We start from the raw sequence: 57,203 nt of genomic DNA on the forward strand, positions 1-57,203 counted from the left end.
GCAAATAACATCGTCACGCCCGTCAGAAAAATCGTTGATGTACTGTAGGAAAAGACGCTCAACGCCCCCCATTTTGCCGAGATTAATGATATGAAGTTTCTTCATGCGGTAATCTCAAAAACCATATCTGCCACGTCCTTAGCGCTAATATCTGCCAATTTGCTGCCCTCTGCAGGACGCAAAACATGCTGATTTTGTCCGTAACCACCAATCAAGCCGGGATCGGTCGGACCGTATAACGTAATATTGGGTCTGTCCAGTGCTGCTGCCATATGGCTCAAACCTGTGTCTACTGAGACAACAGCTTTCGCACCTGCCAGCTGCTGAGCAACCGCTTCAAGAGTGAGCCTGGGCAATACCTCTACATGCTCAAAACCCTCAGCCAGCCGGATCGCACGCTGATGCTCATGCTCAGCGCCCCAGGGCAGTTTTACGCGCAAACCTGTCGGCTGGAGCCGTTCAATTAACTCGCGCCAGTGGGATTCTGGCCAGTGCTTGTTATCACGGGTCGTGGCATGCAGGAAGACCAGATAAGCGTTTTCACCCTGTAATGCCACATTGCGGAAATGGCCAGCAATAGCATAGTCTCCCTGCGTTTGCGGCTTCTCATAACCCAGGCTTTTCGCGAACAGTTCCCGGGTCCTCTCCACTGCGTGTTGCTGCTTACTGACCTCGTGCTTTTTGTCGTACCACCAACTGGCAAAGGGTTCACGCGCACTGCGGCTGTCCAGACCGTGCTTGACACCTTTAGCCAGACGCGTCACGAGTGCGGCACTCTTAATCAGCCCCTGAGCATCAATCACCACATCATAGTGGCGAGACTGTAAATCGCGTTTAAATCGAACACGTTCTTCACGCTGCTCGCTGCCGAACCAGTGCTTACGCCAGCGACGGATTGCAACGGGCAGAACCTTATCAACGGCGGGATGCCATGCAGGAATCTGGGCAAAATTTTCTTCTACAACCCAATCAAAACGAATACCGGGAAGGGCATGCATAGCATCAGTCAGGGCAGGTAACGTATGGAGCACATCCCCCATTGACGAGGTTTTAACAATCAGGACGTGCATGAACTCTCCTGGGCTTCACGCAACAAACTGCGTAATGTTTCATGGACTTGTGAAGGCTGGATGTCAATCAGGCTTTGATGGTAGCCCTGCTCAGCATCCCCTTTACGGACGCGATGGTAACCGCTGATTAAACGGATGATACGCGCCTGATCCGACAGCGGCGGGGTGAAGTCCGGGCTACTGGGACCATATAAAGCCACCAGTGGGCGGTTCAACGCGGCGGCAATGTGCATAAGACCAGAGTCATTGCTCACTACCGCCCGGCACTGGGCCAGCAGAATGACAGCCTGTTCCAGCTGGGTTTGACCTGCCAGATTGCGGCAATGCTCACGACTTGTCTCGGGCAGCGACGCGATGATTTCTTCGCCAGTGGGGCCATCTTTTACTGAACCGAACAGCAGGATCTGAAACCCTTCGCGAATTAACTGTTCTGCCAGTGCGGCGTAGTGAAAATGCGGCCAGCGTTTTGCCGGACCAAATTCGGCCCCGGGGCAAAAGCCAATAGCCGGGCGCTCAGAGGAAAGTTGAAACTGCGCAGCCATTACGCTTTTTTCCGCTTCGCTGACCTGTAACTGCGGTTTCAGCAAGGGTTGTGGCAGTTGACGGGCTGAACGGAAAGGCGTGTCATAGGCCAGCGCAACATAACGCTCTACCATTAAAGGAAACGCGGCCTTATCCAGTACCCGCACATCATTCAACAGACCATAGCGCATTTCTCCGCGCCAGCCGACGCGGCGAGGAATACCCGCAAAAAAGGGCACCAATGCCGATTTGAATGAGTTGGGCAACACGTAAGCGCGATCATAACCCTGATCGCGCAGTGATTTACCCAAACGGCGGCGCTCGCCTATCGCCAGCGCACCATGGCCGAGTGGCATGGCCAGCGCCTGATTCACCTCAGGCATTCGGGAAAGTAAAGGACGGCACCATTCAGGCGCCATCACATCAATCACCGCATCAGGATGTTCGGCCTTGAGCGTACGATAGAGACTTTGCGACATCATCATATCGCCGACCCACGACGGGCCGATCACCAGAATTTTCATTACCGGTATCCGTTCCTTAGACGTTGCGGTTTAACCAGGCCATATATTCAGACACGCCCTGTGCCACTGTTTTAAAAGGCTTGTCGTAGCCTGCCTCACGCAGTTTCGTCAGATCAGCCTGGGTATAAGCCTGATAACGGCCTTTCAGTTTTTCCGGGAAAGGAATGTATTCAATTTCACCTTTCTGATGGAAATTAAGCACGGCGTCCGCAACTTCCTGGAACGATTCGGCGCGGCCTGTGCCGCAGTTATAAATCCCGGAAATGCCGTTCTCCCAGCACCACAGATTGACTGACACAACATCATCAACATGAATAAAATCGCGTTTAAAGCTGTCGCTGCCCTCGAACAGTTTTGGATTTTCGTCATTACTGATCTGCGTATTCAGATGGAAGGCAACGCTTGCCATACTGCCTTTGTGGCCTTCGCGCGGTCCGTAAACGTTGAAGTAACGGAAACCACAGACTGGTGACGTTGCTTCTGGCAGAATCTGGCGTACATAGTGGTCAAACAGCATTTTTGAGTAGCCGTAAACGTTTAGCGGCTGCTCGTACTGACGCTCTTCGATGAAATTCTCATTGCGTCCACCATAGGTGGCTGCCGAAGAGGCATACAGGAAGGGGATTTCACGCTCAAGGCAAAAGTGCAGCAGGTCTTTTGAGTACTGATAGTTATTATCCATCATGTACTTACCATCCCACTCCGTTGTGGCTGAGCAGGCACCTTCATGGAACACCGCTTCAATCGGACCCAGATCTTCACCCGACATGATGTAGGTTAAGAACTCTTCTTTATCCATGTAATCTGTGATGTCCAGATCGGCAAGATTCACGAACTTGGTGCCATCTTTCAGATTATCTACGACCAGAATATCTGTATGGCCACGATCGTTCAGCGTCTTAACGATATTGCTGCCGATCATACCTGCGCCACCGGTTACGATAATCATATTGCTACCTTTAACGTTTTGTGGTGAAACGGGACGTCTCACGCGTAATGTCACCATCATAACATTTCATCCCGCCACAGACAGCCAGATGACTCCGTAAGGTCAGGGCCCAAAATGCCTGTGACGTGAACTGTGCTACATAATTAACATTATTTTGGTCGATTAGGCGTTAAAAGGCGATATGTTCAGTCGTATTTGCCCCTTCCTACCTTTTCAGGAGTGTAATAATGTCAGCGCATTTTTATCAGCATATTCGTCAGCAACTGGCTATCGCCCAGCAAGAAGGGCTGTTCAAAAAAGAACGTATTATCACTTCCGCGCAGCAGGCTGAAATCGACGTTGGGCATCATCACGCTGTCATTAATTTCTGTGCAAATAATTACCTTGGGCTGGCTAACCATCCTGCTTTGATTCAGGCCGCGAAAGAGGGAATGGATTCGCACGGTTTTGGGATGGCATCGGTGCGCTTTATCTGTGGTACGCAGGATAAGCACAAACAACTGGAAAGAAAACTGGCTGATTTTCTGGGTATGGAAGACGCCATACTTTACTCCTCCTGCTTCGATGCGAATGGCGGATTATTTGAAACACTGCTGGGGGCTGAGGATGCCATCATTTCTGACGCACTTAATCACGCGTCGATTATTGATGGTGTGCGTCTGTGTAAAGCACAACGCTACCGTTACGCCAATAATGACATGACCGAGTTACGTGCCCGCCTGCAGGAAGCCAAAGATAACGGCGCAAAGACCATTATGATTGCAACCGATGGCGTCTTCTCTATGGATGGCGTAATTGCCAATCTGAAAGGCATTTGCGATTTGGCAGACGAATACTCTGCCCTGGTCATGGTCGATGATTCCCATGCGGTGGGTTTTGTGGGAAAGGCAGGGCGGGGAACGCATGAGTATTGTGATGTCATGGGGCGGGTAGACATCATCACCGGCACCCTGGGTAAGGCGCTGGGGGGTGCTTCCGGTGGCTATACGGCAGCCAAAACCGAGGTTATAGAATGGCTACGTCAGCGTTCAAGACCTTATCTGTTCTCTAATTCACTGGCACCCGCAATCGTGGCTGCCTCATTGCGCGTTCTGGATCTGTTAAGCGAAGGCGACGGACTGCGTCAGCGCCTCTGGGAAAACGCACGCCTGTTCCGCGAAAAAATGACGGCAGCGGGCTTTACGCTGGCGGGGGCCGATCACGCCATCATTCCGGTCATGCTGGGCGAAGCCAGCGTAGCGCAGGCGTTTGCGCATCTGCTTCAGCAGGAGGGGATTTATGTGACCGGATTTTTCTATCCGGTAGTGCCAAAAGGTCAGGCACGTATTCGCACACAAATTTCAGCCGCGCACAGCCAGCAGCAGCTCGATACCGCTGTGGCCGCTTTCACGCGGATTGGTAAGCAACTTGGCGTGATCGCCTGAGGACAGACCATGAAAGCACTTGCGAAACTGAAAAAAGAGCAGGGTATCTGGATGGTTAACGATGCGCCCATTCCGGAGCCTGGCCACAACGATTTGCTGATCAAAATCCGCAAAACCGCGATCTGCGGCACCGATGTACATATTTACAACTGGGACGACTGGTCCCGTAAAACGATCCCCGTGCCCATGATTGTTGGCCATGAATATGTAGGCGAAGTGGTGGCTGTGGGGCAGGAAGTGAAAGGGTTTCAGATTGGCGATCGCGTTTCGGGTGAAGGCCACATTACCTGCGGGCACTGCCGTAACTGCCGGGCAGGGCGGACACATTTATGCCGCAATACGCAAGGTGTAGGTGTCAACCGGCAGGGATGCTTTGCTGAATATCTGGTGATCCCTGCCTTTAATGCCTTCAAAATTCCCGACAATATTTCAGACGAACTGGCGTCGATTTTTGACCCGTTTGGCAACGCAGTTCATACCGTTTTGTCCTTCGATCTGGTGGGAGAAGACGTTCTGATTTCTGGGGCTGGGCCGATTGGAATCATGGCGGCGGCGGTATGTCGTCATGTGGGTGCACGAAATGTCGTCATCACAGACATTAATGATTATCGCCTTGAACTGGCCCGTAAAATGGGCGTGACCTGTGCGGTCAACGTGGCGAAACAGGACTTGCGTGAGGTCATGCATACGCTCGATATGCGAGAGGGCTTTGATGTGGGCTTAGAAATGTCGGGCGCACCGCCTGCTTTTCGGACCCTGCTTGACGTCATGAATCACGGCGGTCGTATCGCCTTACTGGGCATTCCGCCCGGTGAAATGGCCATCGACTGGAATCAGGTGATTTTTAAAGGGCTGTTTATTAAGGGCATTTACGGGCGGGAGATGTTTGAAACCTGGTACAAGATGGCCGCACTGATACAGTCAGGTCTGGATCTCACCCCGATCATTACACATCGCTACGATATAGATGACTTTCAGCGAGGTTTTGATGATATGCGGTCGGGGCAATCAGGAAAGGTGATTCTGAGCTGGACGTAATGTTGCCCTTTGTTTTTTTAACGTTGACGCTCAGCATCGGGTTTAAGGCCGATGCTGAGTGTGTCAGAAAAGTGCATTAATACGGCGATACAGCGGGCTCTCAGCGATGCTCTCACCAATCACGCCCAGTGCGCGTGTAGCAGGCACAGGTGACAGTGGTTGCTTCACTTTACATTCGCCTGGCGGCTGGAAGCCTTGCGCTGGTTTATTGCGCGGCAGGGTTTTTGCCGGCGAAGCACTGCCGTTATGCAGCGGCTCATTTAATAACTGACCCGGTGTCACCAGCGTAATATCCGCAGGCAAAGTGGGCAGCATTTGTTGCAACACGCGCACAGTGTTCGGGTGCGGGTGACCAATCGCAATCGCATAGCCATCCCGCTCGGCCAGTTTCACTGCCCGACTAAATTGCTGACGGATGGCGTTGATGTCCTGGCTGTCGTCCAGAAAGACCCTGCGCTTTAGCACTCTGACATGCGTGCCCTGGGCGGCGGGTACAGACTGGCTGTTGCCAATCGTCATGCTGTCAAGGAAGTACAGATTGTACTGGTTAAGAGCCTGCATGACTTTTTGCATACCCGGCAGACTGGACGTCATTTTGCTGCCCATATGGTTATTCAGCCCCACCGCATAAGGCACGTTATTTACTGCACTCCGGATGATGCGATCAATCTCGGCGCTGCTCATCTCGGGCGTTAACGTGTTTTTTTCAAGGGGTTGCTTACTGAGAGGGGCCATGGGCAGATGGATCAGGACTTCGTGTCCGCCCTGATGCGCTTTGATTGCCATTTGACGTGCATAGGGCGCATCGGGGAGGACAGCAACCGATATCGCCTGCGGCATCTGCAACACTTTATTCTCTTCTGTAGGCCGGTAGCCGACATCATCAATAACAATGGCGAGTTTACCGGCCTGGGCTGCGAAACTGAGCAGCAATCCACTCAGCAGCGCAACCAGGGTCTTTCGCTGACGTAACACTTATTTTCCTAACCACGGAAGTGGATTAACCGCTTTACCCTGACGCCGGATTTCAAAGTAGAGCGAAGGTGTACCACGGCCACCGCTGGTGCCGACCAGGGCAATAGGCTGACCTGCTTTTACCTGAGCGCCGACGCTGACCAGTGCGCTTTGGTTGTAACCATAGAGGCTCATATCCCCTTTGCCATGTTCAATCACGACGACGAGGCCATAACCCTGTAACCAGTCAGCCATCAACACGCGACCATCGGCAATGGCTTTAACTTCTGTGCCCTCAGGCGCGTTAATGACCAGCCCTTTCCAGCGTAATTCGCCCTGAAGCTCCTCACCGAAGCGATGCTCAATCCGTCCTCTTACTGGCCAGATGTCCTGACCATTTGGCCGCCCAAGCCCGCCTGTGCGCGCCATCAGTTCGCGTTCACTCTGGGTTGGCTGATAGCTGGAGCCTTTCGCTTTTGCCTGCACCTGACGCTGGCGGACTTTTTCAGCCTCACGCGCTTCCCGTGCGGCGCGTTCACGCGCTTCTCGCTCGGCACGGGCAATTTTGTCTTGCAGGCGGCTTTCGTTCTGCCGCATCTCGACCAAATCAGCCTGATCTTTCTGCAGCGCACTTTCCAGAGAGGTTAGCGTTTTTTTGCGGGCGGCACTGGCTTGCTGAAGTTTGTCCTGCTGTGCTTGCTGCTGAGTTAACAACGATTTTTGCTGCTGCTGTTTTTGTTCCAGCGATGCGCGCTGTTGAGCCAGTTCCTTGCGGGTAGTTTGCAGGGCGGTGATATTTTCCTGACGTGCCGTGTTCAGGTAACCAAAGTAAGCCAGGATGCGCTCGCTGCGCTGACTTTCTTCGCCACCTAACAGCAGTTGCAGGCCCTTGTGCTGGCCCTGACGAAAAGCGGCATCCAGTTGCTCTGCCAGCAGTTTTTCCTGCTGAGCCTGTTGTTTCTCAAGGTGGGCAACGGAGGCGGTGACCTGCGCGATGTCATTGTTTAAGGCGGACAGACTATTGCGCGTTTCACGCAACTGCCGGCTGGCCTGCGCAATGATTTTTTCCTGACTTTGCAGCTGATTAAGCAACTGGCTGCGCTGGGCTTTTTGCGCCTTAACGCTTTTTTCTTTTTCAGCAATTTCCTGCTGAATGGATTTCAGTTGCGCTTTGTTATCATCAGCGGCCAGCCCGGGTAAGGGCAATGACAACAGGCCCGCATAAAGCAGGCTAAAAGACAGAACGGACAAGCGTGTAAACAGCGGCACGGTAACGCCGTTGTGACGGGTCCATGTTGGCAGAGCAGTTGTCTTTCCCTTCATAGGTCGATGATTATTCCACGATGAACAGTTGCTTACCAGCATTGCCGACCGGCTTTTGCTTCCCTAAACGTGACCATTTTCAACAGTACAAGGCATAAGCGTCACGACATTTTTGCCATTCGGTGAATTTTTTTGGAAAATGACGCACAAATTATCACTCTGCCCGCTTAGCGTCTGTACATGCGAAGTGGCGCAGGTATACTCAGAAGCCTTGTTTTAGCTTATTAGCCCGGTCTGGAGTCGTTACCCCTCATGCAAGAAATTATGCAGTTTGCAAGCAATCACCCCATCCTGAGTCTGGCATGGGTCGTTTTACTTATACTGGTGATTGTGACCACCGTTAAAGGGATGTTCTCTAAAGTAAAAACGATCAGTCGAGGCGAAGCAACCCGACTTATTAACAAAGAGGATGCGGTGGTGGTAGACGTGCGTTCGCGCGACGATTACCGCAAGGGGCATATTTCGGGCGCGGTCAACGTCGCTGCAGCTGATATCAAGAAAGGCAGTTTTGGCGAGCTGGAAAAGCATAAAACACAGCCCATAATTGTGGTATGCGCTACCGGGCAGAGCGCGGCCGATCCTGCTGCACATCTGAGCGCGGCAGGTTTCAATCAGGTGAGCGTGCTCAAAGACGGTATTAGCGGTTGGAGCGGCGAAAATCTGCCGTTAGTTCGCGGTAAATAACCATCCTGAGGTCCCTATGGCAAACGTTGAGATTTATACCAAACCAACCTGTCCGTATTGTCATCGCGCAAAAGCGCTGCTGAATGAGAAAGGCGCGGCGTTCCAGGAGATCCCCATTGATGGGGACATGGCAAAACGTGAAGAGATGATTAAGCGCAGCGGCCGCACGACAGTGCCTCAGATCTTTATTGATGGCCAGCATATTGGTGGCTGCGACGATTTGATGGCACTTAACGATCGTCAGGGTTTAGATCCGTTACTTCAGGCGTAGTTTTACGCCAGACATTTTAACTTACAGGACTTAGTCACATGTCAGAACATAACACTAACGAAATGCAATTCCAGATTCAGCGCGTTTACACGAAGGATATTTCTTTTGAAGCGCCCAATGCGCCGCAGGTGTTTCAGAAAGAGTGGGAGCCAGACGTTAAGCTGGATCTGGATACTGCCTCTTCGCAACTGGCTGAGGAAGTGTATGAAGTGGTGCTGCGTGTGACCGTTACGGCAACCGTTGGCGAAGATACCGCTTTCCTGTGTGAAGTTCAGCAGGCAGGTATTTTCACCATCGGTGGCATTGAAGGTACCCAGATGGCGCATTGCCTTGGCGCTTACTGCCCAAATATCCTGTTCCCTTATGCCCGCGAATGCATCACCAGCCTGGTTTCACGTGGTACCTTCCCGCAGCTTAACCTTGCGCCAGTGAACTTTGATGCGCTGTTTATGAATTATCTGCAGCAGCAGCAAGGCGAAGAAGCGCAACATCAGGATGCCTGATGACCACTCACGCTTCGATTAGCGTCATCGGTGCCGGTTCATACGGCACCGCTTTGGCGATTACGCTGGCCCGCAATGGCCACCCGGTGCTGCTGTGGGGGCACAATCCTGCCCATATGGCACAACTTCAGTCCGACCGCTGCAACCGTGCGTTCCTGCCAGATGTAACGTTTCCCGATAATCTGACTGTTGAACCTGATCTGAATACCGTTATAGCCGCCAGCCGCGATTTGTTGGTCGTTGTACCGAGTCATGTTTTCGGCGATGTGCTGACGCAGATAAAGCCCGGTTTACGTGATGACTCACGCATCGTCTGGGCAACGAAAGGACTGGAGAAGGAAACGGGTCGTCTGCTGCAGGATGTTGCCCGCGACATTTTGGGCGAAACGATTCCACTGGCCGTCATCTCCGGCCCCACTTTTGCAAAAGAACTGGCAGCGGGTTTACCGACAGCGATTGCGCTGGCGGCTACTGACGCGCAGTTCGCAGACGATTTACAACAGCGACTGCACTGCGGTAAAAGCTTTCGCGTCTATAACAATCCCGATTTTATTGGGGTTCAACTGGGCGGCGCGGTGAAAAACGTCATTGCTATCGGTGCTGGCATGTCTGATGGCATCGGCTTTGGCGCGAATGCACGCACGGCGTTAATTACGCGCGGGCTGGCCGAGATGAGTCGTCTGGGTGCGGCATTAGGCGCAGATGCTACAACATTTATGGGCATGGCCGGTTTGGGTGATCTGGTGCTGACCTGTACTGATAACCAATCGCGCAATCGCCGTTTTGGCATGATGCTCGGGCAGGGTGAAGATGTCGATAGTGCACAACGTATTATCGGACAAGTTGTAGAAGGCTACAGAAATACCAAAGAAGTCAAAGCGCTGGCGGCACGCACAGGAGTTGAAATGCCTATCACCGAACAGATTTATCAGGTGCTCTATTGCGGAAAACCGGCACGAGATGCAGCATTAAGCCTGCTGGGGCGTTCACGGAAGGACGAAAACAGCACAAACTAAAGCAGGAAGCCAAGCGTCATCACCTGTAGCGCCGGTCAAGGCGCTTTTTTTATCGGGAGAAAACAGCATGTCGTCTGATGAGTTAGAACTGGTCTGGAACAACATTAAGGCAGAAGCACGCGCGCTGGCAGACTGCGAGCCAATGCTGGCCAGCTTTTATCATGCGACATTGCTTAAGCATGAGAATCTGGGCAGCGCCCTGAGCTATATGCTGGCCAATAAGCTGGCGAATCCAATCATGCCTGCTATCGCGATTCGTGAAGTTGTCGAAGAGGCCTACCGAAAAGATCCCTCAATGATTGCTTCCGCTGCCTGCGATATTCAGGCCGTGCGCCAGCGCGATCCTGCGGTTGATAAATATTCGACGCCGCTGCTGTATCTGAAAGGTTTTCATGCGCTTCAGGCCCATCGTATCGGGCACTGGCTTTGGAATGAAGGCCGACGCGCCTTAGCCGTTTACCTGCAAAATGAAGTGTCCGTTTCCTTTGCTGTGGACATTCATCCGGCCGCAAAAATTGGACACGGGATCATGCTGGATCACGCTACGGGTATTGTGATCGGTGAAACGGCCGTCGTGGAAAACGATGTGTCCATCCTGCAGTCGGTGACGCTCGGCGGGACCGGTAAAACCAGCGGCGACCGTCATCCGAAAATTCGCGAAGGCGTCATGATTGGCGCAGGTGCAAAAATTCTGGGCAATATTGAAGTTGGTCGCGGTGCCAAGATTGGTGCTGGCTCTGTTGTGCTGCAACCCATTCCGCCTCACACCACCGCCGCTGGCGTGCCTGCGCGCATCGTTGGCAAGCCCGGCAGTGAAAAGCCGTCCATGGATATGGACCAGCATTTCAGCGGCAATGGCGCAGGCTTTCAGTTTGGTGACGGAATTTAGGACTTAATCAACGCGCCAGCGTAGTCGAGTTGGCGCCAGGCTTCGTATACCACCACGGATACCGCATTTGATAAATTCATACTGCGGCTTTCCGCCCGCATGGGAATCCGTATTTTTTGCTCTGCAGGCAGCGTCTGTAGCACCTCTGCGGGCAAGCCCCGACTCTCTGGACCAAACAGCAGATAATCTCCCTGCTGCCAGGCGACGGCACTGTGCGCGGGCGTCCCCTTCGTTGTCAACGCAAACAGCCGCGCAGGTTGCTCGGTCGTCATGAACGCCTGAAAATCAGCATGGAACTTAATGGCGGTGAACTCGTGGTAATCCAGTCCCGCGCGACGAAGGCGCTTGTCGTCCCAGGCAAAACCCAGCGGTTCGATAAGGTGAAGCTGGAAGCCGGTATTGGCGCACAGGCGAATAATATTACCTGTATTGGGTGGAATTTCTGGTTCAAAGAGTACGATGTTAAGCATAAGGCCCCCGGTAACGAGGGCCGAAGCATAGCAAATTATTGTCTGCCAGAGGAGTAAAGTGGCAGCCAGATTGTCAGACGCAGACCACCCAGTGGGCTGTCATCTGCTTTTACCCAGCCACGGTGCTGCTGAATGGCCGTTTCCACAATAGCCAGCCCCAGGCCGGTGCCGCCGGACTCTCGGTCGCGCGCCTCGTCAGTGCGGTAAAACGGTCGGAATATCTGCTCACGATCTTCCGGGCTCACGCCGGGACCATCGTCGTCAACGTGAACGGTAATGCCTGAAATATCAACGGAAAAACTGACGCTGATATGAGTATGAGAGTAGCGCAACGCATTCCGCACGATATTCTCCAGCGCACTTTCAAGCGCATGGGGGTTACCATACAAAGGCCATGGCCCTGGAGGATAAGGGATCTCCAGTGTCTTACCCATTTGTTCCGCTTCAAATCGGGCGTCTTCCAGCACGCCGTTCCACAGCTGATTTGCCTTCATGGCTTCGCTGACCAGCGCGTTCTTATGCTGGGTCCTCGACAGCACCAGTAGGTCATTAATCATGCCATCGAGGCGTTGTGCTTCCGTCTCTATACGTTCCAGCTCTTTGCCTTCACCATGACGACGGCGCAGCAGGGCGGTCGCCAGCTGTAATCGCGTTAGCGGCGTGCGTAATTCGTGGCTGATATCAGACAGTAAGCGCTGCTGACCGTTCATCATCCGTTCCAGCGCACTGACCATCTGGTTAAAGCTGGAACCTGCCGCCAGAAATTCCTGTGGGCCTGATTCCAGTTCAGGATGCTGGCGCAGATTACCGCTGGCGACTTCGTCCGCGGCATATTTAAGTTTCCGTGCAGGACGCGCCAGGCTCCATGCCAGCCACAACAGAAGCGGTGAGCTAATCAGCATGGTAACAATGAGCAGCAGCAAAGGGCGATCAAACAACAGATTAATAAAATCCAACTGAGAGCTGCTGGCGGGGCGGATCAGATACAGCTGATAGTTATCCTCTCCATCCCGGACGGCGAAAGGACCTACCATCTCTACCCGGCCATATTTCTTCTTCTGTGGGTGATCGGCGTTATCTGACTGACCGATGAAGTTACGAATGACCTGCATTTCATTATGCTGTGCGCCGATGACCCGGCCTTCACTGGTGACCAGGAGCAAACGTTGGCCGGGTGGAGCCCACTTCTCAATAGCGCGAAATAAGCGCCGCCACCACATCAAATCATTAGGCGGATCGCGTGACAGCTCGGCTTCAACGTGCTGCTCGATCATCGTGCCCTGGCGCTGCTCGCTTTCCAGCAGCGCCGTCATCTGGCGTGAATCAAGCTTGGGTACCATGAGCACCAGCATCAATACCAGTGCCAGCGTCAGCCAGAAAATAGCAAAGATGCGGGTAGTCAAACTGCCTATCATGATGCCGAAACCATCAAATAACCGCGGCCACGTAAGGTCTTGAACCACGGATGCCCATCGCGACGTTCAGGGAGTTTACGGCGCAGGTTCGAGATGTGCATATCGATGGCACGGTCAAAAGGCGTCAGGCGTTTACCCAGCACCTCCTGGCTAAGATGCTCGCGCGAGACAACCTGACCTAAATGCTGAGCCAAAAGGTACAACAGGGTGAATTCTGTGCCGGTGAGATCCAGCGTTTCGTTATCGAAACTGGCTTCCTGACGGCCCGGGTTCAGGCGCAGGCAGTCCACTTCCAGCGTAGGTGAGCTGTTATCGTGCTGCTGCTGTTGTTCGCTCCAGTTCGAACGGCGCAGGATAGCGCGTATGCGCGCAACCAGCTCCCGATCGTTAAAGGGCTTAGGCAGATAGTCATCGGCGCCCAGCTCAAGGCCCAGCACACGATCAAGCTCGCTTCCGCGGGCGGTAAGCATAATCACAGGTGTTTGATACTGCTGGCGTAATTCTTTCAGGGTGTCGATACCGTTTTTCTTGGGCATCATGACATCCAGTAAAAGCAAATCAATTGAGTTATCGAGCAGATTCAGTGCTTGTTCACCATCGCTGGCAACCACCACTTCAAACCCTTCCATTTCTAACAGTTCTTTTAAAAGCGAAGTCAATTCGCGGTCATCATCTACCAACAGGATTTTATTCATTTTTGTAGCCCTCCGCAGGCAAAATAGCGTGTTCCTATGATACCAATCCATCGCTTTACGTACTTTTACACCCCCTGACGGATGTTTGCAGCTATCGCCGTACACTGGCTATCGTTGAATCGCAAAACAGAACGAACTGGAGTAAACGATGCGCAAATTAACCGCCGTCGTTCTTGCCTCAGCGATGGTTCTCAGTCACGCCAGCGCAGGAGCAGCAGAGTCGATGGCGCTTGACGAGGTGCATCACGGCGGATTTACGATAGGCAGTATGACGCAAAATTCGCAAAGTCACATGTTCGACGGCATTGAGTTGACGGAACATCAACGACAACAAATGCGTGACCTTATGCAGCAAGCCCGACATGACCGTCCGGCAACGAATATTGATGATATCGCAGCTATGCACGATTTGGTGACGGCAGATAAATTTAACGAAGCGGCCATACGTGACAAGGCAGAGGCCATCGCCAAAGTTCAGGTTGAACAGCAAGTTGAGATGGCGAGAGTGCGTAATCAGATGTACCACCTGTTAACGCCCGAGCAGCAGGCCGCGTTACAGAAGAATTATGAGCAGCGCCTGAATGCCATGCGTAAGCTCTCAAGTTTGCAGCCAGCTTCGACGCTGCAACCCGTAAGTCGTACCAGTAGTAACCAGTAGTAAATAGTATCCCTGTTTTCCTTGCCATAGACACATCCCTGTCTTCCCCCTCATGATGAGGGGGTTTTTTTTATCTGTTTTTCGCCATTATTTACTGTAGTTTTACAGTGCGCGAAAAAATGATCTGGACGATTGAATGGCAACGTTTTTTTATTTTTCTTACGCACGCTTTCCTGTCTGTTATTACTGTCTTGCCGATCTGTTTTACAGGTCGTGAGTTATTTCCAATCGATTGATAAATATAAAGATTACATTAATTTATTTGTGCATTTTCCTTTCTTTTCAAGGGGCTGTAAATATCCCGCTCCGCTTGCACCTTATCCGGCCTCGCCTACACTTATATTGTCTCAGCAAGGAAGCCGATGCACTTCTGAAATTAACGGAGAGCAGCAACCACATCATGTAGTCCGAATTAATCTATTAATGGAGTAAATTATGGCAGAGCATCGTGGTGGTTCAGGTAATTTCGCAGACAACCCGCAAAAAGCCTCTGAAGCCGGTAAAAAAGGCGGAAAGAGCAGCGGCAACGGCGGCGGCGGTAATTTCAAAAATAACCCCGAAAAAGCCTCCGAAGCGGGCAAGAAAGGCGGCAAAAAATAATTTTGCTGAGCACTGAACCAAATCTGCACGTTGATTTGGCGCTTACTTAGGTAAGCAATCCTTCGCCCCATCGTTACCCGATGGGGCGAAGTCGTATTATCTCTTCCCGTCTTATCCCTCATCACGCTGTCCGAACGGTATCAGTCGGGCGCATCGCCTGCGTCAGTGTTAAACTTAGCCCTTCTCTGCTGTTATTTTACCTCTTCAGTCATGATGTTCATGGAGTGTGGCATGCAGGCTTCGTATGGAAAGTGGGTTAAATCTGCGGCGATTGCGGCGACGCTGCTGGCGACAACCTTGTTAATTATCAAGATTTTTGCCTGGTGGTATACCGGATCGGTTAGCCTGCTGGCTGCCATGGTTGATTCGCTGGTGGACATTGCCGCTTCCCTGACAAACCTGCTGGTGGTGCGCTATTCCCTTCAGCCCGCTGACGCCGATCACACCTTTGGCCACGGTAAAGCGGAATCGCTGGCCGCCCTGGCGCAAAGCATGTTCATTTCAGGTTCTGCACTTTTCCTCTTTCTGACGGGTATTCAGCATCTCGCTTCCCCGAATGAACTGCGATCGCCCGGTATGGGCATTATCGTGACGGTGCTGGCTCTCATTTCGACATTACTGCTGGTGGCTTTCCAGCGCTGGGTCGTACGAAAAACACGCAGTCAGGCGATTCGGGCCGATATGCTGCATTATCAATCCGATGTTTTCATGAACGGGGCAATTTTGGTCGCGCTGGTGTTAACCAGCTACGGATTCGCTCGCGCCGATGCGCTGTTTGCGCTGGGCATTGGCGTGTATATTCTCGTCAGCGCACTTCGGATGGGCTATGAAGCCGTTCAGTCCCTGTTGGACAGAGCCTTACCCGATGAAGAACGACAACATATTATTGCGATTTCATCAAACTGGCCCGGTGTGCAAGGCGTTCATGATGTGCGGACGCGTCAGTCTGGCCCGACGAAATTTATTCAGCTTCACGTAGAGCTGGAAGATCAATTACCGTTAGTGCAGGCACACCGAATCGCCGATCAGGTTGAAAAAGCATTACGCGAAGCCTTTCCCGGGTCGGACGTCATTATTCATCAGGATCCCTGTTCTGTGGTACCGTCAGAGAAACAGGATGCATTCAATTTCTGACGCACAGGAAAGACGTTAGAAAGATGAAAATGACATGCAGCTAACATTGCTAAAAAAATTAGTGAAAAGTTGTCTGACCTGAATCAATTCAGCATCAGGCCTTTGATATACTATCTGCCATCATATGTCGCGCTTACCACATCAGTGTTCATCAGCGTTGCACAGGCCGGATTAACCCTTAGTTTTGAACAATCCAGAGGTTGTCATGATCAAAAAAATTGGTGTACTGACCAGCGGCGGTGACGCCCCAGGCATGAACGCAGCCATTCGCGGTGTAGTTCGCTCCGCATTAAGCGAAGGGCTGGAAGTTTTTGGTATCTATGACGGCTATCAGGGTTTATATGAAGATCGCATGATCAACCTCGACCGCTACAGTGTGTCAGATATGATCAATCGCGGCGGCACGTTCCTGGGTTCTGCACGTTTTCCTGAGTTTCGTAATGATGATGTCCGCCAGGTAGCAATCGAGAACCTGAAAAAGCGGGGCATTGATGCCTTAGTAGTGATCGGTGGCGACGGTTCGTATATGGGGGCCAAGCGGCTCACCGAAATGGGCTTTCCGTGTATCGGTCTGCCAGGCACGATTGACAACGACGTGGCCGGGACAGATTACACCATCGGCTACTTTACGGCGCTGGAAACGGTCGTCGAAGCCATTGACCGCCTGCGTGATACGTCGTCATCGCATCAGCGCATCTCGATTGTTGAAGTCATGGGCCGTTACTGTGGCGACCTGACGCTGGCTGCGGCTATTGCCGGGGGATGTGAATTTATCGTGTTACCTGAGATTCCTTACACTCGTGAGGAGCTGGTGGCAGAGATTAAAGCCGGTATTGCGAAAGGTAAAAAGCACGCGATCGTAGCTATTACGGAGCACATCTGTGATATCGACGACCTGGCGCGTTTCATCGAAACAGAAACCAAACGCGAAACGCGCGCCACGGTACTTGGTCATATCCAGCGCGGCGGCGCGCCCTGCGCTTATGACCGCATTCTTGCGTCGCGCATGGGTGCCTATTCGATTGAGTTGCTGATGCAGGGCTACGGTGGCCGGTGTGTAGGTATCCAGAATGACAAGATGGTCCATCACGATATCATTGATGCCATTGAAAATATGAAACGTCCCTTTAAGCGTGACTGGATGGATACGGCTAAGCAGCTGTACTAAGTATTACCGGGCATGCTTAACGGCATGCCCTTATGCCTTCCTCATATTCCCCAAAGTTATAACCGCTTATTTTTAATTCTTTTAGCTATAATCACGTTTATGTCACGCTTGTCTCATCATGAATGGGGAGAGTGCGCAATGAATAAATGGGCCGTGGGTTTAGGGTTGTTACTGGCATCTGGCAGTGTTCTGGCGAAGGATATTCAGCTGCTAAACGTTTCTTATGATCCTACCCGGGAACTCTACGAACAATACAACAAGGCCTTTAGCGCGCACTACAAACAGGAAACGGGCGACAACGTGGTCATCCGTCAGTCGCACGGCGGTTCAGGTAAACAGGCGACTTCTGTCATCAACGGTATTCGTGCTGATGTCGTGACACTGGCGCTGCAGTCGGACGTTGATGCAATTGCTGATCGCGGTCGCATTGATAAAGACTGGATTAAACGTCTGCCCGACAACTCCGCGCCTTATACCTCCACGATTGTCTTTTTGGTGCGTAAAGGCAACCCTAAAGGTATCCATGACTGGAGCGATCTTATCAAGCCCGGCGTTTCGGTGATTACCCCAAATCCTAAAACGTCAGGCGGCGCTCGCTGGAATTACCTGGCTGCCTGGGGCTGGGCACTGGATCATAACAACGGCGATCAGGCAAAAGCACAGCGTTACGTGAAAGATCTGTTTAAGCATGTTGAAGTGCAGGATTCCGGTGCGCGCGGCGCAACCAATACCTTTGTAGAGCGTGGTATTGGTGATGTCCTGATCGCCTGGGAAAACGAAGCCTACCTGGCGGTCAATAAACTGGGTAAAGACAAATTTGAAATTGTGACGCCAAGTGAATCGATTCTCGCGGAGCCCACTGTGTCCGTCGTGGATAAGGTGGTCGATGAGAAGGGAACGCGTCAGGTGGCGGAAGCCTATCTGAAATATCTCTACTCGACGGAAGGGCAGACGATTGCGGCTGAAAACTATTATCGTCCGCGCAATGAAGAGGTCGCGAAGAAGTTCGCCAGTACGTTTGCGCCGGTAAAACTGTTTACCATCGACGACAAGTTTGGCGGCTGGGCGAAGGCGCAAAAAACGCACTTCGCTGATGGCGGCACCTATGATCAGATCATGAAGCCGTAATCCTTACCGGTTATTCTTGAAACCAGCGGAAACGCTGGTTTTTTTATGCGTGACATTTACGCGCTGTCAGGTGAGGATGCGAATGAAAACAGTCAGGGGAAGATAACAATGCAGGCAAATCGTCGGGCCTTCATCATCATTGCGCTTCTGCTGGTATTGATCGGCGCAGGGATCCTGGTTGCGGCTACGCATGTTAAAACGAATGCGGATGCGCTTTGGCAAATCGTCAGTGAAAAGTGTCTGCCCGATCAGCTCACGCATGGTCAGCCCGCGCCGTGTCAGCGCGTTGATCTGCAGCACCGCTACGCGCTGTTGAAAGACCGAAACGGCCCCCTTCAGTATCTGCTCATCCCCATTGATAAAATCACCGGAATCGAAAGCTCACAGTTGCTCCGTTCAGATACGCCGAATTATTTTGACCTGGCCTGGCAGGACAGAGGCGTCGTGGCGCAAAAATATGGCAAGCCCATCAACGACAGTGTGCTGTCACTGGCCATCAATTCTCAGTATGGCCGTACCCAGAATCAGCTTCATATTCATCTTTCATGCCTTCGGCCTGATGTGAGAAAGCAACTGGATGCGCTGACACCCACGTTCACACCGGAATGGAAAGCCGTCACCTTTCTCAGTCATCCTTATCACGTGCGTACGTTGAGTGAAGCCGAGCTGGCAGAGCAAAGCGTATTTATCCGTCTGGCCGCTGAGATACCGCATGCACGCGATGAGATGGGCCGCTACGGCCTCGCGTTAGCGCGCTTGTCTGATGGGCGGTTGATACTGATGGCAGTGGAGCGCAACTGGCTGTTGTTAAATAAAGGTTCCGCTGAGGAAGTGCAGGATCACGACTGCGCGTTACTGCAACCCATAAAAAAAGCGGCCTGATTTGGCCGCTCAGAATGGACTAAGCGCCAGGTCAGCCTTGTTTGGCTGCCGCGGCTGCTTTAACGATGACCGCAAATGCATCGGCTTTCAGTGACGCACCGCCAACCAGGGCACCGTCAATGTCCGGCTGCGTAAACAGCTCGGCTGCATTTTTATCGTTGACTGAACCACCGTACTGAATAATCACTTGCTCAGCGACAGCAGCATCTTTTTTCGCGATATGGTCACGAATGAATTTGTGAACGGCCTGCGCCTGCGCTGGGGTGGCTGATTTACCCGTGCCAATCGCCCAGACGGGTTCGTAGGCGATAACCGCATCTTTAAATGCTTCGGCACCCTGAGTGGTCAGTACAGCATCAAGCTGACGTGCACACACTTCTTCGGTTTTGCCTGCTTCATTTTCGGCTTCGGTTTCGCCGATGCACAGAACCGGCACCAGCCCCGCTGCTTTTAAGACGGCAAATTTTTTCGCAATGAATTCATCGCTTTCTTTATGGTAAGTGCGGCGTTCTGAGTGACCAATGATGATGTACTTCGCGCCAATATCTTTCAGCATCTCAGCGGAAATCTCGCCGGTAAATGCGCCAGACAGGTTTACATCAACGTTTTGAGCACCCAGTGCAATATGGCTACCGGAGACAGCATGTTTAGCCTGATCAAGATAGAGCGCAGGGGGGGCAATAGCAACGCCACAGCCTTCCACGCCCGACAGTTCTTTGCGCAGACCGTCGATCAGTTCGGCTGTCATATGCTTGCTGCCATTCAACTTCCAGTTACCCATAACCAGTGGATGTCGCATTCTATCCTCCGCATAACGCGATACATGAAATGGCGCTGCCCTGGGGCAACGTTGTCTGCCAGACAGTATAGAGATCAAATAATGCCATGGCTTTGCTTTTCGTCATTTTTGCCCCGTCCATCAGGGCGTAGCCAGCGCCAGTTTTACCGGCTCAATGGCAAAGGTGAGTCCTTTATCCCCGTTATCTGAAACCACGAAACGCAGTGCGCCTTCAACGTGCTCATAGTATCGTGAGCCTTTACCGGCTTTAAGCAGCGTTTCCAGCTTTTTTCGCCCTTCTTCCTGCGTGAGTCCCGGCACAAAAAAACGTAACATGGCGGTCATATAATCAAGCGCCTTAGCCTGCGAGGCACTCTGGTCAGGCCCCGGAATCGGCAGCCACGTGATCTGCAACGTTTTGATTTTGCCCGTGCCCGGCTCAAGCGCCGTAGAAGAATAAAGGGTTTCATTAATTTTGGTGGCGGCGCGTGTCAGATCGCTCTTTTCATCGCGCGTATCAATGGCACTGTATTCCCTGAGCGGCAATTGGGGATTGGCCAGGTTGTATTTTTCACGAAACTGGCCAATGGTCATGTCCAGCGTGGGTGCGCCCGGTAACAGATAGGGGGCGGTTGGCATGTGTTCAGCCTTGTCGAGGGGTTGCGGATCGGCGGCAAATACCGGAACCGTCAGCGCGACGCTCAGCAACAGTACGCCTGGCAAATTCTTCATTTTGTCGGCTCTGACCAATAAACTCGATGCCAAATTAGAACGGTTTTTATCTTCAAGGTCAAAAGTGTGCAGCGTAAAATTTTGTCTAAGGAAAGTGCATGATAATCCAGCAATGGTTTTTCTCTTTTCGCGGGCGCGTAGGGCGTCGGGATTTTTGGCTCTGGCAGGCAATCTGGGTACTGCTAACCAGCCTGCTGTTTTTCCTGGCAGGTAACGATCTGCTGGACACACAGATGGCTGCGTTTGGCATCGTCTGCTTATTGTGGCCTGCCAGCGCGATTGTGGTTAAACGCCTGCACGATCGCGATCGCCGGGGCTACTGGGCCCTGCTGCTGATTGCCGCCTGGCTACTGATGGCGGGCAACTGGAGCATGACGGGAGAAGTGTTACAGTGGCTCATCGGGCGCGTACTGCCCTTTATTATCCTGGCCGGATTGATTCTGGATCTGGGGGTGTTTCGTGGCACCGTCGGCGACAACCGCTTTGGTGCCGCGCCGGTGCCCTTGCGTCTGAAACGCGCCCCTTACCAGTAGTTTTCGCTGGTGATATGGCCGGGTTTGCGCTTAAGGTGCTTACGCATACCGCGCGTCTCTTTCAGTAACTGCTGCGTATCACGTACCATCTGTGGATTACCACAAACCATGACATGGCTGGTCTCTGCGTCAATGGCTAACCCTGCTGCCTGCTCCAGCTTGCCATTCTCAATCAGGGCCGGAATGCGCCCCGTCAGCGACCCCAGACTTTCCTCACGGCTGACAACCGTGATGATCTGCAACTTACCGTTATAGATTTGCTGGAGTTGCTGCATCAGCGGTAAAAAGCTCAGGTCGGCGGCATAACGGGCGGCATGGACCAGGACGATATTATCGAAGCGATCCAGGCCTTCGCCCTGTTGCAGGATCGACAGGTAAGGGCCCACGGCGGTACCGGTCGCCAGCATCCATAATGTTTGACATTCAGGGACTTCATCCAGAATAAAAAAGCCCGCCGCATCTTTGGTGATCATCACCTGCTCACCGGGGCGCAGCGCCTGCAGATGCGGGCTTAATTTGCCGTCGGGTACGGTGACTAAGTAGAACTCAAGCAGGTCGTCATTGGGTGCATTGACGTAAGAGTAAGCTCGCTGCACACGTTCGCCCTCAATTTCGAGTGCCAGTTTTGCGTACTGTCCGGCATGGAAGGGGGCAATCGGTGCCTTAACCCGCAGGCTAAACAGCGCATCGGTCCAGTTTTTCACTTCCTTCACTTGCGCATTGATCCACTCGGCCATAGTGACTCCTTAAGCGTTGATAGTCAGGCGGATAAACATCTTCGCTACTGCTCTGACAGATTACCAGTCGGTAACGGGGCAAAGGCTCTAATCGACAAACTGTAATATTAAGTTTACATCCTGGTTGCATTTATTGACGTGAATGGCGCACCCACTTTGTGTGAATCACTCGCTTTGTCACGTAATCCTGATATTTTCCTGCCACAACCTGTTTCAGCCGTTAGTTGTGCTGTTTAAACGTTCCTTTTCATACAGAATTTTTGTTCAATGATGATGAAGAAGATAGAAAATCGCCCGTTGTTGATCATGCTCATCGCATTGGTCGCAGTAGGGCAGATGGCTCAGACCATTTATGTGCCGGCAATGGCGGCAATGGCGGACGCACTGCAGGTGCGTAACGGCATGATGCAACATGTCATGGCGGCCTATTTAATGACCTATGGTGGATCGCAGCTGATCTATGGCCCGTTGTCTGACAGCGTAGGACGCCGTCCGGTGATCCTGGCGGGCATGGCGATCTTTATGATCGGATCAATAATTGCCTTACTGGCCTCATCACTGGATATGCTGGTCATTGGCAGTGCGATTCAGGGCGCGGGCACTGGCGTGGCCGGGGTGATGGCGCGGACCATGCCGCGCGACCTCTATAATGGCCATGCGTTACGTCAGGCGAACAGCTGGCTCAACATGGGCGTGCTTGCCAGCCCGTTAGTCGCGCCAGTGATTGGCGCAGCGTTGACACAACTGTTTGGCTGGCATGCCTGTTTCGCTTTTTTACTGCTGTTATGCATGATCGTGACGGTGACTATGGCGTGCTGGTTGCCGGAAACACGCCCGGTCAGCGCCGAAGTAACGCCGTTCCTTAAACGTTACATTCGTCTGTTACGCGATGCGAATTTTGTCCGCTATCTGGTGCTGCTGATTGGTGCGCTGTCAGGCATTGCCGTCTTTGAGGCCAGCTGTGGTGTGCTGCTGGGCGGCGTACTGGGTCTGAACAGTTTTACCGTCAGTATCTTGTTCATTCTGCCCATCCCGGCCGCCTTCTTTGGGGCATGGTTTGCCGGGCGTGAGCAGCGTTCCTGGCACAGCCTGATGTGGTTTGGCGTCAACAGTTGCCTGCTGGCAGCAGTGCTGATGTGGGTGCCTGCCTGGTTTGGCATCATGACTATCTGGACGTTATTGATACCGGCATCGCTGTTCTTCTTTGGCGCGGGGATGCTGTTTCCCCTGGCGACATCGGGTGCCATGGAACCCTATGCCTGGCTGGCAGGAAGCGCGGGTGCATTGATTGGTGGTATGCAGAACCTGGGATCCGGGCTGGTCGCTTCTTTGTCGGCGTTGATGCCACAGCGCGATCAGTTCAGTCTTGGCATGCTGATGTTCGTCACGGCGCTGGTGATGCTGCTCTGCTGGCTACCGCTTTCGCGCCAGCCAACAGGTGACAATCAGGCGGTTACAGGATAAAAGGGTGCAGAGCTGGATCTTTACGGTCGAGATAATGTACAGACTGAATGCGGCGAATCGTGCGCGATTTGCCGCGTATTAACAGCGTTTCGCTGGTGGCCATATTGCCCTGACGAGTAATACCTTTCAGCAGGTCGCCGCTGGTGATGCCGGTAGCCGCAAAAACGACATTATCATTGCGCGCCATCGTCTGAAGTGGCAGAACCTTTCCGGCTTCGATTCCCATACCAGCACACCGTTTCAGCTCATATTCGCCAATGCGGCGGTTTTCCTCCGTGTCACCTTTCACATGGTGACGTGCCAGTAATCTGCCTTGCATATCACCATCCAGCGCACGGATAACGGCGGCTGAAACCACGCCTTCAGGCGCGCCGCCGATCCCGTACATCACGTCAACTTCACTGTCCGGCATACAGGTCAGTATGGATGCCGCAACGTCGCCATCGGGAAAGGCAAAAATGCGTACGCCCAGCGCTTTAAGCTGTTGGATGACAGCGTCATGGCGCGGCTTGGCCAGAATCGATACGGTGAGCTCTGAGAGCGGCTTATTCATGGCGATCGCGATATTACGCAGGTTAAGCTCAAGCGGTTGGTCCAGATTTATATGGCCGCGCGCCGCCGGACCCACGATAAGCTTCTCCATATACATGTCAGGCGCATGAAGAAAGGTGCCTTTATCGCCTACGGCCATGACGGCAAGCGCATTAGCTTGTCCCATCGCCGTCATGCGTGTGCCTTCAATGGGATCGACCGCAATATCTACCGCGTCACCCTGGCCGGTTCCCACTTTCTCGCCGATATAAAGCATCGGGGCTTCGTCGATTTCCCCTTCGCCAATCACAATCTGGCCATCGATCTGGATGGTATTTAAGACGTGACGCATGGCATGGACCGCCGCACCGTCGGCCGCGTTTTTGTCGCCGCGTCCTAACCATTTATAGCCTGCCAGCGCGGCAGCTTCGGTTACGCGGGAAAATTCAATGGCAAGTTCTCGTTTCATTGTAGGCACCTGACAAAAAACTGGCAGGCAGTGTAGCGGAGGGAGAAGGCGGGGAAAAGGCCCGTGACAGCCGAGGTCACGGGCATAGGGCAGATTACTCTTTTTCTTCCCACGCTTGCGCGCGCGCAACGGCTTTTTTCCAGCCGGCGTAGCGGAAGTTACGCTCTGTGGTTTCAAGCGTTGGACGGAATTCGCGCTCAACGACAGCCTTAGCACGGACTTCATCCAGGTCTTTCCAGAAGCCAACGGCCAGACCCGCCAGATACGCGGCACCCAGTGCTGTGACTTCGCGCACTTCAGGACGCTCAACGCGCGTACCCAGAATGTCAGACTGGAACTGCATCAGGAAGTTATTGGCAACCGCACCACCGTCGACACGGAGTGACTGAAGACGTGTGTTAGCATCGTTTTGCATGGCTTCCAGGACGTCACGCGTCTGGTAAGCGATGGACTCCAGCGTTGCACGGATGATGTGGTTTGCATTCGCACCACGTGTCAGACCGAACAGCGCACCACGCGCATAGGGATCCCAGTAAGGTGCGCCCAGACCGGTAAAGGCTGGCACCATATATACGCCGTTAGAATCTTTCACTTTCATCGCGAAGTATTCAGAGTCAGCCGCATCGCTAATCAACTTCATCTCATCGCGTAACCACTGAATGGCTGCGCCACCGATAAAGACGGCACCTTCCAGCGCGTAGTTCACTTCTCCACGCGGGCCGCAGGCAATAGTCGTCAGCAGACCGTGCGTTGAAGTCACCGCTTCGGTACCGGTGTTCATCAGCATAAAGCAGCCGGTGCCGTAGGTGTTTTTCGCCATTCCCGGCTGCACGCACATTTGACCGTAAAGCGCAGCCTGCTGGTCGCCTGCAATACCGGCGATAGGAATACGCGTACCGCCTTTACCACCGATGTTAGTCTGTCCGTATACTTCAGACGAAGATTTCACTTCTGGTAACATTTCACGCGGGATATCAAGAACATCCAACAGGCGTTGATCCCACTCAAGTGTGTGGATGTTGAACAACATGGTACGTGAGGCATTCGTGTAATCGGAGATATGCACACGTCCCTGAGTCATTTTCCAGACCAGCCAGGTATCCACAGTACCGAACAGCAATTCGCCACGTTTTGCACGCTCACGCGCACCTTCAACGTTATCAAGAATCCATTTCACTTTGGTGCCGGAGAAGTAGGGGTTAATCACCAGACCCGTGGTGTGCTGAATGTATTCTTCCAGCCCCTCACTCTTCAGCTTGTGACAGTAGTCAGCGGTACGGGGATCCTGCCAGACAATGGCATTATAAACCGGTTTGCCCGTTTCTTTATCCCAGACGATGGTCGTTTCACGCTGGTTCGTAATGCCGATAGCGGCGATTTCATCAGAACGAATATCAGCATGGGCCAGCACTTCTACGAGCGTTGAACTCTGGGACGCCCAAATATCCATAGGGTCATGTTCTACCCAGCCCGCTTTAGGATATATTTGAGTAAATTCGCGTTGCGATACCGCCACAATGTTAGCGTCATGATCCAGCACAACAGCGCGTGAACTGGTTGTGCCCTGATCCAGAGCGACGATGTATTTTTTATCGGTGGTAGTCATAAATTCATTCCTGATGATAAAAGTGGAACTTACGCTTTACGTTCATGCGCGGACGCAATCGGTTTGTCAGTGCTGGGTGAGGCAATCACCGCGCCGGGTAAATGGCGACCAATCAGGGCGCGATAACCAAAGGCACCCAGGCAAGCACCGACCAGTGGACCAAAAATTGGCACAAGGAAATAAGGGATCTGATGGCCGCCCGTAAAGGCAACGGAGCCCCAGCCAGCCAGCCATTCGAAAACTTTAGGTCCGAAATCACGAGCCGGGTTCAGCGCAAAACCGGTCAGTGGACCCATTGAACCGCCAATCACCGCTACCAGCAGGCCAATCAACAGGGGTGCCATTGGACCACGTGGAACGCCGTTGCCGTCATCCGTCAGCGCCATAATCACAGACATCAATACCGCGGTGATGACCATTTCTACCAGGAACGCCTGGCCCACGGAAATCTGTGGATTTGGATAGGTAGAGAAAATGCCGGCCAGACTCAGGCTTTCAACTGAACCGCGCACTATGTTATGACTTTGTTCGAAATTGATAAACAAGCTGTAGTAAAGACCATATACCAGCGCTGCGCCACAGAATGCGCCTGCGACCTGAGACAGGATATAAGGCACGACTTTGCGGCCTTCAAAATTAGCGAAAAGACAAAGTGCAATCGTAACGGCTGGATTGAGGTGGGCGCCTGATACGCCAGCACTGAGGTAGACCGCCATTGAAACGGCTAAGCCCCAGACGATACAGATTTCCCATTGGCCAAAAGAGGCGCCAGCCAGCTTAAGCGCGGCAACACAACCCGCGCCGAAAAACAGGATCAAACCGGTACCCAGAAATTCGGCAATACACTGACCTTTGAGTGTGGTTGTAGTCTGACTCATGATAGTTGTTCCTGAAGCGAGGTTAAATTTTATCAGTTTTTGTTCTCAGTCCGTGAGTCACCCATCTTCGTTGTAGGGCTGATGTTAATTTATCGTTAACGAGCATAAACGAGAAATAGCGAAATTGATTTTTGTGTGGCGCGTCAAAAAAATGCGCGTTTTCGCGTGTTTCAGTTTTCTTTAAGCGCCATTGAGTGCCTTTCTGCGGGCTTTCTTCAGGCTCTGACAGTAATGCGCGCAGCAAAAAGTGGTTTTTAGGGATAGGCTGAAAAGTGGTACTGACAGTGGACTGCAGGCCTGCGTTGCTGGACTTGCGGGATGAGGCTACATACAATCGGGACAACGTTGCTGGTAAACGCCTTGTGTGCGAAAGCTGGCATCATCAACGCCTTGCAGGATTTTAGGAGAGGTCAGAAAGATGTCATTTGAAGTGTTTGAGAAACTGGAAGCGAAAGTACAGCAGGCGATTGATACTATCACCTTGCTGCAAATGGAAATTGAAGAGCTGAAAGAGCAGAACAACAACCTGCGCAATGAGGCGCAGAACGCAGCCGGCAACCACGAAGCTCTGATGCGTGAAAATCAGCATCTGAAAGAGGAGCAGCATGTCTGGCAAGAACGCCTGCGTGCCTTGTTGGGAAAAATGGAAGAGGTTTAAGCCTCTGCTGATACAAAAACGGGTGCCACTGGCACCCGTTTTCGTTTGCAGACATTATTCAATATCAAGCGGGTCTTCCGACAAAATCATACCGGTGTTGTCTGCATACAGGTGATCGCCTGAGAAAAAAGTGACGCCACCAAAATTCACGCGCACATCGCTTTCACCAATCCCTTCGCCCGCTGCGCCCACCGGAATGGCTGCAATGGCCTGGATACCAATTTCCAGCTCTTCCAGTTCGTCAACCTGACGAACTGAACCGTAAACGACGATGCCTTCCCACTCATTCTGTGCTGCCAGACGCGCAAGTTGTGCATCCACTAACGCACGGCGCACTGAACCGCCGCCATCAATTAACAGTACGCGACCCCGGCCATTCTCTTCCAACAGATCGTAAAGCAGGCCGTTATCTTCAAAGCATTTCACTGTGGTTATCTGACCGCCGAATGAGGTCCGCCCACCGAAATTTGAGAAAAGCGGTTCAACAACATTCACTTCTTCGTGGTAGATGTCGCAGAGTTCAGAAGTATCGTATTTCATAAGGGTTTCGTCTGTTTGCCACAGGAGCGCTAAGTATATCGCTTTATGCTAATTGTTGGCAAAATCATCAACCGTAAAAAAACGGTACGGCATCAAGCGCATGCAGAAAAAAGCCCAGACGTAATGTCTGGGCTTTGATACAACGCATGGACGCGGAGTGTTACAGAATAAAGCGGCTTAAATCTTCATCTGCAACCAGTTCATCCAGATGCTTGCCGACGTAATCAGCATCGATGGTTACGGACTCACCACTGCGATCGCTGGCATCGTAAGAAATATCTTCCATCAGGCGCTCCAGCACGGTATGCAGACGACGCGCACCGATGTTTTCGGTCGTTTCGTTGACCTGCCAGGCTGCTTCCGCGATACGGCGAATACCATCGTCGGTGAAGTGGATGTTCACGCCTTCGGTATTCATCAGCGCTTTGTACTGTACGGTGACGGAGGCATTCGGTTCAGTCAGAATGCGCTCGAAATCATTGACCGTCAGCGCCTGCAGTTCAACGCGAATCGGTAAACGGCCCTGTAGCTCAGGAATCAAATCAGACGGGCTGGCCACCTGGAATGCGCCCGAGGCGATAAACAGGATATGGTCAGTTTTAACCATGCCATGCTTTGTCGACACGGTACAGCCCTCTACCAGTGGCAGCAGGTCGCGCTGGACACCTTCGCGCGAAACATCGGGGCCACCGGCGTTTTGGCCGCCGCGTTTACAGATCTTATCGATCTCATCAATGAAGACGATGCCGTGCTGTTCAACCGCGTCGATGGCATCCTGTTTCAGTTCTTCCGGGTTAACCAGCTTAGCCGCTTCCTCTTCAATCAACAGCTTCATCGCTTCTTTGATTTTGAGTTTGCGTGGCTTTTGCTTTTGACCACCCAGATTCTGGAACATGGACTGTAGCTGGCTGGTCATCTCTTCCATGCCCGGCGGTGCCATGATTTCTACACCCGGCCCTGTTACAGCTAAGTCGATCTCGATTTCTTTATCATCGAGCTGGCCTTCACGCAGCTTCTTACGGAAAGACTGACGCGCAGATGAGGGCTCACTGGTGTGTTCAGCCTGTCCCCAGTTATTTTTTGCCGGCGGGATGAGGACATCCAGAATACGCTCTTCCGCCATTTCTTCTGCGCGGTATTTGTTCTTCTCAATGGCCTGGCTGCGCACCATTTTAATCGCGGAGTCCGTCAGGTCGCGAATGATGGAGTCGACTTCTTTACCGACATAACCCACTTCGGTGAACTTGGTGGCTTCCACCTTGATGAAGGGGGCGTTAGCCAGTTTTGCCAGTCGGCGAGCAATTTCCGTTTTACCCACACCGGTCGGGCCGATCATGAGAATGTTTTTCGGTGTCACTTCGTGACGCAACTCTTCATCAAGCTGCATACGGCGCCAGCGATTACGCAGCGCGATGGCCACGGCGCGCTTGGCGCTGTCCTGACCAATGATAAAGCGGTTCAGTTCGCTGACGATTTCGCGTGGAGTCATTTCAGACATGGTTAAATCCTTACGACTTAGACGTTAATTCTTCAAAATTAACGTTGTGGTTAGTGTAGATGCAAATATCGCCAGCGATATTCAGCGATTTCTCAACGATGTCACGTGCGCCCAGCTCTGTATTCTCCAGGAGTGCGCGCGCCGCCGCCTGAGCGAAGGGACCGCCTGAACCGATGGCAATAAGATCGTTTTCAGGCTGAATGACGTCACCATTACCACTGATAATCAGCGAGGCGGATTCATCGGCCACCGCCAGTAGCGCTTCAAGGCGGCGCAACATCCGATCGGTGCGCCAGTCTTTCGCCAGCTCAACGGCCGCTTTCACCAGATGGCCCTGATGCATTTCAAGTTTACGTTCGAAGAGTTCAAACAGGGTAAAGGCATCGGCGGTACCGCCAGCGAAGCCAGCAATGACTTTATCGTTGTAAAGACGACGCACTTTTTTAACGTTGCCTTTCATTACGGTATTACCGAGCGTAGCCTGGCCATCACCGCCAATCACTACCTGGCCGTTGCGTCGAACACTTACTATTGTTGTCACGGGCAGACCCCTTTTACTGTCGGAAAAAAGCTCCGCGCACAAGGCGCGGAGGATCATGCAGACAGATATGGGGCGGGTTTGACGGGTTTCAACCCCCAATGGCGAGCGGAATGCAGCCGGAATGGCCTGACGCACGCAGACGTTTCAGCGTACTGTCGGCACTGGCCCGATCTTTAAAGGGCCCGACCACCACACGGTTCCAGCCGCCGCCGGAGGTGAGGCGACTTTCAAAACCTTCGAACGCCAGGGCAGCACGCACGGATTCAGCCTGTTCTGTTCCCTTGAACGAACCGCACTGCACCATCCAGCGTTGCGATGCCGCTTTTTCAGCAGGTTTCGTTTTCGCCGTATCCTGTGTCTTAGGCTGGGCGGTAGGTTCGCGTGTCACCGGCGCAGGTTGTGACTGCTGCTGAGTATTCTGCTGTTGCTGGCGCTGCGTATGTTGTTCCTGAATCTGCTGGCGCGGCTGTTGTACCTGCTGCTGACGTTGCTGCACCTGCTGTTGCTGACGCTGGAATTGTTGCACCTGTTGTTGATGCTGGTATTGCTGAACCTGTTGTTGATGTTGCAGCGTTTGCTGCCGCTGTGCCGGGGTTTGCTCGTTCCACGGGACTTCGTTCAACTGGGTAGGCTGCTGGCGCATATCTGCCTGCATTTGTTCCAGCAACTGACGTTGCTCATCCGTCAACTGGGTATGTGACTGGACTTCGCCACCCGAGGTTGGTTCGCTGGGCGTTGGAACGGTAACCTGACGATTTTCAAGCTCTTTTATGTATTTCCAGCGTTCTTCAGGCTTGGGCGGCAAGCCATTACCGTTGGCTTTATGATCCGTAATGACCGGCACATCTTCCTTCTTATGATGCGCAAGGAACCATAAACCACCGGCAAAGGTCACTAATACAGCCACCGCCAGTACAATCATAAGTTTAGAGGTGCCTGAACCGCTTTTCGTTTTTTTACCACGGCTGGGGCTTTTCTTGCGACGCGTCCCTGTTGAACGCCCGCGGCCTACATAATCTTTTTGTGCCACTCTCGTCCTGATACCCTTCAAAATATGATGCCATGTGGGCGAATCCGTTGTTACCACACGCCCGGCAAGGAGCCCGCCATGTTACTTAAGGGCTGGAACTTTGACCAGCAATGATAGCCCTAAGAATCTCCTGAAAATAGCGGAACATTTTCTGTATCAACGCCCCATTTTTGCCAATGTTGTGCTACCGCGTATCACTAATTCTGCGTCGAGTAACTTTGACCCGCTCCGCGTGCCTTTCCCCTGAAGTTCGTTCAGCAGTAGCAGCACCGCTTCCCGGCCAATGTCAAAACAGGGTTGTTTCACCGTGGTCAGCGGCGGTTCGCAGTAGCGCGACAGCTCAATGTCATCGAATCCCACCACGGACAGGTCTTCCGGCACACGTAAGCCCAGTTTTTTTGCCTGACTGATGGCACCGATGGCCATGATATCGCTGTGACAAAACAGGGCCTGCGGGGGCTCGGCTAAGGTCATGAGCTGATTGATCGCGGCCACACCTGATTCGAAAGTGAAATCTCCCCGAACAATACAGGTCGGATCGACGCTAATCCCGCTGCGTCGTAACGCCTGTACGTAGCCCTGCAGACGATACTGACACAAGGCGACATCTTCCGGACCGGCCAGGCAGGCGATGCGTTTATGGCCTAACTCCAGCAGATGGTTAACGGCAACAAATGAGGCGGTAAGATTGTCGATATTCACCGTCGGCAACGACATCTCGGGATCGAACTCAATCGCCATCACCATGGGCGGAAGATTACGTTGTTCGTCCGGGCTGACGTCAAAAGGCAACTGCGCGCCCAGCAGCACCATGCCATCAATCTGACGTGTCAGTATCAGGTTGAGAAATGTCCACGCCTGCGGTTTCTGATGCGCACAATCGCCGATAAGCACGAGATAACCGGCTTCTGAGGCGGCGACTTCAACGCCGCGAATAATGTCGCTGAAAAAGGGATCGCAGATATTGGGGACGATCAACAAAATCGTTTGTGTGTCGTTGCGCCGGGAATGTCGTGTCATGCTTTGCGACGCATAGCCTACGGCCGCGACGGCCTGTTCCACCTTTTGACGGGTGGCCGAAGAGACTTTTTCGGGATTCATCAGCGCACGCGACACGGTAGCAGTGGAGACGCCGGCTTTTTCTGCGACGTCTTTCATGGTGGCGGCGGCCGGCGGTTGATTCTGATCCAACACATGCTCCTGATGCGTAATCGCGCATTCAACGTTCGTATCGACGGGTATAAAAACAAGCCGGGCACTATTGTTATCGATTGGCCAACAAGGCTGTTACTTAATTTGCATAAAAATTGTGACTTATGCGACGTATTTCGATCCCGCTCGCAACCTGGCCGGCCTTAACTTTCGGTAGGATCGACATCCAGCGTCCACTTCACCTTTCGTGAGGCGGGCAAGGTTGTGACCAGCGGTAACGAACTGCTCAGCAACTGTTGCAGGCGTTTACGCGAGGGATGCTGAACCAGTAACTGCCAGCGCCAGCGGCCACTGCGTTTGGGCTGCAAGGCAGGTAACGGGCCCATAAACCACATTGACGCATCGTTATGCGGGCTGGCTTCCAGCATATTGCGTAGCTGTTGCAGAAATTCTGCAGCCTGATGATTATCCATGTCTTCTGCCCGGAATAAGGCATGGTGCGTCCAGGGAGGTAAAAAGACCGACTGGCGCTCCAGCAACGTTTGTTGTGCGAAAGCGAAGTAGCCCTGATGCAGCAGCGTTTGCAACAGGGGATGATCAGGATGATGGGTTTGCAGTAAAACCTCACCTTGCTTACCGGCACGTCCGGCACGTCCGGCCACCTGGGTATACAGTTGAGCAAAGCGTTCCGCGGCACGGAAATCGGCTGAGAACAAGGCACCGTCTACATCCAGCAGCGACACTAAGGTGACATCCGGGAAATGATGACCTTTTGCCAGCATCTGCGTGCCAACCAGAATACGCGCGCCCCCGCGATGAACGTCGGCGAGGTGCTGTTCAAGAGCGCCTTTTCGGCTGGTGGTATCACGGTCAATGCGTGAGACAGGGACGCCGGGAAAAAGGGTGCCCAGCTGTTGCTCCAGCTGTTCCGTGCCCACACCGACCGGCAGTAAATGTGTTGAACCACATTGCGGGCACTGATGCGGCAGCGGTCGTTGACTGTCACAGTGGTGGCAACGCAACTGGCGGTGATGCTGATGCAGCGTGTAATAACGGTCGCAGCGCTGGCATTCGGCGATCCAGCCGCAATCGTGACAGAGCAGAGCCGGCGAAAAACCGCGGCGGTTCAGAAACAGCAGAACCTGGTTATCGGCTTTCAGGTGCTGACGCATTTTGAAGATCAGGGCGGGTGCCAGGCCACCAGTAAGTTGTGCCCCTTTCAGGTCGATCAACTGCTGCAGTGCCGGTTTAGCATTGCCGGCACGCTTCATCAGATCAAGCTGGCGATATTTACCGTTACGCACGTTATGCAGGGTTTCCAGTGCCGGCGTTGCGGATCCCATGACAACAGGAATGTCTTCTTCATGCGCGCGGAAAACAGCCAGATCCCGTGCCTGATAGCGCCAGCCTTCCTGTTGCTTATAGGAACTGTCGTGCTCTTCATCAATAATGATCACGCCCGGTCGCGCCATGGGGGTAAAGAGCGCGGAACGCGTACCAATAATGATGGCGTTTTCCCCCCGTCGCGCCCGCAGCCACACGGACAGACGCTCGCTGTCATTAAGTCCCGAATGCAGGACATCCACCGGCGCGTCAAAACGTTCACGGAAACGGGCAATGGTTTGTGGCGTCAGGCCAATTTCCGGTACCAGCACCAGTGCCTGTTTCCCCCGCGCCAGCACATTTTCCAGTACGCTGAGATACACCTCGGTTTTACCGGAACCTGTAATTCCTGCCAGCAGCCAGGCGGCATAGTGCTCATCTTCTCCCCGAATGGCGCCCACCGCAGTCGCCTGATCGGTGTTCAGGCGCAGACGCTCACCCTTTACCGCAAACGCGGTTCGCCAGTCATGCATTTGCGGCTGGTGCTCGTGCAATTCGCAAAGCCCTTTCGCGCGCAACGCCTGCATAGCCGCCTCGGTCAGGTCATGTTCACTGACTTCATGACGATAGAGCGGTTGCTGGCGCAGCACCGCCAGACCTTGCTGCTGCCTGGGCGCGCGTTTAAGACTTTCCGGGGACGTCGCGCGGCCCTGTTCCGTGATTTCCCAGCGCCACAGGGGATCATCCTGAGCCGGTTTACCTTGTCTGAGGAGTACCGGAATGGCATGGCTGAGCACCTCACCCAGCGGAGAGTGATAATAGTCGGCTGCCCAGTGAAGAATACGCCACAGAGAGGACGGAAACAGGGATTCGCTGTCCAGAACGGTAAGCACCTGTTTAAGCTGTGAGGTCGCCAAATCGCTGCTGTCAGAGAACGCCACCACAATGCCGATCATTTTCCGGTTACCAAACGGCACGATCACGCGACCGCCAGTCACCGGCTGCACACCCTCAGGCGGCAGATAGTCAAAAAGGCGGGGAAGGGGAACGGGCAGGGCAACCTGAACAACGGGCATAACTTTCTCTTTCCGGTTCATCTGACAGGGCGATTAGTGTACACGCTGGCGCACAAGACGGATATCTCAGGCGACATTTGCAGCAGCAAACATTAGCCTGTATAATATGCCGCCTTCGGTAGGAAAGACCTTACCGGAGTACACCATTAATGTTCAATCGCGTGTGGTGCTGCGCAGGTTTCGTCCTGGCGCGGAGAGCGACACGGCCTTCTATGAGGTTTCCCATGAAACAAGGTATTCACCCTAAATACGAAGCAGTTACCATCAACTGTACTTGCGGTAACGTGATTCACACTCGCTCTACGCTGACTCACGAACTGAACCTGGACGTTTGTGGTAAGTGCCACCCGTTCTACACCGGTAAGCAGCGTGAAGTTGCCACTGGTGGCCGCGTTGACCGCTTCAACAAGCGTTTCAGCGTGCCAGGCACCAAAAAATAAGAAACGGCATTCGAACATTTGTTCGGCGGCAAGAAAAACCCAGCTCAGGCTGGGTTTTTTTATGTCTGGCTGACTCAGTATTCCCAGGTGTCCGGGTCAATGCCCATCTCGCGCATAATTTTCTTCGCTTCTTCCGGGATTTCGTCGTTACGTTCTTTACGCAAATCGACATCATTTGGTAACGGTTGTCCGGTAAAAGCATGCAAGAAGGCTTCGCACAGGAGCTCACTGTTGGTCGCATGGCGCAGGTTATTCACCTGACGACGTGTCCGTTCGTCAGTCAAAATCTTTAACACGCTCAACGGAATAGAAACCGTGATTTTTTTAACCTGTTCGCTCTTCTTGCCGTGCTCAGCGTACGGGCTGATATATTCGCCGTTCCATTCAGCCATGGGATACCTTAATCAATAAAAGTTAAAAGTTACGAAATCAGCCGATTATGCCTGATTTTCTTCTACCGGACCCCTTCTCTGGCGGGTTTCTTCGTCCAACACAGGAAGAAAATGGGTTGAACGCCAGCATGGGCGCATAATTTTAGCGGTTATTGCGGCCATGCTCAATCTATACGCAAAGACATTTGGATGTCCAGATGTATTGACGTCTAAATGTAAGCTGATATCCTGTGGTCAGTTTATTTCTCACTTCAGGAACAGTTAGCCCTATGACGCGTAAACAGGCAACCATCGCAGTGCGCAGCGGTTTGAATGACGACGAGCAATATGGCTGCGTTGTCCCGCCCATCCACCTTTCCAGCACCTATAACTTCCATGATTTCAATGAGCCGCGAGCCCACGATTATTCTCGTCGTGGTAATCCTACGCGCGACGTTGTGCAACGCGCGCTGGCAGAGCTGGAAGGCGGGGCGGGCGCGGTATTGACTAATACTGGCATGTCCGCCATTCATCTGGTCACAACGGTTTTCCTGAAGCCTGGCGATTTGCTGGTGGCACCGCACGACTGCTATGGCGGCAGCTACCGTCTGTTCGATAGTTTAAGCAAGCGCGGTGCTTATCGGGTGAAGTTTGTCGATCAAGGCGACAATGCCGCGCTACAGGCTGCGCTGGACGAGAAACCTCAGCTCGTATTAGTAGAAAGCCCCAGTAACCCGCTGCTGCGTGTCGTCGATATCGCGGCCATCTGCGACGCCGCGCGTAAAGTAGGCGCAGTAAGCGTTGTGGACAACACCTTTATGAGTCCGACGCTGCAAAATCCGCTGGCGCTGGGCGCAGATCTGGTTATTCACTCCTGTACCAAATATTTAAACGGGCACTCCGATGTCGTGGCTGGCGCTGTCATTGCCAAAGATCCTCAGGTCGCGACCGATCTGGCGTGGTGGGCGAATAATATTGGCGTGACCGGTTCCGCTTTTGACAGCTACCTGCTGTTACGTGGTATGCGTACGCTGGGTCCGCGTATGGCCGCTGCTCAGCGTAATGCGTTAGAAATTGTTGCTTATCTGAAGCAGCAGCCCCTGGTGAAAAAGTTGTATCATCCTTCTCTGCCAGAAAATGCCGGGCATGAAGTCGCTGCGCGTCAGCAGCGTGGGTTTGGCGCCATGCTCAGTTTCGAACTGGATGGCGATGAAGCGCGCTTGCGTAGTTTCCTGAAAGCGCTTGAACTGTTTACGCTGGCTGAATCACTGGGTGGCGTTGAGAGCTTAATCTCGCATACCGCGACCATGACGCACGCTGGCATGTCTGCAGAAGCCCGTGCCGCAGCAGGTATTTCTGAAACATTGCTCCGTATTTCTGTGGGGATTGAAGACCACGAAGATTTAATTGCCGATTTGGATAATGCATTCCGGATCGCAGCAGAGGATTAACCATGACGATTTCAGCAGGCGCAGGAACGCCAAACAACAGACAGCTCCACAAGTTTGGTGGCAGCAGCCTTGCCGATGCACGCTGCTACCAACGTGTTGCCAGCATCATGGCGGATTACAGCCAGCCAGGCGACATGATGGTGGTCTCAGCCGCAGGTTCAACGACCAATCAGCTGATTAGCTGGCTGAAACTGAGCCAGAGTGACCGCTTGTCCGCGCATCAGGTGCAGCAGACATTACGTCGTTATCAGAGTGAGCTCATCAGTGCCCTGTTGCCTGCCGAAATCGCCGAACCTTTAATATCGGCCTTTATTCGCGATCTTGAGAAGCTTGCCGGATTACTCGATGGTACCGTTACCGACGCGGTTTATGCGGAAGTCGTGGGCCATGGTGAAGTCTGGTCGGCACGTTTAATGTCCGCCGTGCTGAATCAACACGATCTGCAGGCCTGCTGGCTGGACGCGCGCGATTTTCTGCGTGCAGAACGCGCCGCGCAGCCTCAGGTTGATGAAGGAAAATCCTGGCCGTTGTTACAAACGCTGCTGGCCCAGCATCCCCATAAACGTATCGTGGTGACGGGCTTTATCTGCGCCAACGATGCGGGTGAAACCGTGTTGCTGGGGCGTAATGGCTCTGATTACTCCGCCACACAAATTGGTGCGCTGGCCGGTGTGGGACGCGTCACTATCTGGAGTGATGTGGCGGGTGTTTACAGTGCCGATCCACGTAAAGTTTCTGATGCCTGTCTGCTGCCGCTGCTGCGTCTTGATGAGGCCAGTGAACTGGCGCGTCTCGCCGCACCGGTGCTGCATACCCGCACCTTACAGCCCGTTTCCGGCAGCGACATCGATTTGCAGTTGCGCTGTAGCTATCAGCCAGAACAGGGCTCAACCCGTATTGAGCGCGTCCTCGCTTCCGGAACGGGCGCACGCATTGTGACCAGTCACGATGATGTGTGTCTGGTCGAAATCCAGCTTCCCGGGCAGCACGATTTTACGCTCCTGCGCAAAGAGATCGATCAGTTGCTCACGCGCGCGCAGATGCGCCCACTAGCAATGGGCGTTCATCCTGATCGTCAGCTGCTGCAACTCTGTTACACCTCTGAAGTGGTTAACAGCGCCTTCACATTGTTACAGGACGCAGGCTTACCCGGGCATTTACAGTTACGTGATGGCTTAGCGCTGGTAGCGCTGGTCGGAGCAGGCGTGACTCGTAATCCGTTGCATACGCACCGTTTCTGGCAGCAGTTGAAAGATCAGCCGGTTGAGTTTGTTTGTCAGTCGCCAGAACATATCAGCGTGGTGGCGGTCCTGCGCGTGGGGCCGACGCAGCATTTAATTCAGGGCTTACACAGCTCCCTGTTCCGTGCCGAAAAGCGAATTGGCCTGATGCTGTTTGGCAAAGGCAATATCGGCTCACGCTGGCTGGAACTGTTTGCGCGTGAGCAGGAAACTTTGTCAGCACGAACCGGTTTTGAATTTGTGCTGGCGGGTGTGGTCGACAGTCAACGCAGCCTGCTGAACTATGACGGGCTTGATGCCAGCCGCGCGCTGGCCTTCTTTGACGATGAAGCGGAAACACGTGATGAAGAATCGCTGTTTCTGTGGATGCGGGCCCATCCTTACGATGATCTTGTGGTGCTGGACGTCACCGCCAGTAAACCACTGGCACAGCAGTATCTGGATTTTGCCAGTCATGGTTTCCACGTGATTAGCGCCAATAAGATTGCGGGCGCGTCCGACACGCAAACCTGGCGTGAGATTCGCGATGCCTTCGAAAAAACCGGGCGTCACTGGTTATATAACGCCACCGTAGGCGCAGGTTTACCCATCAACCATACGGTGCGGGATCTGCGTGAAAGTGGCGATACCATTCTGTCGATTAGCGGTATTTTCTCAGGCACATTGTCCTGGCTGTTCCTGCAGTTTGACGGGACGGTGCCCTTTACCGAACTGGTGGATCAGGCATGGCAGCAGGGCTTAACCGAGCCGGATCCGCGTGTTGATCTGTCTGGCGAAGATGTGATGCGTAAGCTGGTCATTTTGGCCCGTGAAGCGGGCTATAACATTGAACCCGATCAGGTACGCGTCGAGTCACTGGTGCCCCAGAACTGTGATGAATCCGTCGACCATTTCTTCGAGAACGGTGACGAACTTAACGAGCAGATGCTGCAACGGTTTGAAGCCGCCCAGGAAATGGGGCTGGTCCTGCGTTATGTGGCACGGTTTGATGCCAATGGCAAAGCACGTGTGGGTGTGGAAGCCGTTCGTCCTGAGCATCCTCTGGCAGCCTTACTGCCCTGCGATAATGTGTTTGCCATCGACAGCCGCTGGTATCGCGATAATCCTCTGGTGATTCGCGGACCTGGCGCGGGTCGTGACGTCACGGCAGGCGCGATACAGTCTGATATCAATCGCCTCGCGCAACTCCTCTAAACAGGTTTCAACACAGGTGCTCCGGCACCTGTTTTTTTGCCTGTTTCTGCTCGCCGATGTCATAACGTGCGGTAACGTTTGCCTGCCTGTGGCGCCATTTTGACTGGCGCTGAGGGAAGCATCGATCACGTTGAATGTCTGAACGTCTCACTATGTTGGGGGGAAGCGTTGGGTGGTGGTGGCAGGATGCGTTTTTTTGCCGGTCAGCGCTAAACGGACAGATTACTCTTCATTCTTCCCGCCCCGGATCAGCGAAATGGCAGAGAAGCTATGGCATGCCATTGGTCACCTGAGTCTGCTACGAGCAGGGTGAATATTCTGTCACGCGAAAGAGTAAAAGACCGGCATTTCTACAATCTGAAAGGTGCGATACCTTTTGCCCCCGCGTCAGTTGGGCGACCTGTAATGGCGATATGAGGATGACGTTAACTGATACGAAACAGGGCGGTATCAACCGCCCTGTTTCTGTGAGTTAACCTGTATTACGCATCCCTGCAGCGACACCGGCAATCGTCACCATCAGCGCCTGTTCGACGCGCGCATCCGGTTCTTCACCACGGGCTTCCTGTGCACGTGAACGGTGAAGCAGCTCTGCCTGGAGTACGTTCAGGGGATCGGTATAAACGTTACGCAGGGCAATCGATTCGGCAATCCACGGCTGGTCCGCCATCAGATGGGAATCGTTGGCGATGGTCAGCACCGCTTTAATATCGGCATCCAGCTGGTCACGAAGCTGTTTACCTAATGGCCATAACGATTTATCAACCAGCCGCTGATCGTAATACTCCGCCAGCCACAGGTCTGCTTTCGAAAACACCATTTCCAGCATACCAAGGCGGGTTGAGAAAAAGGGCCAGTCGCGGCACATGGCCTCAAGCTGATCCTGATGGCCTGCCAGCATCGCCTGCTGCAGGGCGGCGCCCGCGCCCAGCCAGGCGGGTAACATCAGGCGGTTTTGCGTCCAGGCAAAAATCCAGGGAATGGCGCGCAGGGATTCCACACCGCCCGTCGGACGACGCTTCGCCGGACGAGAGCCCAGGGGCAGCTTGCCCAGTTCCTGCTCAGGGGTTGCGGAACGGAAGTAAGGCACAAAATCCTTATTCTCACGCACATAATCCCGGTACATGGCGCAGGAGTCGGCAGAAAGCTGGTTCATGATATTACGCCATTCCGGTTTGGGTTCCGGCGGCGGCATCAGGTTGGCTTCCAGAATCGCGCCGGTATAAAGCGACAGGCTGGCGATAGTGACTTCCGGCAAGCCGTACTTGAAGCGAATCATTTCGCCCTGTTCCGTCACGCGCAGGCCGCCTTTGAGGCTGCCTGGCGGCTGGGACAGCAGTGCGGCATGCGCGGGTGCACCCCCGCGGCCGATGGTGCCGCCGCGTCCGTGGAATAGCGTGAGGGAAACGCCCGCCTTTTCGCAGGTTTTAATCAGTGCATCCTGTGCCTGGTATTGTGCCCAGCTGGCGGCCATCACGCCGGCATCTTTCGCCGAGTCGGAATAGCCAATCATGACCATTTGTTTGCCCTGAATAAAACCACGGTACCAGTCGATGTTAAGCAGTTTGCTCATCACATCATTGGCATTGTTCAGGTCATCCAGGGTTTCAAACAGGGGAGCAACCGGCATAGCGAACGGAATGCCAGCCTCTTTCAGTAACAGATGGACGGCAAGGACATCAGACGGCGTTTTCGCCATCGAAATGACATAGGCTGCGATAGAGCCCTGGGGCGCTTCTGCCACTACTTTGCAGGTTTCCAGCACTTCGCGGGTTTCGTCACTCGGTTCCCAACTGCGAGGAAGTAAAGGGCGCTTGGAGTTCAGCTCACGGATAAGAAAAGCCTGCTTGTCGGCTTCCGACCAGCTTTCATAATCGCCCAGGCCCAGATAGCGGGTAATTTCAGCGATAGCTTCAGTGTGACGGGTGCTTTCCTGACGGACGTCGATGCGAACCAGCGGCACGCCAAAGCATTTCACACGGCGCAGCGTATCCAGTAACTGACCGTTGGCAATAATGCCCATGCCGCACTGCTGCAGGGACTGATAGATAGCGAAAAGCGGATCCCACAACTGCGCGTTGGAGACCAGCAGGTCTGCCGGGCGGGGCAAGCGTTCGCCTTTCAGGCGGCGCTCCAGGTAAGCCTGGGTAGACATTAGCTGACTGCGCAGACGCTTTAAGATCACGCGATACGGCTCCAGCGCCTCAGGATCGCCACTCAGCTCGGCAACTTCCTGACTGCATTCGGACATCGACAGTTCCGAAATCAACACGCCAATATCGCGCAGAAACAGATCGGTGGCTTTCCAGCGGCTGAGCTGCATAACATGGCGGGTAATGGCGGCGGTGACGTTCGGGTTACCGTCACGGTCTCCGCCCATCCAGGAGGTGAACTGCACCGGCACAAAATCAACCGGTAACTTAATGCCAAACGTCTCTTCTACCTGCTCATTCAGCTCACGCAAAAATGCAGGTACACCTTCCCACAGGCTGTTTTCAACGACGGCAAATCCCCACTTGGCTTCATCAACCGGCGTTGGACGGTATTTACGGATCTCATCCGTATGCCAGGCCTGCGCGACCAGTTGGCGCAGGCGGCGCATAATCTGGTTGCGTTCGTATTCAGAGATATCGCTGTGGTCGAGTTGTTCAAGACAGCTGTTGACCTCGCCCAGTTTGTGAATCAGCGTGCGGCGAGTAATTTCAGTAGGGTGCGCGGTTAAAACCAGTTCCAGGGAAAGTGATTCAATGGCTTTATGAATCGCACTTTCACTGAGATTATTTTGCTTGAGGGTTTCAAATGTTTTTTTCAATAGTTCAGGGTGGTTTGCGCCATCGCCGCTGCGGGAAATCGTTTGATACTGCTCAGCCACGTTAGTGAGGTTGAGGAACTGACTAAAGGCACGCGCCACGGGCAATAACTCGTCATTTGACAGGTTTTGCAGCGTATTCAGCAATTCCTTACGATGAGTGTCATTTCCTGCACGGGATGACTTAGAGAGCTTACGGATGGTTTCCACCTGGCCCAGGATATTCTCTCCCAGCGCATCCTTAATCGTATCCCCGAGCAGTTTGCCGAGCATACTGACATTACTTCGCATTGCGGAATATTGTTCGTTCATGTGACCCTGACACCCTTATCGTCTTGATAAACCTCTATACCCGGCCTTTTCAGGCAGCAGAAAAGCCAGCAACGTCGTCCTCCCGGCTCTGACCGGGGTTCTTCAGTTGCTGCCCGTCGCAAGCTGAATAAAGTGGGATGATTGCCCAGTGGGTATAACATCGTCTTTTATCTAGCCACGTAATCAGGCGTTCGTCAAATGACTTAAAGGAGGGAAACGTGCAGCTAACTGACGGAAATTCATGGAATTTGATAGCGGCGAAGCGGGATAAGTTATTCTTATTATCAAATCCCACAGATTGGCAGGGCATTTTGCTGTTAATACAGTGAAATGCCCCGTTTGATGATAATTAGTGACAGAAATGCTGCACAACCTGAGCGATTAAGGCGCGCGTAGGCTGAATAAATGCGGTATCGATAAATTCGTCCGGCTGATGCGCCTGGTTGATAGAACCCGGGCCCAGCACCAGCGTTGGACAAAGTTGCTGGATAAACGGGGCTTCAGTGCAATAATTCACCACTTCTGTCGGTGTACCCAACAGTTTTTCCACCACCTTGACCAGCTCGTGGTCAACCGGACATTCATAGCCCGGAATCGGCGGATGCAATTCTTCGATGGTAATCCGTCCCGGCCAGCGTTCGCTCACCGGCGCCAGTGCCTCATTCAGCAGCGCGTCAAGATCGCTCAGCGTCAGCCCCGGCAAAGGGCGGATGTCCATGTGCAATTCGCAGCAGGCGCAGATACGGTTTGCTGCATCACCGCCATGAATATGACCAAAGTTCATTGTGGGATAAGGAATTGCAAAACCATCATGGTTGTAACGGGATTTCAGCGTATTGCGCAGTTGCATGAGTTCGGTAATCGACTCATGCATCAGCTCAATGGCGTTGACGCCGCGAGCCGGATCGCTGGAATGGCCGGATTGACCCTGAATACGAATCGCATTCGAGATATGTCCTTTGTGCGCACGAACAGGTTTCAGCGACGTCGGTTCGCCAATAATGGCGCAGTCAGGGCGAAGCTGTGTGGATGCGGCAAAATATGACGCGCCCGCCATGGTGGTTTCTTCATCAGCGGTGGCCAGAATATAAAGCGGCTTACTCAGGGCTGTCACATCCACATCACGGAGCGTGTCCAGAATAAACGCGAAGAAGCCTTTCATATCGGCGGTACCCAGACCGTACAACTTATTGTCGTGCTCGGTCAGGGTAAAGGGATCGCGAGTCCAGCGACCATCATCAAACGGAACGGTATCGGTGTGCCCGGCAAGCAGCAGACCGCCCGCACCGCTTCCGGTGCGCGCCAGCATATTAAATTTATGCCGCGTGCCCGGCACGGGTTGGACTTCCACGGTAAAACCCAGGTCACGGAACCAGCCAGCCAGTAAATTGATTAAAGTTTCATTGCTCTGATCGAGAGCGGCATCGGTTGCGCTGATAGACGGTGTTGCGATCAACTGGCGGTAGAGTTCGATAAAAGGCGGTAATTTTGTCTTCACTGTTGACGGTCCTTGAGTTAGGATGTATCAATATTCATGCATTAATAGTGAATAAAAATACATTAACGTCGTGTGCATGTGAACCTTAAATCGCTGCAAACGACATCGTGGGCAACGGGGCAAGGCCGCGACCCGGAACGTGTGACTGTAATAAAGGTATACAGCCTGATGTTGAATACGCTGATCGTTGGTGCCAGTGGTTACGCTGGCGTAGAGCTTGCCACCTTCCTTAATCGCCATCCACATATCAACATAACCGCTTTGGCGGTGTCTGCGCAAAGTCCCGATGCGGGTAAGCGCTTGTCCGATCTTCATCCACAGCTGAAAGGCGTGGTGGATCTGCCGCTGCAGCCACTGAGCCGCGCCGACGAATGGGCAGATAAAGTTGATGTGGTGTTTCTGGCGACGGCCCACGAAGTCAGCCACGACCTGGCGCCTGAATTTCTGAAAGCTGGCTGCGTCGTGTTCGATCTGTCCGGCGCTTTCCGCGTCAACGACGGCAAGTTTTACACGCAGTTTTATGGCTTCACGCACCAGCATGGGGACTGGCTGGATAAAGCCGTTTACGGTCTGGCGGAGTTCCAACAGGAAAAAATCAAAGAAGCACAGCTGATTGCCGTCCCTGGCTGCTATCCCACCGCCTCTCAGTTGGCACTCAAGCCGTTGGTGGATGCCGGTTTACTGAATGAGGCGCAGTGGCCGGTCATCAATGCCACCAGTGGCGTCAGTGGAGCAGGGCGCAAAGCGAATGTTGGTACCAGCTTCTGTGAAGTCAGTCTGCAGCCTTACGGTATTTTTAATCATCGTCATCATCCTGAAATTGTGGCGCACCTGGGCACACCGGTAATTTTTACGCCGCACCTGGGCAGTTTCCCGCGTGGCATCCTGGCCACGATCACCTGCCGTCTTAATGCCGGCGTCAGCCGTGATGATGTCGCTGAGGTCTTTCACAATGCCTACCACGATAAGCCGCTGGTACGCGTTTACGAGCAAGGCGTACCGGCATTGAAAGCCGTGGTCGGTCTGCCTTACTGCGATATTGGCTTTGCCGTACAGGGCGAACACCTGATTGTGGTGGCTGCTGAAGATAACCTGCTTAAAGGGGCAGCCTCTCAGGCAGTACAGTGTCTTAATATTCGTTTCGGTTTCCCTGAAACGCAGTCACTGATTTAACGGACGACTAAACCATGACTAATCCATTAATTATCAAGCTGGGCGGTGTGCTGTTAGACAGCGAAGAAGCACTGGCCCGTTTATTTGACGCGTTGCTGGCCTACCGTTCTGCTCATCAGCGCCCCCTGATTATCGTTCACGGTGGCGGTTGCCTGGTCGATGAACTGATGAAAAAACTGGCGCTGCCGGTGCAAAAGAAGAACGGTTTGCGTGTTACGCCTGCCGATCAGATTGACATCATCACCGGCGCACTGGCTGGTACCGCCAATAAAACGCTGTTGGCCTGGGCGAAAAAATACGGCATTCAGGCCGTCGGTCTGTGCCTGGGCGATGCGGGCCTGGTCAATGTCACCCAGTTAGATGAAGCGCTGGGCCATGTGGGCAACGCAACGCCGGGCAATCCTGCATTAATTAACACGCTGCTGGGTGCAGGTTACATGCCCGTTGTCAGTTCAATCGGCATCACCGACAGCGGTGAGCTTATGAACGTCAATGCCGATCAGGCTGCCACAGCGCTGGCCTCAACGCTGGGTGCTGACTTAGTCTTGTTATCGGACGTCAGCGGCATTCTTGATGGCAAAGGTCAGCGCATCGAAGAAATGACGGCAGATAAAGCAGAACAGCTGATCGCTCAGGGCATCATCACCGATGGCATGATTGTCAAAGTGAACGCTGCGCTGGATGCGGCACGCACGCTGGGCCGTCCGGTCGATATTGCCAGCTGGCGTCATGCCGAGCAGTTACCTACCCTTTTTAACGGCGTGTCCATTGGCACCCGGATTCTCGCTTAACGACTCAGATTCAAGGATTACGAAATGCAAACGCAAAACATCAAAAAAATCGTACTGGCTTACTCCGGTGGTCTGGATACTTCGGCCATTATTCCCTGGCTGAAAGAAAACTATGGCGGCTGTGAAGTGGTCGCGTTCGTGGCGGATATCGGTCAGGAACGTAGCGATCTGGAAGGCGTTGAGAAGAAAGCGCTGCAGTCAGGTGCATCAGAATGTCACGTTGTCGATCTGCGTGAAGAGTTTATCAGTGACTACGTTTATCCGGTGCTGCAGACCGGGGCCCTGTATGAAGGCACGTATCTGCTGGGTACCTCAATGGCGCGTCCTATCATCGCGAAAGCCCAGGTTGAGCTGGCGCTGAAAGTGGGTGCTGATGCGCTGTGCCACGGTGCCACGGGTAAAGGTAATGACCAGGTGCGTTTCGAAACCACTTACACCGCACTGGCGCCGCAGCTGAAAGTGGTTGCGCCATGGCGCGAGTGGGATCTGCGGTCGCGTGAAGCGCTGCTGGATTATCTGAAAGCGCGCAACATCCCTACCACCGCGTCGCTGGAAAAAATCTACAGCCGTGATGAAAACGCCTGGCACATTTCTACCGAAGGCGGCGTGCTGGAAAGCCCGTCTAACGCACCTAACAAAGATTGCTGGGTCTGGACTGTCGATCCGCTGGAAGCGCCCGATCAGCCAGAAGACGTGACAGTAACCGTTGAAAAAGGCCGCGTGGTGGCGGTGAACGGTGAAAGACTGAGCCCGTTCCAGTGTCTGGAAAAACTGAACGTGCTGGGCGCAAAACATGGCGTGGGCCGTATCGATATCGTTGAAAACCGTCTGGTAGGCATTAAATCACGCGGCTGTTACGAAACCCCTGGCGGCACCATTATGGTTAACGCGCTGCGTGCGGTAGAGCAACTGGTTCTGGATCGCGACAGCTTCAAATGGCGTGAGCAGTTGGGCCATGAAATGTCTTATGTGGTTTACGATGGTCGCTGGTTTGCACCGCTGCGTAAGTCTATCCAGGCGGCGGCAGAGTCGCTGGCGGAAGAGGTTAACGGCGAAGTGGTTCTGCAACTCTACAAAGGTCAGGCCACGGCGACGCAGAAGCGTTCAGCTAACAGCCTGTATTCCGAAGAGTTCGCGACCTTCGGCGAAGACGAAGTTTACGATCATCGTCATGCAGGCGGCTTTATTCGTCTGTTCTCACTCTCTTCACGTATCCGTGCGTTGAACGAGCAGAAAAAGTAATCGCAGGCGGGGATCGCCTCGCCTCTCAGTATGACATCAGGGGCGGCTTTCAGGCCGCCCCTGGTTTAACGACTTGAAGGAGATTCACATGGCACTTTGGGGTGGACGCTTTACCCAGGCAGCAGATCAACGTTTCAAACAGTTCAACGACTCGCTGCGTTTTGATTACCGCCTGGCAGAGCAGGACATCATTGGCTCAGTGGCCTGGTCCAAAGCGCTGGTGACGGTAAATGTCCTGAGCAGTGATGAGCAGCAACAGCTTGAAGCCGCACTGAACGCACTGCTGGAGGAGGTTCGTGCCAATCCTGAGCAAATCCTGCAAAGCGATGCCGAAGATATTCACAGCTGGGTTGAAGGCCAGTTGATTGAGAAAGTCGGTGCGCTGGGCAAAAAACTGCACACCGGCCGTAGCCGCAATGATCAGGTGGCGACCGACCTGAAACTCTGGTGTAAAGAGCAGGTTGCCGCACTGCTGGATGCCACACGTGAGCTGCAGCAGGCGCTGGTGGCGACTGCCGAAGCCAATCAGGACGCGGTGATGCCGGGCTATACACATTTACAGCGTGCACAGCCGGTGACGTTTGCACACTGGTGCCTCGCTTACGTTGAAATGCTGGCGCGCGATGAAAGCCGTTTGCAGGATACGTTAAAGCGTCTTGATGTCAGCCCGTTAGGTTGTGGTGCACTGGCCGGAACGGCTTACGCTATTGACCGTGAGCAACTGGCAGGCTGGTTAGGCTTCGCGTCTGCAACGCGTAACAGCCTGGATACCGTATCCGACCGTGATCATGTGCTGGAGCTGCTTTCCGATGCGTCAATCGGCATGGTGCACCTTTCACGTTTTGCGGAAGACATGATTTTCTTCAATACCGGCGAAGCCGGCTTTATCGAACTCTCGGATAAAGTCACCTCAGGTTCGTCCCTGATGCCACAGAAGAAAAATCCGGATGCACTGGAGCTGATCCGTGGAAAATGCGGACGGGTTCAGGGCGCGTTAACCGGCATGATGATGACGCTGAAAGGCCTGCCGCTTGCCTATAACAAAGACATGCAGGAAGACAAAGAAGGGCTGTTTGATGCGCTGGATACCTGGCTGGACTGCCTGCATATGTCCGTGTTGGTGCTGGAAGGTTTGCAGGTAAAACGTCCTCGCTGTCAGGAAGCGGCCGAACAGGGTTACGCAAACTCAACAGAACTGGCCGATTACCTCGTGGCAAAAGGCGTTCCCTTCCGTGAAGCGCACCATATCGTGGGGGAAACGGTCGTTGCAGCGATCGCGCAAGGTGTGGCACTGGAAGCCTTGTCGTTATCTCAGCTTAAGCAGTTCAGTGCTGTTATCGAAGACGATGTCTATCCGGTGCTGGCCCTGTCATCCTGCCTGGATAAGCGCAATGCGCAGGGAGGCGTTTCACCGTCTCAGGTTGCCCGTGCCATTGCGGATGCCAAAGCGCGCTTAGTTTGAGTCGCAGATAAAAAAAAAGAGCGGGCATACCATGCCCGCCAACCTCTAGCTTCAGAAACTACTTTTATTTTAGGCACATCATCAGACCATCGGTGCTCCCGACCGATGTTCAGATTCGTTACGCTTGTCGTCTGGCCTTCGCCTGTTCAGTTTTTTGTTTTATCAGCGTTGCCAGAAGATTTGCGTCAGCTAATAACAGCAGATAACGCTGTCTTTATGATTCAGAAAACATTTCCCTGGGTGGCGATGAGTCTGAATTTGATGTGGGCATTATTCCCATCCGCTCTTGATAGGGCCAATCGTTGGTTGCTATTCTATCTATCGCCACGAGCTATCGTGGAATGGAGGGTAATAATGAATATCCGTGATCTTGAATATCTGGTTTCGCTTGCTGAACATCGTCACTTCCGACGTGCGGCGGATGCCTGTCATGTCAGTCAGCCGACCTTAAGCGGGCAGATTCGCAAATTAGAAGATGAGTTAGGTGTCATGCTGCTGGAACGTACCAGCCGCAAAGTACTGTTTACGCAGGCCGGTTTGCTGCTGGTCGACCAGGCGCGTACTGTCCTTCGTGAAGTCAAAGTGCTGAAAGAGATGGCCAGTCAGCAGGGCGAAGCGATGTCAGGACCACTGCATATTGGGCTGATTCCTACCACCGGTCCGTATTTACTGCCGCAAATTATTCCTATGCTGCATCAGACTTTTCCAAAGCTGGAAATGTACCTGCATGAAGCACAGACCCAGCAATTGCTGGCTCAGCTCGACAGCGGCAAACTGGACTGCGCGATTCTGGCGCTGGTCAAAGAAAGCGAAGCCTTTATTGAAGTCCCGCTGTTCGATGAGCCGATGAAGCTGGCAGTTTATGAGGATCATCCGTGGCGCGAACGCGATCGTGTGCCAATGTCCGATCTGGCTGGTGAAAAACTGCTGATGCTGGAAGACGGCCACTGCCTGCGCGATCAGGCCATGGGTTTTTGTTTTGAAGCGGGTGCAGACGAAGATACCCATTTCCGTGCGACAAGCCTGGAAACGTTGCGCAATATGGTCGCGGCAGGAAGCGGTATTACGTTACTGCCTGCTCTGGCTGTCCCGCCACAGCGTGTGCGTGATGGGGTTTGTTATCTGCCCTGTTATAAGCCGGTACCACAGCGTACGATTGCGCTGGTTTACCGTCCCGGCTCACCTCTGCGCAGCCGTTATGAACAACTGGCAGAGGCAATCCGCACACATATGCAAGGCTATTTCGATACCACGTTAAAACAGGCGGTTTAAACCGTTTAGCGCGGCGACGCGATACGCTTCTGCCATGGTCGGGTAGTTAAAGGTGGTATTCACAAAGTACTCAATTGTGTTGCCACCATTTTTTTGCTCCATGATCGCCTGACCGATATGGATAATCTCCGCAGCACGTTCCCCAAAGCAGTGAATGCCCAGAATCTCTTTGGTTTCACGGTGGAACAGGATCTTCAGACTACCGACGTTCATCCCCACAATCTGCGCACGCGCCAGATGTTTAAACTGCGCACGTCCCACTTCGTAAGGCACTTTCATCGCCGTGAGCTGCTGTTCGGTTTTGCCTACAGAGCTGATTTCCGGAATGGTATAAATCCCGGTCGGAATGTCTTCGATCAGGTGCGCTGAGGCTTCGCCTTTAATGATGGCCTGTGCGGCAATACGGCCCTGATCGTAAGCAGCGGAGGCCAGGCTGGGGTAACCAATGACGTCGCCCACTGCATAAATGTGCGGCTGCGCTGTCTGATACATGCTGTTCACTTTCAACAGCCCACGGCCATCCGCTTCCAGACCGACATTTTCCAGCGACAGTGAATCGGTGTTACCTGTACGGCCGTTCGCATACAGCAGGCAGTCCGCTTTGACTTTCTTGCCGGATTTCAGGTGCATGATAACGCCGTCATCCACGCCTTCAATCTTCTCAAACTCTTCGTTGTGACGAATCACCACGCCGCTGTTCCAGAAGTGATAAGACAGCGAGTCAGACATCTCCTGATCAAGGAACGCCAGCAGGCGGTCACGGGTGTTGATCAGGTCAACCTTGACATTGAGCCCACGGAAAATGGAAGCATATTCACAGCCAATCACGCCCGCGCCATAAATGATGACGTGGCCGGGTTCATGATGCAGGTTGAGAATAGAATCGGAATCGTAAATACGTGGATGGGTAAAGTCGACATCATGCGGATGATAAGGGCGCGAACCACAGGCAATAATAAATTTCCCGGCGGTCAGCTGTTCGCGCGTGCCATCATGATGTTCCACTTCAACCGTGTTGGCATCCACGAAATGCGCATCGCCCTGAAACAGCTCACAGCGATTGCGCTCGTAAAAACCCTGACGCATTGCGGTTTGTTGGCTGATCACGCTTTCCGTGTGATTGAGAATATCGGCAAACGATGAGCGGAGAAGGCGGGTATGGTCACTGTAGAGGGGATTCTGGTTGAACTCGATGATGCGGCTCACAGCATGACGAAGGGCTTTCGAGGGGATCGTACCCCAGTGTGTACAGCCGCCGCCTATGTTGTGATAGCGTTCGATAACCGCGATTCGGGCGCCTTGCTTCACCAGCCCCATCGCCGCACCTTCACCGCCTGGTCCTGATCCAATCACAATGACATCGTAATCGTAAGACTTTTGCATACCGGTACGTCCTATTATTTATACATTTTTACAACGAGATTCTAACATCTCGCCGCGCACTTCTGAATTCTAACAGCGATTTTCATCACGTTTTGGCTTTCAGTGAGGTTTAACACGTCGTCACAAAGTTTGCCGGACTGTACGCTGAATATTTTGTTATAGTGCTGTTTCAGAACCTCACAAGGCAGAGAGAATGGGCGTCAGAGCGCAACAAAAAGAACGTACACGACGTACACTGATTGAAGCTGCGTTCAGTCAGCTCAGCGCCGAACGCAGTTTCGCCAGTCTGAGTTTACGTGAGGTTGCCCGCGAGGCGGGCATCGCGCCAACCTCTTTTTATCGGCACTTTAAAGATGTCGATGAGCTGGGTTTAACCATGGTGGATGAAAGCGGGCTGATGCTGCGGCAGTTGATGCGACAGGCACGTCAACGTATTGCGAAAGGCGGCAGCATCATTAAAACCTCTATCGCCACTTTTATGGAGTTCATCGAAAATAACCCCAATGCGTTTCGGCTGCTGTTACGCGAACGTTCGGGGACGTCTGCGGCTTTCCGTGCGGCGGTTGCGCGTGAAATCCAACATTTTATTGCTGAACTGGCTGATTATCTTGAGGTCGAAAACCGCATGCCGCGCAGCTTCACCGAAGCGCAGGCTGAAGCGATGGTGACTATTGTCTTCAGTGCCGGTGCCGAGGCGCTGGATATTGATATAGCGCAGCGTCGTAAGCTGGAAGATCGTCTGGTATTGCAGTTACGTATGATCGCGAAGGGCGCGTATTACTGGTATCGCCGGGAACAAGAACGCCTGGCGGTAACCCTGGATAAACCTGAAGAGCTATGAATAAGGACCCTGCCATGACCCACCCAAGCTCCCGTGATAAAGGCACGATGTTACTGGCTTTTATTACCGGCCTTGCTATGAACGGCTCGTTCTCTGTGCTGTTTAGTGCTTTCGTTCCTTTTTCTATTTTCCCGTTGATTGCGTTGGGGCTGGCGGCATGGTGCCTGCATCAACGCTACCTGAATAAAAGTATGCCCGATGGGGTTCCGGGGCTGGCTGCGGCCTTCTTCCTGCTGGGAATCCTGGTGTACAGCGCATTAGTGCGTGCCGAATATCCGGATATCGGATCTAACTTTATCCCCACGATTCTTATGGTCGGGCTGGTGTTCTGGATTGCCCTGCGTTACAAGCGCAATCGCAACCGGTAATCACAAAAACGGGAACCCCTGGGTTCCCGTTTTTTTACGCTTTGCGCGTCAGTAGCACACCGCATTCCATATGATGGGTATACGGGAACTGGTCAAACAGGGCCAGTCGCGTGACATCATGGGTTTGCGCCAGCTCCAGCAGATTGTCACACAGGGTTTGCGGGTTGCAGGAAATATACAGGATCGTGCGATAAGCCTGCACCATCCTGACGGTTTCCTCATCCAGCCCACTGCGCGGCGGATCCACAAAGATCGTCTCGCAGTCATAACTCTTCAGGTCGATCCCCTCCAGCCGGTTAAAGCTGCGCACGCCGTTCATTGCCTGGGTAAACTCTTCGGCCGCCATGCGAATAATCTGGACATTATCAATCTGGTTGGCGGCAATGTTGTACTGGGCCGACGCGACGGATGGCTTGGCAATTTCCGTGGCCAGCACGTGGCGGAAATTTCTGGCCAGCGCCAGCGAGAAGTTGCCATTACCACAGTAGAGTTCCAGTAAATCGCCACGGGAACCCGTTGTCACATCCAGCGCCCATTCCAGCATATGAATGTTCATCGCCGCGTTGGGTTGCGTGAAGCTGTTCTCCACCTGTCGATAAATCATCTCTTTACCGGCGACCGGCAAACGCTCTTCCACGTAATCCCGATCAAGGCAAATTTTGGTCTTAGTGGCGCGACCAATCAGCTGCACATCGACGCCTTCCGCCCGCAACTGATCGCGTAACGTTGTGGCGGCCTGCTGCCATTCCTCATCCAGCTTGCGGTGATAGAGCAGGGAGATGACGATTTGGTTGCTTAGCGTCGACAGATAATCAAGCTGGAACAGCTTATGGCGCAGGATGCGATTATCGCGAATGGCCGCCATCATTTTCGGCATCATCTGGTTAATCAGGGCACTGGCCGCCGGGAACTGGTCAACGCGAATGCGCTGTTTCGTCTCCTGATCGAAAATGATGTGATAAATGTCGTCGCCATCATGCCAGATGCGGAATTCTGCACGCATGCGATAGTGGCTGACCGGTGAACGGAACACCTCCACGGCGGGGGCAGCGAAAGGCGTCATCATCGTTTCTAACCGACTGACTTTTTCCGCCAGCTGCGCGTCATACTGTTCAACAGGGAGATGTTCGGGTGTCATGTTTAATCCTGGTTAATAGCCTGCTTGCCGGGCGATTGTAGGGATTCACCTGCTGATGTCCAGTCCTGCGCGCGCGAGCAGAGCGTCGAGGTGTGCAGATCTGGACTTGCCCGTGCGCGCTTCGTAGACTGCGGGCACCGGCCTCAACCTTGAGTTAACAGGGAATCCAGTGTGAATCTGGAGCTGACGCGCAGCGGTAAGGAATGTCAGGGTGATTGCAATTGCAGACACTGTCCTGCGGGATGGGAAGTCATCACCTGCTATGATTCCCAGCCCGAAGACCTGCCGGTGTGACGTCGCCACGCGTACAGTCATCGCGTGCTATCGACTGTATGCCTGCGGCATCCTTTTTCTTTTGGATGCGATAAAAATGAGTAAAACAACAACCCCGCTGTTTGCCTTCAGTGCAACGGCGATTTTCCTCTGGGCGCAAAATGGCTTTGCACAGAGAAGTGATGATGCGCTCATCGTGACGGCTAATCGTTTTCAACAGCCGGTTTCGTCGGTGCTGGCTTCAACCTCGGTGGTGACACGGGATGAGATTGAACTGTGGCAGGCAAAAAATCTGGTAGACGTGCTTCGTCGCCTGCCCGGCGTGGATATTGCGCAGAACGGTGGGATTGGGCAAAGCGCGTCAATGTTTGTGCGAGGCGCTGAAGCGCGCCAGACGTTGATTCTTGTGGATGGCGTGCCCTTTGCCAGACCGGGCATCACCGGTGCAGCGGACTTCAATCTGATTCCGATCTCCCTTATACAACGCGTTGAATTCATTCGCGGGCCGCGCTCCTCCGTCTATGGCGCTGATGCCATTGGCGGAGTGGTAAACGTGATTACTCAAAATCCACAAAATCACAATGTGCTTTCTGCAGGCATGGGGTCAAAGGGATATCAGGAATACAGCGGGGGCGTAAACCAGAATGTGACCGACCAAACCCGCCTTACCGTCGCCGGTTCTTATCAGGCAACCAATGGCTATAACATCCAGCCTGATTCGACGTCTCCAGCCGATCGCGATCGTGATGGCTGGCGCAACAAAGCGTTCTGGGCAGGGGTTGAGCATAAGTTCAATGACATGTTTTCCGGTTTCTTTCGTGGTTATGGTTATGCGGCGAATACTGACTACGATGCTGGCTTCCCGGGCGGATCGGATGAGCAGCAGATTTATAACCACGCCTTTGATACCGGCCTGCGCTTTACTAAAGGTGATTATTCTTCTCAACTGGTCGCCAGCTACCAAAAGTACAAAATATATAATTATGTTGGCGCTGAGGGACGTTACGCAGACTCCAATACGCTGGATGATATGGATCAGCGCAACCTTCAATGGGGGAACGCCTTCGCAGTCGGTTATGGCACGGTGAGTACCGGGATTGACTGGCAGCGGCAAGCGTTGAGCTCAGTAGGCCAACTCTTTTCTGGTCAGCCCAGAGAAACGGACCGCTATAAGCAGGATAATACCGGGGCATATCTGACGACGCAGCAGCAATTGGGCACTGTTACGCTTGAAGGTGCTGTCCGGGGGGACGATAACCAGGATTATGGTCGTCATGGTACCTGGCAAACGGCGGCTGGATGGGAGTTTGTGCCGGGTTATAAGGCATCGCTCTCCTATGGCACCGGTTTCCAGGCACCGACGCTGGGGCAGCTTTATGGCCAAAAGCATTTTGGCATTAGCGCCAATCCCGATTTGCAGCCTGAGAAATCAAAACAATGGGAAGCTGCGCTCGAAGGGTTAAGTGGCCCCGTTAACTGGCGGCTGGCGGCCTACCGTAATCACGTCACGAACCTGATTGACTATGCGTCCGATCCGGTGACATTCCAGGGCGGCTATTTCAATCAGAAAGCGGTGACAATGAAAGGTATTGAAGCCATCGCAGACTTCGATACGTCTTTCCTGCATCATCAAATCACCTTAGGCTATCTTGATGCCCGACGCGATTCGGATGATGAAGTCCTGGCTCGCCGGTCTCGTCAACAGATGAAATACCAGTTGGGTGTAACGGTTTATGAGGCTGATATAGATGTTATTTACCAGTATTTTGGCAAGCGTTATGACAATAACACGAGCCAGTACACGAGTGAGCAGCGCCGTTTGCCGGCCTACAGCACCGTTGATCTCGCCGTATCGTATCCTGTCACATCACATCTGACCGTTCGTGGTAGAATTGCCAACCTGTTCGATAAAGATTACGAGACAGCGTATGGCTACCAGACTCCAGGAAGAGAGTATTACCTCAACGGAAGCTACAGCTTCTGACCTGCGCCCGACTGTGCTGGTGTTTGATTCCGGCGTAGGCGGGCTTTCTGTCTATGATGAGGTTCGGCAACTCCTGCCGGACCTGCATTATCTTTATGCGTTCGATAATGCCGGTTTTCCTTACGGTGAGAAAACCGAGACCTTTATTGTCGAGCGCGTTGTTGCGATGGTTGATGCCATTACTCGCCGTCATCCCATTTCTCTCGTCATTATTGCCTGTAATACCGCCAGCACCGTCACTTTGCCTGCATTACGTGAGCGATTTGCCTTTCCGGTTGTCGGCGTTGTACCGGCAATCAAACCGGCTGCACGCCTTACACGTAACGGTGTGGTCGGGCTGCTGGCGACGCGCGCAACGGTCCGGCGTTCGTACACGCATGATCTGGTGTCGCAGTTTGCTAAAACCTGCAAGATTGAAATGCTGGGCTCAGCCGAGCTGGTGGAGTTAGCCGAAGCCAAGCTTCATGGCGATAAGGTTTCACTGGATGACGTCAGGCGCATTGTGCAACCCTGGTTACGTATGACGGAGCCACCGGATACTGTCGTATTAGGCTGCACGCACTTTCCTTTACTTCGCGATGAGCTTCAGCATGTCCTGCCTGAAGGTACGCGTTTGATTGACTCCGGTGCCGCAATAGCCAGACGTACTGCCTGGCTACTGGACAATGAAGCACCCGAAGTCCGCTCGCCGGATCAAAACATGGCGTTTTGCACTGAGCTGGATGAAGAGGCGGCGCAATTATCGCCGGTTTTACAGCGTTATGGCTTCCCGTTGCTTGAAAAACTGGCGCTTTAGCGGGTTTTCGCTGAAAAAAACAGCACTCGGAAAATTAATTGAAATTAGCCCTTGTCAGCTTCGAAGAACTCCCTATAATGCGCCTCCACTGACACGGCACAACGGAATACGAAGCGCCGGGTTGAGTAAGGTTCAGAATCATTCGAACCGATGAGTTTAGCAAAAATAAGTGCTTGACTCATAAAGCGGAAAGCGTAATATATGCAGCCCGCGCCACAGAGAAGTGTGGCACTGCTCTTTAACAATTTATCAGACAATCTGTGTGGGCACTCGCAGGATTGATATCCGCGTCTCCGGACGT

54 protein-coding genes and 1 riboswitch (1 of these 55 only partly in view) are annotated in these 57,203 nt (G+C 53.2%); of the genes, 28 read left to right on the plus strand and 26 right to left on the minus strand.

The features are described from left to right. The 4 genes in view from RAC90_RS18125 to rfaD are tightly spaced (at most 16 nt apart) and all read right to left on the minus strand, a layout consistent with a single transcriptional unit that may run on beyond the window. A protein-coding gene (locus RAC90_RS18125) for a glycosyltransferase (protein WP_054632874.1) crosses the window boundary here: on the minus strand, positions 1–105 show its 5' portion. 1,065 nt of this gene lie to the left of the window's left edge; only the first 105 of its 1,170 coding nucleotides appear in the window; its start codon is at positions 103–105; its stop codon lies off the left edge, out of view. Next, positions 102–1,070 carry a lipopolysaccharide heptosyltransferase RfaC gene (gene rfaC, locus RAC90_RS18130; protein WP_054632875.1) on the minus strand — a complete coding sequence of 323 codons (969 nt, stop codon included), beginning with the start codon at positions 1,068–1,070 and terminating at the stop codon, positions 102–104. Before rfaC ends, RAC90_RS18125 begins: the two co-directional genes overlap by 4 nt. Further along, entirely contained in the window at positions 1,058–2,116 is a 1,059-nt protein-coding gene (gene rfaF / locus RAC90_RS18135; protein ID WP_054686810.1) for an ADP-heptose--LPS heptosyltransferase RfaF, read from the minus strand. Before rfaF ends, rfaC begins: the two co-directional genes overlap by 13 nt. 16 nt (positions 2,117–2,132) lie before the next feature. After that, entirely contained in the window at positions 2,133–3,065 is a 933-nt protein-coding gene (gene rfaD / locus RAC90_RS18140) for an ADP-glyceromanno-heptose 6-epimerase (protein ID WP_033738074.1), read from the minus strand. 227 nt (positions 3,066–3,292) lie between these two features. Between rfaD and RAC90_RS18145 the strand changes: the two genes are divergently transcribed. Beyond that, the gene (locus RAC90_RS18145) at positions 3,293–4,489 is read left to right on the plus strand and encodes a glycine C-acetyltransferase (protein WP_033738076.1); all 1,197 of its coding nucleotides are present in this window, start codon (positions 3,293–3,295) and stop codon (positions 4,487–4,489) included. Between the two features lie 9 nt (positions 4,490–4,498). Next, positions 4,499–5,527, plus strand: a complete 1,029-nt coding sequence (tdh, locus tag RAC90_RS18150; protein WP_375124617.1) for an L-threonine 3-dehydrogenase — start codon at positions 4,499–4,501, stop codon at positions 5,525–5,527. Between the two features lie 63 nt (positions 5,528–5,590). Here the strand turns inward: tdh and RAC90_RS18155 are convergent, their stop codons facing one another. Both RAC90_RS18155 and envC read right to left on the minus strand, forming a co-directional pair. Beyond that, positions 5,591–6,502: a divergent polysaccharide deacetylase family protein gene (locus RAC90_RS18155; protein WP_375124618.1), complete on the minus strand. Its 912-nt coding sequence runs from the start codon at positions 6,500–6,502 to the stop codon at positions 5,591–5,593. Beyond that, positions 6,503–7,804: a murein hydrolase activator EnvC gene (gene envC / locus RAC90_RS18160; protein ID WP_039342507.1), complete on the minus strand. Its 1,302-nt coding sequence runs from the start codon at positions 7,802–7,804 to the stop codon at positions 6,503–6,505. It abuts the gene before it with no gap. A 252-nt stretch (positions 7,805–8,056) separates the two neighbouring features. Between envC and RAC90_RS18165 the strand changes: the two genes are divergently transcribed. The 5 genes from RAC90_RS18165 (at position 8,057) to cysE (ending at position 11,167) form a co-directional block, all read left to right on the plus strand. After that, on the plus strand, positions 8,057–8,488 hold the full coding sequence (locus tag RAC90_RS18165) for a rhodanese-like domain-containing protein (RefSeq protein ID WP_006121275.1): 432 nt from the start codon (positions 8,057–8,059) through the stop codon (positions 8,486–8,488). 16 nt (positions 8,489–8,504) lie between these two features. Next, the gene (grxC, locus tag RAC90_RS18170) at positions 8,505–8,759 is read left to right on the plus strand and encodes a glutaredoxin 3 (protein WP_033738087.1); all 255 of its coding nucleotides are present in this window, start codon (positions 8,505–8,507) and stop codon (positions 8,757–8,759) included. Positions 8,760–8,797: 38 nt separating this feature from the next. Continuing rightward, on the plus strand, positions 8,798–9,262 hold the full coding sequence (gene secB / locus RAC90_RS18175; protein ID WP_375124619.1) for a protein-export chaperone SecB: 465 nt from the start codon (positions 8,798–8,800) through the stop codon (positions 9,260–9,262). Beyond that, the gene (gpsA, locus tag RAC90_RS18180; RefSeq protein WP_006121279.1) at positions 9,262–10,278 is read left to right on the plus strand and encodes an NAD(P)H-dependent glycerol-3-phosphate dehydrogenase; all 1,017 of its coding nucleotides are present in this window, start codon (positions 9,262–9,264) and stop codon (positions 10,276–10,278) included. The genes secB and gpsA overlap by 1 nt, the downstream gene beginning before the upstream one ends. A gap of 67 nt (positions 10,279–10,345) precedes the next feature. Next, entirely contained in the window at positions 10,346–11,167 is an 822-nt protein-coding gene (gene cysE, locus RAC90_RS18185) for a serine O-acetyltransferase (RefSeq protein WP_006121280.1), read from the plus strand. Here cysE and trmL read toward each other — a convergent pair. Genes trmL through cpxR form a run of 3 tightly spaced genes read right to left on the minus strand, consistent with a single transcriptional unit; the run spans position 11,164 to position 13,747 of the window. Further along, on the minus strand, positions 11,164–11,637 hold the full coding sequence (trmL, locus tag RAC90_RS18190; RefSeq protein WP_006121281.1) for a tRNA (uridine(34)/cytosine(34)/5-carboxymethylaminomethyluridine(34)-2'-O)-methyltransferase TrmL: 474 nt from the start codon (positions 11,635–11,637) through the stop codon (positions 11,164–11,166). The genes cysE and trmL overlap by 4 nt on opposite strands. A 35-nt stretch (positions 11,638–11,672) precedes the next feature. Beyond that, on the minus strand, positions 11,673–13,052 hold the full coding sequence (gene cpxA / locus RAC90_RS18195) for an envelope stress sensor histidine kinase CpxA (RefSeq protein ID WP_006121282.1): 1,380 nt from the start codon (positions 13,050–13,052) through the stop codon (positions 11,673–11,675). After that, positions 13,049–13,747 carry an envelope stress response regulator transcription factor CpxR gene (gene cpxR, locus RAC90_RS18200; RefSeq protein WP_006121283.1) on the minus strand — a complete coding sequence of 233 codons (699 nt, stop codon included), beginning with the start codon at positions 13,745–13,747 and terminating at the stop codon, positions 13,049–13,051. The genes cpxA and cpxR overlap by 4 nt, the downstream gene beginning before the upstream one ends. A 148-nt stretch (positions 13,748–13,895) precedes the next feature. On the opposite strand from cpxR, the gene cpxP reads away from it, so the two are divergent. From cpxP to RAC90_RS18230, 6 genes are all read left to right on the plus strand, one after another. After that, positions 13,896–14,405, plus strand: a complete 510-nt coding sequence (gene cpxP, locus RAC90_RS18205) for a cell-envelope stress modulator CpxP (RefSeq protein ID WP_375124620.1) — start codon at positions 13,896–13,898, stop codon at positions 14,403–14,405. Positions 14,406–14,840: 435 nt separating this feature from the next. Beyond that, positions 14,841–15,005 carry a KGG domain-containing protein gene (locus RAC90_RS18210; protein WP_028723167.1) on the plus strand — a complete coding sequence of 55 codons (165 nt, stop codon included), beginning with the start codon at positions 14,841–14,843 and terminating at the stop codon, positions 15,003–15,005. Between the two features lie 231 nt (positions 15,006–15,236). Next, positions 15,237–16,139, plus strand: a complete 903-nt coding sequence (gene fieF / locus RAC90_RS18215) for a CDF family cation-efflux transporter FieF (protein WP_006121287.1) — start codon at positions 15,237–15,239, stop codon at positions 16,137–16,139. 205 nt (positions 16,140–16,344) lie between these two features. Beyond that, positions 16,345–17,307 (plus strand): 6-phosphofructokinase, encoded by a 963-nt coding sequence (pfkA, locus tag RAC90_RS18220; RefSeq protein ID WP_006121288.1) that lies wholly within the window; start codon positions 16,345–16,347, stop codon positions 17,305–17,307. Between the two features lie 138 nt (positions 17,308–17,445). Continuing rightward, positions 17,446–18,435 carry a sulfate ABC transporter substrate-binding protein gene (locus RAC90_RS18225; RefSeq protein WP_033738094.1) on the plus strand — a complete coding sequence of 330 codons (990 nt, stop codon included), beginning with the start codon at positions 17,446–17,448 and terminating at the stop codon, positions 18,433–18,435. A 108-nt stretch (positions 18,436–18,543) separates the two neighbouring features. Further along, complete coding sequence (locus tag RAC90_RS18230) at positions 18,544–19,317, plus strand: CDP-diacylglycerol diphosphatase (protein WP_375124630.1); 774 nt, start codon at positions 18,544–18,546, stop codon at positions 19,315–19,317. Positions 19,318–19,348: 31 nt separating this feature from the next. Here RAC90_RS18230 and tpiA read toward each other — a convergent pair whose 3' ends face one another. Both tpiA and RAC90_RS18240 read right to left on the minus strand, forming a co-directional pair. Continuing rightward, entirely contained in the window at positions 19,349–20,116 is a 768-nt protein-coding gene (gene tpiA / locus RAC90_RS18235) for a triose-phosphate isomerase (protein ID WP_033738096.1), read from the minus strand. 120 nt (positions 20,117–20,236) lie between these two features. Beyond that, positions 20,237–20,827, minus strand: a complete 591-nt coding sequence (locus RAC90_RS18240; protein ID WP_006121292.1) for a DUF1454 family protein — start codon at positions 20,825–20,827, stop codon at positions 20,237–20,239. Between the two features lie 98 nt (positions 20,828–20,925). On the opposite strand from RAC90_RS18240, the gene RAC90_RS18245 reads away from it, so the two are divergent. Further along, positions 20,926–21,360: a DUF805 domain-containing protein gene (locus RAC90_RS18245; protein ID WP_006121293.1), complete on the plus strand. Its 435-nt coding sequence runs from the start codon at positions 20,926–20,928 to the stop codon at positions 21,358–21,360. Here the strand turns inward: RAC90_RS18245 and fpr are convergent. Continuing rightward, a complete protein-coding gene (fpr, locus tag RAC90_RS18250) occupies positions 21,351–22,097 on the minus strand; it encodes a ferredoxin--NADP(+) reductase (RefSeq protein ID WP_006121294.1) in 747 nt (248 codons plus the stop codon). The genes RAC90_RS18245 and fpr overlap by 10 nt on opposite strands. 270 nt (positions 22,098–22,367) lie before the next feature. On the opposite strand from fpr, the gene emrD reads away from it, so the two are divergent. After that, positions 22,368–23,561, plus strand: a complete 1,194-nt coding sequence (gene emrD, locus RAC90_RS18255) for a multidrug efflux MFS transporter EmrD (RefSeq protein WP_375124631.1) — start codon at positions 22,368–22,370, stop codon at positions 23,559–23,561. Here emrD and glpX read toward each other — a convergent pair. From glpX to RAC90_RS18270, 3 genes are all read right to left on the minus strand, one after another. Further along, positions 23,551–24,561 (minus strand): class II fructose-bisphosphatase, encoded by a 1,011-nt coding sequence (gene glpX / locus RAC90_RS18260; protein ID WP_006121296.1) that lies wholly within the window; start codon positions 24,559–24,561, stop codon positions 23,551–23,553. The two genes, emrD and glpX, sit on opposite strands and share 11 nt — an antisense overlap. 94 nt (positions 24,562–24,655) lie before the next feature. Next, the gene (gene glpK / locus RAC90_RS18265; protein ID WP_039342527.1) at positions 24,656–26,167 is read right to left on the minus strand and encodes a glycerol kinase GlpK; all 1,512 of its coding nucleotides are present in this window, start codon (positions 26,165–26,167) and stop codon (positions 24,656–24,658) included. Between the two features lie 29 nt (positions 26,168–26,196). Then, a complete protein-coding gene (locus RAC90_RS18270; protein WP_033738104.1) occupies positions 26,197–27,045 on the minus strand; it encodes an MIP/aquaporin family protein in 849 nt (282 codons plus the stop codon). Between the two features lie 418 nt (positions 27,046–27,463). On the opposite strand from RAC90_RS18270, the gene zapB reads away from it, so the two are divergent. Next, positions 27,464–27,703 (plus strand): cell division protein ZapB, encoded by a 240-nt coding sequence (gene zapB, locus RAC90_RS18275; RefSeq protein ID WP_006121300.1) that lies wholly within the window; start codon positions 27,464–27,466, stop codon positions 27,701–27,703. A 54-nt stretch (positions 27,704–27,757) separates the two neighbouring features. On the opposite strand, the gene rraA is transcribed toward zapB, so the two are convergent. From rraA to priA, 6 genes are all read right to left on the minus strand, one after another. Further along, positions 27,758–28,243 (minus strand): ribonuclease E activity regulator RraA, encoded by a 486-nt coding sequence (gene rraA / locus RAC90_RS18280; protein WP_006121301.1) that lies wholly within the window; start codon positions 28,241–28,243, stop codon positions 27,758–27,760. Positions 28,244–28,403: 160 nt separating this feature from the next. Further along, the gene (gene hslU / locus RAC90_RS18285; RefSeq protein ID WP_006121302.1) at positions 28,404–29,741 is read right to left on the minus strand and encodes an HslU--HslV peptidase ATPase subunit; all 1,338 of its coding nucleotides are present in this window, start codon (positions 29,739–29,741) and stop codon (positions 28,404–28,406) included. 10 nt (positions 29,742–29,751) lie between these two features. Next, positions 29,752–30,282, minus strand: coding sequence for an ATP-dependent protease subunit HslV (hslV, locus tag RAC90_RS18290; protein WP_006121303.1), 531 nt, complete (start codon positions 30,280–30,282; stop codon positions 29,752–29,754). A gap of 88 nt (positions 30,283–30,370) precedes the next feature. Further along, positions 30,371–31,312 (minus strand): cell division protein FtsN, encoded by a 942-nt coding sequence (gene ftsN, locus RAC90_RS18295; protein WP_006121304.1) that lies wholly within the window; start codon positions 31,310–31,312, stop codon positions 30,371–30,373. A 156-nt stretch (positions 31,313–31,468) separates the two neighbouring features. Then, positions 31,469–32,503 carry a DNA-binding transcriptional regulator CytR gene (gene cytR, locus RAC90_RS18300; RefSeq protein WP_006121306.1) on the minus strand — a complete coding sequence of 345 codons (1,035 nt, stop codon included), beginning with the start codon at positions 32,501–32,503 and terminating at the stop codon, positions 31,469–31,471. 164 nt (positions 32,504–32,667) lie between these two features. Beyond that, positions 32,668–34,863, minus strand: a complete 2,196-nt coding sequence (priA, locus tag RAC90_RS18305; protein WP_375124621.1) for a primosomal protein N' — start codon at positions 34,861–34,863, stop codon at positions 32,668–32,670. A 224-nt stretch (positions 34,864–35,087) separates the two neighbouring features. On the opposite strand from priA, the gene rpmE reads away from it, so the two are divergent. Next, the gene (gene rpmE / locus RAC90_RS18310) at positions 35,088–35,303 is read left to right on the plus strand and encodes a 50S ribosomal protein L31 (RefSeq protein WP_006121308.1); all 216 of its coding nucleotides are present in this window, start codon (positions 35,088–35,090) and stop codon (positions 35,301–35,303) included. A gap of 74 nt (positions 35,304–35,377) precedes the next feature. On the opposite strand, the gene metJ is transcribed toward rpmE, so the two are convergent. Further along, positions 35,378–35,695: a met regulon transcriptional regulator MetJ gene (gene metJ / locus RAC90_RS18315; protein WP_006121309.1), complete on the minus strand. Its 318-nt coding sequence runs from the start codon at positions 35,693–35,695 to the stop codon at positions 35,378–35,380. A 269-nt stretch (positions 35,696–35,964) separates the two neighbouring features. Here metJ and metB point away from each other — a divergent pair, with 269 nt between their 5' ends. Next, the gene (gene metB, locus RAC90_RS18320; RefSeq protein ID WP_375124622.1) at positions 35,965–37,125 is read left to right on the plus strand and encodes a cystathionine gamma-synthase; all 1,161 of its coding nucleotides are present in this window, start codon (positions 35,965–35,967) and stop codon (positions 37,123–37,125) included. Positions 37,126–37,127: 2 nt separating this feature from the next. Next, positions 37,128–39,560: a bifunctional aspartate kinase/homoserine dehydrogenase II gene (locus RAC90_RS18325; protein WP_054632886.1), complete on the plus strand. Its 2,433-nt coding sequence runs from the start codon at positions 37,128–37,130 to the stop codon at positions 39,558–39,560. A gap of 472 nt (positions 39,561–40,032) precedes the next feature. Here the strand turns inward: RAC90_RS18325 and ppc are convergent, their stop codons facing one another. After that, positions 40,033–42,681: a phosphoenolpyruvate carboxylase gene (ppc, locus tag RAC90_RS18330; RefSeq protein ID WP_375124623.1), complete on the minus strand. Its 2,649-nt coding sequence runs from the start codon at positions 42,679–42,681 to the stop codon at positions 40,033–40,035. Positions 42,682–43,030: 349 nt separating this feature from the next. Then, positions 43,031–44,179 (minus strand): acetylornithine deacetylase, encoded by a 1,149-nt coding sequence (gene argE / locus RAC90_RS18335; RefSeq protein ID WP_006121176.1) that lies wholly within the window; start codon positions 44,177–44,179, stop codon positions 43,031–43,033. A gap of 168 nt (positions 44,180–44,347) precedes the next feature. Between argE and argC the strand changes: the two genes are divergently transcribed. From argC to oxyR, 5 genes are all read left to right on the plus strand, one after another. Continuing rightward, positions 44,348–45,352, plus strand: coding sequence for an N-acetyl-gamma-glutamyl-phosphate reductase (argC, locus tag RAC90_RS18340; protein WP_039342537.1), 1,005 nt, complete (start codon positions 44,348–44,350; stop codon positions 45,350–45,352). Between the two features lie 14 nt (positions 45,353–45,366). Continuing rightward, entirely contained in the window at positions 45,367–46,143 is a 777-nt protein-coding gene (gene argB / locus RAC90_RS18345; RefSeq protein WP_006121174.1) for an acetylglutamate kinase, read from the plus strand. 24 nt (positions 46,144–46,167) lie between these two features. Continuing rightward, positions 46,168–47,385: an argininosuccinate synthase gene (locus tag RAC90_RS18350; RefSeq protein ID WP_033738115.1), complete on the plus strand. Its 1,218-nt coding sequence runs from the start codon at positions 46,168–46,170 to the stop codon at positions 47,383–47,385. A gap of 88 nt (positions 47,386–47,473) precedes the next feature. Continuing rightward, positions 47,474–48,847, plus strand: a complete 1,374-nt coding sequence (gene argH, locus RAC90_RS18355; protein WP_375124624.1) for an argininosuccinate lyase — start codon at positions 47,474–47,476, stop codon at positions 48,845–48,847. 354 nt (positions 48,848–49,201) lie between these two features. After that, on the plus strand, positions 49,202–50,119 hold the full coding sequence (oxyR, locus tag RAC90_RS18360) for a DNA-binding transcriptional regulator OxyR (RefSeq protein WP_006121171.1): 918 nt from the start codon (positions 49,202–49,204) through the stop codon (positions 50,117–50,119). Here oxyR and sthA read toward each other — a convergent pair. Further along, on the minus strand, positions 50,102–51,502 hold the full coding sequence (gene sthA / locus RAC90_RS18365) for a Si-specific NAD(P)(+) transhydrogenase (protein WP_033738119.1): 1,401 nt from the start codon (positions 51,500–51,502) through the stop codon (positions 50,102–50,104). The genes oxyR and sthA overlap by 18 nt on opposite strands. 193 nt (positions 51,503–51,695) lie before the next feature. Here sthA and fabR point away from each other — a divergent pair, with 193 nt between their 5' ends. Next, positions 51,696–52,343, plus strand: coding sequence for an HTH-type transcriptional repressor FabR (gene fabR / locus RAC90_RS18370; RefSeq protein ID WP_006121169.1), 648 nt, complete (start codon positions 51,696–51,698; stop codon positions 52,341–52,343). Between the two features lie 14 nt (positions 52,344–52,357). Continuing rightward, complete coding sequence (locus RAC90_RS18375) at positions 52,358–52,711, plus strand: YijD family membrane protein (protein ID WP_006121168.1); 354 nt, start codon at positions 52,358–52,360, stop codon at positions 52,709–52,711. A 34-nt stretch (positions 52,712–52,745) separates the two neighbouring features. On the opposite strand, the gene trmA is transcribed toward RAC90_RS18375, so the two are convergent. Continuing rightward, positions 52,746–53,849, minus strand: coding sequence for a tRNA (uridine(54)-C5)-methyltransferase TrmA (gene trmA, locus RAC90_RS18380; protein ID WP_375124625.1), 1,104 nt, complete (start codon positions 53,847–53,849; stop codon positions 52,746–52,748). Positions 53,850–53,970: 121 nt separating this feature from the next. Then, positions 53,971–54,154, plus strand: a riboswitch (cobalamin riboswitch). Between the two features lie 65 nt (positions 54,155–54,219). On the opposite strand from trmA, the gene btuB reads away from it, so the two are divergent. Beyond that, positions 54,220–56,106: a TonB-dependent vitamin B12 receptor BtuB gene (gene btuB, locus RAC90_RS18385; RefSeq protein ID WP_375124626.1), complete on the plus strand. Its 1,887-nt coding sequence runs from the start codon at positions 54,220–54,222 to the stop codon at positions 56,104–56,106. Beyond that, positions 56,051–56,902: a glutamate racemase gene (murI, locus tag RAC90_RS18390; protein ID WP_054632891.1), complete on the plus strand. Its 852-nt coding sequence runs from the start codon at positions 56,051–56,053 to the stop codon at positions 56,900–56,902. Before btuB ends, murI begins: the two co-directional genes overlap by 56 nt. The last annotated feature ends 301 nt before the right edge of the window (positions 56,903–57,203 follow it).

It is taken from the genome of Pantoea sp. CS_6, from assembly GCF_041954745.1.
GTDB lineage: Bacteria > Pseudomonadota > Gammaproteobacteria > Enterobacterales > Enterobacteriaceae > Pantoea > Pantoea stewartii.

What these genes read in the sequence shown, in the direction of transcription:
- trmL (WP_006121281.1), bottom strand. Translation starts at nt 11,637, where the DNA reads ATGCTTAACATCGTACTCTTTGAACCAGAAATTCCACCCAATACAGGT.
- hslU (WP_006121302.1), bottom strand. Translation starts at nt 29,741, where the DNA reads ATGTCTGAAATGACTCCACGCGAAATCGTCAGCGAACTGAACCGCTTT.
- RAC90_RS18240 (WP_006121292.1), bottom strand. Translation starts at nt 20,827, where the DNA reads ATGAAGAATTTGCCAGGCGTACTGTTGCTGAGCGTCGCGCTGACGGTT.
- rfaD (WP_033738074.1), bottom strand. Translation starts at nt 3,065, where the DNA reads ATGATTATCGTAACCGGTGGCGCAGGTATGATCGGCAGCAATATCGTT.
- fpr (WP_006121294.1), bottom strand. Translation starts at nt 22,097, where the DNA reads ATGGCCGAGTGGATCAATGCGCAAGTGAAGGAAGTGAAAAACTGGACC.
- RAC90_RS18245 (WP_006121293.1), top strand. Translation starts at nt 20,926, where the DNA reads ATGATAATCCAGCAATGGTTTTTCTCTTTTCGCGGGCGCGTAGGGCGT.
- RAC90_RS18210 (WP_028723167.1), top strand. Translation starts at nt 14,841, where the DNA reads ATGGCAGAGCATCGTGGTGGTTCAGGTAATTTCGCAGACAACCCGCAA.
- emrD (WP_375124631.1), top strand. Translation starts at nt 22,368, where the DNA reads ATGATGAAGAAGATAGAAAATCGCCCGTTGTTGATCATGCTCATCGCA.
- RAC90_RS18230 (WP_375124630.1), top strand. Translation starts at nt 18,544, where the DNA reads ATGCAGGCAAATCGTCGGGCCTTCATCATCATTGCGCTTCTGCTGGTA.
- cysE (WP_006121280.1), top strand. Translation starts at nt 10,346, where the DNA reads ATGTCGTCTGATGAGTTAGAACTGGTCTGGAACAACATTAAGGCAGAA.
- metB (WP_375124622.1), top strand. Translation starts at nt 35,965, where the DNA reads ATGACGCGTAAACAGGCAACCATCGCAGTGCGCAGCGGTTTGAATGAC.
- trmA (WP_375124625.1), bottom strand. Translation starts at nt 53,849, where the DNA reads ATGACACCCGAACATCTCCCTGTTGAACAGTATGACGCGCAGCTGGCG.
- murI (WP_054632891.1), top strand. Translation starts at nt 56,051, where the DNA reads ATGGCTACCAGACTCCAGGAAGAGAGTATTACCTCAACGGAAGCTACA.
- rraA (WP_006121301.1), bottom strand. Translation starts at nt 28,243, where the DNA reads ATGAAATACGATACTTCTGAACTCTGCGACATCTACCACGAAGAAGTG.
- RAC90_RS18270 (WP_033738104.1), bottom strand. Translation starts at nt 27,045, where the DNA reads ATGAGTCAGACTACAACCACACTCAAAGGTCAGTGTATTGCCGAATTT.
- gpsA (WP_006121279.1), top strand. Translation starts at nt 9,262, where the DNA reads ATGACCACTCACGCTTCGATTAGCGTCATCGGTGCCGGTTCATACGGC.
- fabR (WP_006121169.1), top strand. Translation starts at nt 51,696, where the DNA reads ATGGGCGTCAGAGCGCAACAAAAAGAACGTACACGACGTACACTGATT.
- glpK (WP_039342527.1), bottom strand. Translation starts at nt 26,167, where the DNA reads ATGACTACCACCGATAAAAAATACATCGTCGCTCTGGATCAGGGCACA.
- RAC90_RS18145 (WP_033738076.1), top strand. Translation starts at nt 3,293, where the DNA reads ATGTCAGCGCATTTTTATCAGCATATTCGTCAGCAACTGGCTATCGCC.
- oxyR (WP_006121171.1), top strand. Translation starts at nt 49,202, where the DNA reads ATGAATATCCGTGATCTTGAATATCTGGTTTCGCTTGCTGAACATCGT.
- priA (WP_375124621.1), bottom strand. Translation starts at nt 34,863, where the DNA reads ATGCCCGTTGTTCAGGTTGCCCTGCCCGTTCCCCTTCCCCGCCTTTTT.
- rpmE (WP_006121308.1), top strand. Translation starts at nt 35,088, where the DNA reads ATGAAACAAGGTATTCACCCTAAATACGAAGCAGTTACCATCAACTGT.
- RAC90_RS18325 (WP_054632886.1), top strand. Translation starts at nt 37,128, where the DNA reads ATGACGATTTCAGCAGGCGCAGGAACGCCAAACAACAGACAGCTCCAC.
- tdh (WP_375124617.1), top strand. Translation starts at nt 4,499, where the DNA reads ATGAAAGCACTTGCGAAACTGAAAAAAGAGCAGGGTATCTGGATGGTT.
- cpxP (WP_375124620.1), top strand. Translation starts at nt 13,896, where the DNA reads ATGCGCAAATTAACCGCCGTCGTTCTTGCCTCAGCGATGGTTCTCAGT.
- argB (WP_006121174.1), top strand. Translation starts at nt 45,367, where the DNA reads ATGACTAATCCATTAATTATCAAGCTGGGCGGTGTGCTGTTAGACAGC.
- glpX (WP_006121296.1), bottom strand. Translation starts at nt 24,561, where the DNA reads ATGAAACGAGAACTTGCCATTGAATTTTCCCGCGTAACCGAAGCTGCC.
- grxC (WP_033738087.1), top strand. Translation starts at nt 8,505, where the DNA reads ATGGCAAACGTTGAGATTTATACCAAACCAACCTGTCCGTATTGTCAT.
- ppc (WP_375124623.1), bottom strand. Translation starts at nt 42,681, where the DNA reads ATGAACGAACAATATTCCGCAATGCGAAGTAATGTCAGTATGCTCGGC.
- envC (WP_039342507.1), bottom strand. Translation starts at nt 7,804, where the DNA reads ATGAAGGGAAAGACAACTGCTCTGCCAACATGGACCCGTCACAACGGC.
- cpxA (WP_006121282.1), bottom strand. Translation starts at nt 13,052, where the DNA reads ATGATAGGCAGTTTGACTACCCGCATCTTTGCTATTTTCTGGCTGACG.
- tpiA (WP_033738096.1), bottom strand. Translation starts at nt 20,116, where the DNA reads ATGCGACATCCACTGGTTATGGGTAACTGGAAGTTGAATGGCAGCAAG.
- pfkA (WP_006121288.1), top strand. Translation starts at nt 16,345, where the DNA reads ATGATCAAAAAAATTGGTGTACTGACCAGCGGCGGTGACGCCCCAGGC.
- argH (WP_375124624.1), top strand. Translation starts at nt 47,474, where the DNA reads ATGGCACTTTGGGGTGGACGCTTTACCCAGGCAGCAGATCAACGTTTC.
- rfaF (WP_054686810.1), bottom strand. Translation starts at nt 2,116, where the DNA reads ATGAAAATTCTGGTGATCGGCCCGTCGTGGGTCGGCGATATGATGATG.
- secB (WP_375124619.1), top strand. Translation starts at nt 8,798, where the DNA reads ATGTCAGAACATAACACTAACGAAATGCAATTCCAGATTCAGCGCGTT.
- RAC90_RS18225 (WP_033738094.1), top strand. Translation starts at nt 17,446, where the DNA reads ATGAATAAATGGGCCGTGGGTTTAGGGTTGTTACTGGCATCTGGCAGT.
- argC (WP_039342537.1), top strand. Translation starts at nt 44,348, where the DNA reads ATGTTGAATACGCTGATCGTTGGTGCCAGTGGTTACGCTGGCGTAGAG.
- RAC90_RS18165 (WP_006121275.1), top strand. Translation starts at nt 8,057, where the DNA reads ATGCAAGAAATTATGCAGTTTGCAAGCAATCACCCCATCCTGAGTCTG.
- RAC90_RS18375 (WP_006121168.1), top strand. Translation starts at nt 52,358, where the DNA reads ATGACCCACCCAAGCTCCCGTGATAAAGGCACGATGTTACTGGCTTTT.
- zapB (WP_006121300.1), top strand. Translation starts at nt 27,464, where the DNA reads ATGTCATTTGAAGTGTTTGAGAAACTGGAAGCGAAAGTACAGCAGGCG.
- metJ (WP_006121309.1), bottom strand. Translation starts at nt 35,695, where the DNA reads ATGGCTGAATGGAACGGCGAATATATCAGCCCGTACGCTGAGCACGGC.
- cpxR (WP_006121283.1), bottom strand. Translation starts at nt 13,747, where the DNA reads ATGAATAAAATCCTGTTGGTAGATGATGACCGCGAATTGACTTCGCTT.
- fieF (WP_006121287.1), top strand. Translation starts at nt 15,237, where the DNA reads ATGCAGGCTTCGTATGGAAAGTGGGTTAAATCTGCGGCGATTGCGGCG.
- RAC90_RS18350 (WP_033738115.1), top strand. Translation starts at nt 46,168, where the DNA reads ATGCAAACGCAAAACATCAAAAAAATCGTACTGGCTTACTCCGGTGGT.
- sthA (WP_033738119.1), bottom strand. Translation starts at nt 51,502, where the DNA reads ATGCAAAAGTCTTACGATTACGATGTCATTGTGATTGGATCAGGACCA.
- rfaC (WP_054632875.1), bottom strand. Translation starts at nt 1,070, where the DNA reads ATGCACGTCCTGATTGTTAAAACCTCGTCAATGGGGGATGTGCTCCAT.
- btuB (WP_375124626.1), top strand. Translation starts at nt 54,220, where the DNA reads ATGAGTAAAACAACAACCCCGCTGTTTGCCTTCAGTGCAACGGCGATT.